At 71.4% G+C, this 55,119-nt stretch carries 55 protein-coding genes (1 of these 55 only partly in view); 26 read left to right on the forward strand and 29 right to left on the reverse strand.

The window, feature by feature from the left end; genetic code table 11:
• Nucleotides 1-26 precede the first annotated feature (26 nt).
• The 7 genes from ABTZ03_RS31375 to ABTZ03_RS31405 all read right to left on the reverse strand — a co-directional run bounded on the left by ABTZ03_RS31375 (nt 27) and on the right by ABTZ03_RS31405 (nt 8,686).
• Nucleotides 27-1,541 (reverse strand): beta-ketoacyl synthase N-terminal-like domain-containing protein, encoded by a 1,515-nt coding sequence (locus tag ABTZ03_RS31375; RefSeq protein ID WP_350516510.1) that lies wholly within the window; start codon nt 1,539-1,541, stop codon nt 27-29.
• 55 nt (nt 1,542-1,596) lie between these two features.
• Nucleotides 1,597-3,186 (reverse strand): PfaD family polyunsaturated fatty acid/polyketide biosynthesis protein, encoded by a 1,590-nt coding sequence (locus tag ABTZ03_RS31380; RefSeq protein ID WP_350516511.1) that lies wholly within the window; start codon nt 3,184-3,186, stop codon nt 1,597-1,599.
• Between the two features lie 7 nt (nt 3,187-3,193).
• Nucleotides 3,194-3,937, reverse strand: a complete 744-nt coding sequence (locus ABTZ03_RS31385) for an EF-hand domain-containing protein (RefSeq protein WP_350516512.1) — start codon at nt 3,935-3,937, stop codon at nt 3,194-3,196.
• Nucleotides 3,934-4,650 (reverse strand): hypothetical protein, encoded by a 717-nt coding sequence (locus ABTZ03_RS31390; RefSeq protein ID WP_350516513.1) that lies wholly within the window; start codon nt 4,648-4,650, stop codon nt 3,934-3,936. The genes ABTZ03_RS31385 and ABTZ03_RS31390 overlap by 4 nt, the downstream gene beginning before the upstream one ends.
• Before the next feature lie 208 nt (nt 4,651-4,858).
• Entirely contained in the window at nt 4,859-5,980 is a 1,122-nt protein-coding gene (locus ABTZ03_RS31395; RefSeq protein ID WP_350516514.1) for a hypothetical protein, read from the reverse strand.
• A gap of 305 nt (nt 5,981-6,285) precedes the next feature.
• A complete protein-coding gene (locus ABTZ03_RS31400) occupies nt 6,286-7,335 on the reverse strand; it encodes a hypothetical protein (RefSeq protein WP_350516515.1) in 1,050 nt (349 codons plus the stop codon).
• 295 nt (nt 7,336-7,630) lie between these two features.
• Entirely contained in the window at nt 7,631-8,686 is a 1,056-nt protein-coding gene (locus ABTZ03_RS31405; RefSeq protein ID WP_350516516.1) for a hypothetical protein, read from the reverse strand.
• Nucleotides 8,687-8,963: 277 nt separating this feature from the next.
• Between ABTZ03_RS31405 and ABTZ03_RS31410 the strand changes: the two genes are divergently transcribed.
• The 4 genes from ABTZ03_RS31410 to ABTZ03_RS31425 all read left to right on the forward strand — a co-directional run bounded on the left by ABTZ03_RS31410 (nt 8,964) and on the right by ABTZ03_RS31425 (nt 13,669).
• Nucleotides 8,964-9,728, forward strand: a complete 765-nt coding sequence (locus ABTZ03_RS31410) for a LamG domain-containing protein (protein WP_350516517.1) — start codon at nt 8,964-8,966, stop codon at nt 9,726-9,728.
• Nucleotides 9,729-9,895: 167 nt separating this feature from the next.
• A complete protein-coding gene (locus ABTZ03_RS31415) occupies nt 9,896-11,548 on the forward strand; it encodes an eCIS core domain-containing protein (RefSeq protein WP_350516518.1) in 1,653 nt (550 codons plus the stop codon).
• Nucleotides 11,549-11,796: 248 nt separating this feature from the next.
• Nucleotides 11,797-12,360, forward strand: a complete 564-nt coding sequence (locus tag ABTZ03_RS31420) for a GNAT family N-acetyltransferase (RefSeq protein WP_350516519.1) — start codon at nt 11,797-11,799, stop codon at nt 12,358-12,360.
• A gap of 895 nt (nt 12,361-13,255) precedes the next feature.
• Entirely contained in the window at nt 13,256-13,669 is a 414-nt protein-coding gene (locus tag ABTZ03_RS31425) for an SsgA family sporulation/cell division regulator (RefSeq protein ID WP_350516520.1), read from the forward strand.
• 147 nt (nt 13,670-13,816) lie between these two features.
• On the opposite strand, the gene ABTZ03_RS31430 is transcribed toward ABTZ03_RS31425, so the two are convergent.
• From ABTZ03_RS31430 to ABTZ03_RS31445, 4 genes are all read right to left on the reverse strand, one after another.
• A complete protein-coding gene (locus ABTZ03_RS31430; protein WP_350516521.1) occupies nt 13,817-14,629 on the reverse strand; it encodes a phosphoribosyl-dephospho-CoA transferase MdcG domain-containing protein in 813 nt (270 codons plus the stop codon).
• A gap of 178 nt (nt 14,630-14,807) precedes the next feature.
• Entirely contained in the window at nt 14,808-15,026 is a 219-nt protein-coding gene (locus ABTZ03_RS31435; RefSeq protein ID WP_350516522.1) for a hypothetical protein, read from the reverse strand.
• Nucleotides 15,027-15,293: 267 nt separating this feature from the next.
• Entirely contained in the window at nt 15,294-15,650 is a 357-nt protein-coding gene (locus tag ABTZ03_RS31440) for a hypothetical protein (RefSeq protein ID WP_350516523.1), read from the reverse strand.
• Nucleotides 15,647-15,907, reverse strand: a complete 261-nt coding sequence (locus tag ABTZ03_RS31445; RefSeq protein ID WP_350516524.1) for a hypothetical protein — start codon at nt 15,905-15,907, stop codon at nt 15,647-15,649. The genes ABTZ03_RS31440 and ABTZ03_RS31445 overlap by 4 nt, the downstream gene beginning before the upstream one ends.
• A 220-nt stretch (nt 15,908-16,127) precedes the next feature.
• Between ABTZ03_RS31445 and ABTZ03_RS31450 the strand changes: the two genes are divergently transcribed.
• From ABTZ03_RS31450 to ABTZ03_RS31460, 3 genes are all read left to right on the forward strand, one after another.
• Nucleotides 16,128-17,090 (forward strand): GlxA family transcriptional regulator, encoded by a 963-nt coding sequence (locus tag ABTZ03_RS31450; protein WP_350516525.1) that lies wholly within the window; start codon nt 16,128-16,130, stop codon nt 17,088-17,090.
• A 369-nt stretch (nt 17,091-17,459) separates the two neighbouring features.
• A complete protein-coding gene (locus tag ABTZ03_RS31455) occupies nt 17,460-17,927 on the forward strand; it encodes a hypothetical protein (protein ID WP_350516526.1) in 468 nt (155 codons plus the stop codon).
• Nucleotides 17,927-18,856 (forward strand): LysR family transcriptional regulator, encoded by a 930-nt coding sequence (locus ABTZ03_RS31460; RefSeq protein WP_350516527.1) that lies wholly within the window; start codon nt 17,927-17,929, stop codon nt 18,854-18,856. The genes ABTZ03_RS31455 and ABTZ03_RS31460 overlap by 1 nt, the downstream gene beginning before the upstream one ends.
• Nucleotides 18,857-19,354: 498 nt before the next feature.
• On the opposite strand, the gene ABTZ03_RS31465 is transcribed toward ABTZ03_RS31460, so the two are convergent.
• Nucleotides 19,355-19,768: a hypothetical protein gene (locus ABTZ03_RS31465; protein WP_350516528.1), complete on the reverse strand. Its 414-nt coding sequence runs from the start codon at nt 19,766-19,768 to the stop codon at nt 19,355-19,357.
• Between the two features lie 896 nt (nt 19,769-20,664).
• Here ABTZ03_RS31465 and ABTZ03_RS31470 point away from each other — a divergent pair.
• On the forward strand, nt 20,665-21,375 hold the full coding sequence (locus ABTZ03_RS31470; protein WP_350516529.1) for a methyltransferase domain-containing protein: 711 nt from the start codon (nt 20,665-20,667) through the stop codon (nt 21,373-21,375).
• A gap of 219 nt (nt 21,376-21,594) precedes the next feature.
• Here the strand turns inward: ABTZ03_RS31470 and ABTZ03_RS31475 are convergent, their stop codons facing one another.
• Nucleotides 21,595-22,524, reverse strand: a complete 930-nt coding sequence (locus ABTZ03_RS31475) for a LysR family transcriptional regulator (RefSeq protein WP_350516530.1) — start codon at nt 22,522-22,524, stop codon at nt 21,595-21,597.
• A gap of 83 nt (nt 22,525-22,607) precedes the next feature.
• On the opposite strand from ABTZ03_RS31475, the gene ABTZ03_RS31480 reads away from it, so the two are divergent.
• Entirely contained in the window at nt 22,608-23,831 is a 1,224-nt protein-coding gene (locus ABTZ03_RS31480) for an amidohydrolase family protein (RefSeq protein ID WP_350516531.1), read from the forward strand.
• 136 nt (nt 23,832-23,967) lie between these two features.
• On the forward strand, nt 23,968-25,485 hold the full coding sequence (locus ABTZ03_RS31485; RefSeq protein WP_350516532.1) for an MFS transporter: 1,518 nt from the start codon (nt 23,968-23,970) through the stop codon (nt 25,483-25,485).
• A gap of 117 nt (nt 25,486-25,602) precedes the next feature.
• Here the strand turns inward: ABTZ03_RS31485 and ABTZ03_RS31490 are convergent, their stop codons facing one another.
• From ABTZ03_RS31490 to ABTZ03_RS31500, 3 genes are all read right to left on the reverse strand, one after another.
• Complete coding sequence (locus ABTZ03_RS31490) at nt 25,603-25,728, reverse strand: hypothetical protein (protein ID WP_350516533.1); 126 nt, start codon at nt 25,726-25,728, stop codon at nt 25,603-25,605.
• Nucleotides 25,729-26,049: 321 nt separating this feature from the next.
• Nucleotides 26,050-26,244, reverse strand: a complete 195-nt coding sequence (locus ABTZ03_RS31495; RefSeq protein WP_350516534.1) for a PIG-L deacetylase family protein — start codon at nt 26,242-26,244, stop codon at nt 26,050-26,052.
• A gap of 110 nt (nt 26,245-26,354) precedes the next feature.
• Nucleotides 26,355-26,477: a hypothetical protein gene (locus ABTZ03_RS31500; RefSeq protein ID WP_350516535.1), complete on the reverse strand. Its 123-nt coding sequence runs from the start codon at nt 26,475-26,477 to the stop codon at nt 26,355-26,357.
• Between the two features lie 400 nt (nt 26,478-26,877).
• On the opposite strand from ABTZ03_RS31500, the gene ABTZ03_RS31505 reads away from it, so the two are divergent.
• From ABTZ03_RS31505 to ABTZ03_RS31550, 10 genes are all read left to right on the forward strand, one after another.
• A complete protein-coding gene (locus ABTZ03_RS31505; RefSeq protein ID WP_350516536.1) occupies nt 26,878-28,092 on the forward strand; it encodes a helix-turn-helix domain-containing protein in 1,215 nt (404 codons plus the stop codon).
• 90 nt (nt 28,093-28,182) lie between these two features.
• Nucleotides 28,183-28,437 (forward strand): hypothetical protein, encoded by a 255-nt coding sequence (locus ABTZ03_RS31510; RefSeq protein ID WP_350516537.1) that lies wholly within the window; start codon nt 28,183-28,185, stop codon nt 28,435-28,437.
• 765 nt (nt 28,438-29,202) lie between these two features.
• Nucleotides 29,203-29,421 (forward strand): hypothetical protein, encoded by a 219-nt coding sequence (locus ABTZ03_RS31515; RefSeq protein WP_350516538.1) that lies wholly within the window; start codon nt 29,203-29,205, stop codon nt 29,419-29,421.
• Between the two features lie 11 nt (nt 29,422-29,432).
• On the forward strand, nt 29,433-29,678 hold the full coding sequence (locus ABTZ03_RS31520; RefSeq protein ID WP_350516539.1) for a hypothetical protein: 246 nt from the start codon (nt 29,433-29,435) through the stop codon (nt 29,676-29,678).
• 292 nt (nt 29,679-29,970) lie between these two features.
• Nucleotides 29,971-30,111: a hypothetical protein gene (locus ABTZ03_RS31525; RefSeq protein ID WP_350516540.1), complete on the forward strand. Its 141-nt coding sequence runs from the start codon at nt 29,971-29,973 to the stop codon at nt 30,109-30,111.
• 4 nt (nt 30,112-30,115) lie between these two features.
• Nucleotides 30,116-30,454 carry a hypothetical protein gene (locus tag ABTZ03_RS31530; protein WP_350516541.1) on the forward strand — a complete coding sequence of 113 codons (339 nt, stop codon included), beginning with the start codon at nt 30,116-30,118 and terminating at the stop codon, nt 30,452-30,454.
• On the forward strand, nt 30,451-30,840 hold the full coding sequence (locus tag ABTZ03_RS31535) for a hypothetical protein (RefSeq protein ID WP_350516542.1): 390 nt from the start codon (nt 30,451-30,453) through the stop codon (nt 30,838-30,840). Before ABTZ03_RS31530 ends, ABTZ03_RS31535 begins: the two co-directional genes overlap by 4 nt.
• 162 nt (nt 30,841-31,002) lie before the next feature.
• Entirely contained in the window at nt 31,003-31,140 is a 138-nt protein-coding gene (locus ABTZ03_RS31540; RefSeq protein ID WP_350516543.1) for a hypothetical protein, read from the forward strand.
• Nucleotides 31,137-32,291 carry a methyltransferase domain-containing protein gene (locus tag ABTZ03_RS31545; RefSeq protein ID WP_350516544.1) on the forward strand — a complete coding sequence of 385 codons (1,155 nt, stop codon included), beginning with the start codon at nt 31,137-31,139 and terminating at the stop codon, nt 32,289-32,291. The genes ABTZ03_RS31540 and ABTZ03_RS31545 overlap by 4 nt, the downstream gene beginning before the upstream one ends.
• A 510-nt stretch (nt 32,292-32,801) precedes the next feature.
• Nucleotides 32,802-34,142, forward strand: coding sequence for an erythromycin esterase family protein (locus ABTZ03_RS31550; RefSeq protein WP_350516545.1), 1,341 nt, complete (start codon nt 32,802-32,804; stop codon nt 34,140-34,142).
• A 59-nt stretch (nt 34,143-34,201) separates the two neighbouring features.
• Here ABTZ03_RS31550 and ABTZ03_RS31555 read toward each other — a convergent pair whose 3' ends face one another.
• Entirely contained in the window at nt 34,202-35,302 is a 1,101-nt protein-coding gene (locus ABTZ03_RS31555) for a quinone oxidoreductase family protein (protein WP_350516546.1), read from the reverse strand.
• Nucleotides 35,303-35,395: 93 nt separating this feature from the next.
• Nucleotides 35,396-37,009 carry a CocE/NonD family hydrolase gene (locus ABTZ03_RS31560; RefSeq protein WP_350516547.1) on the reverse strand — a complete coding sequence of 538 codons (1,614 nt, stop codon included), beginning with the start codon at nt 37,007-37,009 and terminating at the stop codon, nt 35,396-35,398.
• 84 nt (nt 37,010-37,093) lie between these two features.
• On the opposite strand from ABTZ03_RS31560, the gene ABTZ03_RS31565 reads away from it, so the two are divergent.
• From ABTZ03_RS31565 to ABTZ03_RS31580, 4 genes are all read left to right on the forward strand, one after another.
• Complete coding sequence (locus ABTZ03_RS31565; protein WP_350516548.1) at nt 37,094-37,987, forward strand: VOC family protein; 894 nt, start codon at nt 37,094-37,096, stop codon at nt 37,985-37,987.
• On the forward strand, nt 37,984-39,045 hold the full coding sequence (locus tag ABTZ03_RS31570; protein WP_350516549.1) for an alcohol dehydrogenase catalytic domain-containing protein: 1,062 nt from the start codon (nt 37,984-37,986) through the stop codon (nt 39,043-39,045). Before ABTZ03_RS31565 ends, ABTZ03_RS31570 begins: the two co-directional genes overlap by 4 nt.
• Before the next feature lie 14 nt (nt 39,046-39,059).
• A complete protein-coding gene (locus ABTZ03_RS31575) occupies nt 39,060-39,542 on the forward strand; it encodes a MarR family winged helix-turn-helix transcriptional regulator (RefSeq protein WP_350516550.1) in 483 nt (160 codons plus the stop codon).
• A gap of 351 nt (nt 39,543-39,893) precedes the next feature.
• Nucleotides 39,894-40,445, forward strand: a complete 552-nt coding sequence (locus tag ABTZ03_RS31580) for a hypothetical protein (RefSeq protein ID WP_350516551.1) — start codon at nt 39,894-39,896, stop codon at nt 40,443-40,445.
• A 73-nt stretch (nt 40,446-40,518) separates the two neighbouring features.
• On the opposite strand, the gene ABTZ03_RS31585 is transcribed toward ABTZ03_RS31580, so the two are convergent.
• The 3 genes from ABTZ03_RS31585 to ABTZ03_RS31595 all read right to left on the reverse strand — a co-directional run bounded on the left by ABTZ03_RS31585 (nt 40,519) and on the right by ABTZ03_RS31595 (nt 43,568).
• Entirely contained in the window at nt 40,519-42,051 is a 1,533-nt protein-coding gene (locus tag ABTZ03_RS31585; RefSeq protein WP_350516552.1) for a hypothetical protein, read from the reverse strand.
• Between the two features lie 198 nt (nt 42,052-42,249).
• On the reverse strand, nt 42,250-43,239 hold the full coding sequence (locus tag ABTZ03_RS31590) for a hypothetical protein (protein WP_350516553.1): 990 nt from the start codon (nt 43,237-43,239) through the stop codon (nt 42,250-42,252).
• Nucleotides 43,236-43,568 (reverse strand): PadR family transcriptional regulator, encoded by a 333-nt coding sequence (locus ABTZ03_RS31595; protein WP_350516573.1) that lies wholly within the window; start codon nt 43,566-43,568, stop codon nt 43,236-43,238. The genes ABTZ03_RS31590 and ABTZ03_RS31595 overlap by 4 nt, the downstream gene beginning before the upstream one ends.
• Before the next feature lie 344 nt (nt 43,569-43,912).
• Here ABTZ03_RS31595 and ABTZ03_RS31600 point away from each other — a divergent pair, with 344 nt between their 5' ends.
• Complete coding sequence (locus ABTZ03_RS31600; RefSeq protein WP_350516554.1) at nt 43,913-44,236, forward strand: hypothetical protein; 324 nt, start codon at nt 43,913-43,915, stop codon at nt 44,234-44,236.
• Between the two features lie 140 nt (nt 44,237-44,376).
• Here the strand turns inward: ABTZ03_RS31600 and ABTZ03_RS31605 are convergent, their stop codons facing one another.
• Complete coding sequence (locus ABTZ03_RS31605) at nt 44,377-45,759, reverse strand: ricin-type beta-trefoil lectin domain protein (RefSeq protein ID WP_350516555.1); 1,383 nt, start codon at nt 45,757-45,759, stop codon at nt 44,377-44,379.
• Nucleotides 45,760-46,031: 272 nt separating this feature from the next.
• Between ABTZ03_RS31605 and ABTZ03_RS31610 the strand changes: the two genes are divergently transcribed.
• On the forward strand, nt 46,032-46,553 hold the full coding sequence (locus ABTZ03_RS31610) for a hypothetical protein (RefSeq protein ID WP_350516556.1): 522 nt from the start codon (nt 46,032-46,034) through the stop codon (nt 46,551-46,553).
• 282 nt (nt 46,554-46,835) lie between these two features.
• Here the strand turns inward: ABTZ03_RS31610 and ABTZ03_RS31615 are convergent, their stop codons facing one another.
• The 7 genes from ABTZ03_RS31615 to ABTZ03_RS31645 form a co-directional block, all read right to left on the reverse strand.
• Complete coding sequence (locus ABTZ03_RS31615; protein ID WP_350516557.1) at nt 46,836-47,420, reverse strand: DinB family protein; 585 nt, start codon at nt 47,418-47,420, stop codon at nt 46,836-46,838.
• Between the two features lie 110 nt (nt 47,421-47,530).
• On the reverse strand, nt 47,531-49,519 hold the full coding sequence (locus tag ABTZ03_RS31620; RefSeq protein WP_350516558.1) for an NACHT domain-containing protein: 1,989 nt from the start codon (nt 49,517-49,519) through the stop codon (nt 47,531-47,533).
• Between the two features lie 290 nt (nt 49,520-49,809).
• A complete protein-coding gene (locus ABTZ03_RS31625; RefSeq protein ID WP_350516559.1) occupies nt 49,810-50,277 on the reverse strand; it encodes a hypothetical protein in 468 nt (155 codons plus the stop codon).
• A 257-nt stretch (nt 50,278-50,534) separates the two neighbouring features.
• The gene (locus ABTZ03_RS31630; RefSeq protein ID WP_350516560.1) at nt 50,535-51,323 is read right to left on the reverse strand and encodes a PIG-L deacetylase family protein; all 789 of its coding nucleotides are present in this window, start codon (nt 51,321-51,323) and stop codon (nt 50,535-50,537) included.
• The gene (locus ABTZ03_RS31635; protein WP_350516561.1) at nt 51,320-52,591 is read right to left on the reverse strand and encodes a DegT/DnrJ/EryC1/StrS aminotransferase family protein; all 1,272 of its coding nucleotides are present in this window, start codon (nt 52,589-52,591) and stop codon (nt 51,320-51,322) included. Before ABTZ03_RS31635 ends, ABTZ03_RS31630 begins: the two co-directional genes overlap by 4 nt.
• Before the next feature lie 95 nt (nt 52,592-52,686).
• On the reverse strand, nt 52,687-53,886 hold the full coding sequence (locus ABTZ03_RS31640; RefSeq protein WP_350516562.1) for an MFS transporter: 1,200 nt from the start codon (nt 53,884-53,886) through the stop codon (nt 52,687-52,689).
• Nucleotides 53,883-55,119, reverse strand: the 3' portion of a protein-coding gene (locus ABTZ03_RS31645) for a glycosyltransferase family 4 protein (RefSeq protein ID WP_350516563.1). Its footprint extends 50 nt past the window's final position; 1,237 of the gene's 1,287 nt are visible here — the last part of the coding sequence; its start codon lies off the right edge, out of view; its stop codon occupies nt 53,883-53,885. Before ABTZ03_RS31645 ends, ABTZ03_RS31640 begins: the two co-directional genes overlap by 4 nt.

Raw genomic sequence — 55,119 nt, forward strand, 5'->3', positions numbered from 1 at the left:
GTTGCGCTCGCGTCACGGAACACGGTCTACCGGATCAGGCCGCACCGCGGGGGCAACTTCCCAAAATGATCACAACCGAATACGCGCCCTAGGTGGTCGTCCCGGACCGGCAGGCGCGCGGCCGGCCGGGCGCCGCTCTTCTCGGCAGGCCGGAACTCCTCCAGCGCGAGGTGGTAGTTGGCGCCGCCGAACCCGAAGCTCGACACCGAGGCCCGGCGCGGGTGATCGGCCTGGTGGAACCAGGGCCGTGCGGTGGTGTTCAGGTAGAACGGGCTGTCCCCGCGGGCCAGTTCGGGATGCGGCCGCTCGACCTTGATGGTCGGGGGCAGTACCTGGTGGCTGAGGGCGAGAGCCGCCTTGAGCAACCCGGCGGCGCCGGACGCCGCCTTGGTGTGCCCGATCTGCGACTTGACCGACCCCAGCGCGCAGCGGACTCCGCCGCCGCTCTCGCCGAACACCGCGCGCAGTGCGGCGAGTTCGACGGCGTCCCCGGCCGGTGTTCCGGTGCCGTGCGCCTCTACCAGGCCCACCGTGCGCGGCTCGTAGCCGGCCGCGGCGTACGCCCGGCGCAGCGCCCGCTCCTGGCCGGCCCGGGACGGGGCGAACACCGACACCTCGCTGCCGTCGGTGGCGGCGCCGATGCCGTGGATCACGGCGTGGACGCGGTCCCCGGCGGCCTCGGCGTCCGCCAGCCGCTTCAGTACGAACAGGGCCACGCCCTCGCCGAGCAGGGTGCCGTCGGCATCCGCGTCGAACGGTCGGCAGTCGCCGGTCGGTGAGAGGGCCGGGGTCTTGCTGAAGCAGATGAAGGTGGCCTGGTCGGTCATGGTGTCCACGCCGCCGGTGACGACCAGGTCGGAGCGGCCCAGGCGCAGGTCGTCGACCGCGACGGAGAGCGCCGCCAGCGAGCTGGCGCAGGCGGCGTCGACGGTGAAGTTGGCGCCGTGCAGGTCGAAGCGCTTGGCGATGCGGCCGGCCACGACGTTGCCGAGCATGCCGGGGAAGGTCTCCGGCTGCCAGGGCACCAGGTACTCGCCGATGCGGTCGCAGACCGTCTCGGCCGCCGCCTCGTCGAAGCCGCTGTCCAGCAGCGCCCGGCGCCAGACGGGACGGCCCGCCCGCGCACCGACCACGGCCTGGAGCTGCAGCGCCGCGCAGCCGATGAAGACACCGACCCGGTCCCGGTCCACCCCGTCCAGCAGTCCGGTACCGGTCAGCAGGCGGTCGGCCGCCAGCAGGGCCAGCAGCTGGGCGGAGTCGGTCGCCGGGAGCGCCGCCGGTGGGATCCCCAGGGCCATCGAGTCGAAGGCGACCCGGGGGATGAAAGCGCCGCGCTTGGCGTAGGTGCGGTCGGGGGCCTGCGGGTCGGGATCGTAGTGCTCGTCGACGAGCCAGCGCTCCGGCGGGACGTCCGTCATCATGTCCCGGCCCTCGACGAGGGCGCGCCAGAACGCGGCGACGTCCCCGGCGCCGGGCATGATCGCGGAGAGACCGACGATCGCGATCGGTTCTGCTGCCGGGAGTCGGCGGCCGGACTGCATGGGTCTCCTGGGGTGGGCGGCGTGAGCCGGGGGGGGGGGCAACGGTGACCGGGTGTCAGATCAGCGGGCGGGGCCGGTAGTCGAAGGCCTCGGGTGGCAGCCGCACCCCGAAGGTGCGCAACTGGTGGGCCCGGGTGACGGCGGCGGCGCCCTGGAGGAGGTTCCGGGCGATCTGGACGACCGTACGGGTCTGCGGGTCGGCCAGGAAGCTGCCGGCGATCCAGCTGTTGAACGCTCCGGCGGCCGGGCTGCACCAGAGCTGGTAGTCGGCGGTGCGGTCCGGGCGGCCTTCGACCGCCCACGTACTGGCGTTGCCGAGGTACCAGCGGAACACCAGCGCCATCCGGTACTTGGTGTCCGTTTCGGCGCGTACCAGGACGGCGGGGTCGCGGTGGGCCCAGTAGGTGTGGGTGGCCTGCCAGACCTGCGCGAGCGGCATCCGGAACACCTCACGTTCGAGTTCCTCCCGTACCGCCCCGGGCAGGTCCTCCAACGAGGCGTGGCGCTCGTACAGCCGCCTCAGCCGTTCGGCCCGGCCCGCGAACATCGTGCCGCGGCGCAGCACCTGGACATTCGCGCCGAACTCGAAGTGGCTCGCCGACGGCGCTGTCGCCATGTCGGTCACCTGGGCACGGGCGAGCATCTCCTTGGCCCGCTCGGACAGGGCTGCCTCCCGGGCCAGTTGGTTCACCGTGCCGGTGACGACGTAGGCCGCCCCCATCGCGAAGGCGGCCGCCACGGCCGCCGGATCGCCGAGCCCGCCGGCGGCGCCGATCCGCACCGGCCGTTCCAGGCGCAGACGGCGGGCGAGGGCGTCGCGCAGCGCGACGACGGCCGGCAGGATCGCGCCCAGCGGCCGGCCGTCGGTGTGCCCGCCGCTGTCCGCCTCGACCGTGACGTCCTCGGCGACGGGTACCCGCTCGGCCAGCGACGCCTCCTGGGGCGTCAGCCGTCCCCGGTCGACCAGCAGGCGCAGCAGCTCGGCGGGGGCCGGTGACATGAAGAGTTCGGCGGTCTCGGGCCGTGACACCTTCGCGAACAGCCCGACCGGCCGCACGATCCACCCGTCGCGATCCCGGTGCAGCCCGGCCGCCGCACACCGGACCACCGCCGGGGTGAGCGTCGTGAAGGCGGAGGCGCTGATCAACGGCACCCGCGCCGCGAGCAGCAGGTCCGCGACCTCCTCCTCGGCCCCGGGATCGCCGGGGTGGTGGAGCAGATTGACGCCCCAGTTGCGGCGCCCGCCCAGCCCGGAGCCCAGCTGCCGCAGGTCCCGCCGAAGCCGGTCGGCGTCGAGTCCGGCCGCACCGAGGAAGGCCAGCAACTGTGCTTCGGCCATCGCCGTGACCAGCTCCGGGCCCGAGATCCCGTTGGCCATCTCGCCCGCCACGTACGGGAACCGGACCTGGTGGGCCCGGGTGAAGCCCTGGTCGCCCAGCCACTCGGGGTACAGGGCAGGGAGCGTCGCCGTCACCGTCAGACCGTCCCCGGCTCCGTGGTGCCACCGCTCGCCCGCCACCCCCAGTGCCCCGTCCGTCCTTCGGGCCACCAACTGCAGGGCCGTGCCGACCTGTTGGGAGAGGGCCACCAGATGGGCCCCGTCGAAGACGGGCTGGTGCTCCGCCAGCCCCCTGCTGTTGGACACAACGGCCTCAGAGCCGGCCGAGCGCCAGGTTGTGCGGTGATGCGGGGTCGACGCCGGTCACGTAGTCCGTGACCGTCAGCAGGACTTCCCCGTAGGTGGCCCGCTCCGGGTCCGCGGTGGCCAGTGCCCTCCAGCCCGCTTCGGCCTCCCCCCGGGTCTCGCCGGCGGCACCCATGCCGATCCGGATCGAGTCCTCCCGCTGGATCACCCCGTCGCGGTCGGCATCGGCCATGGTGAACGTCAGGTTGGTGATCATGGCGATGTACTGCAGCGTCCTGTCGGGTGTGACCGCGACGCTGTTGGCCGTCACGATCACGAAGTCCTCGGAGCTGAGCCGCCCGGTGTCCAGCACCCACTTCGGCTCGGTCACCAGGGCATCCCACATCCGGTCGATCGCGGCGAGCAGCTGCCCGGTCGTCGGGCTGTCCGCGCCGCCCTCCGTGAGGGCCGCGAACCTCCGGGCCAGGCTCACCGTGTCGGCCTTGGTGACGAATCCGTCCCCGTCGACGTCCAGCAGCTCGAACGCCCGGAGCTGCTTTCGGCGCAGCAACGGATCCTGATCCGCCGCGACCTTCGCCGCCGCCGCGAGCCGCCCGGCCGGGTCGGCGGGCCCCGGGGCCGCCGTCGCTTCGGCGCCCGACGCCAGGAACGCCACGGCACCGACCGTCAGCCCAGCGGTCCCACGCAGTACGGACCGCCGGGTCACCTCGGGGGACGATTCCACGGACTCCGGGTCCTGCGACTCGCTCATGCCATCATTCCTTGCCGGTGAGAAGGACAACCCGGCAGATAGTCCCGCAAGGGCGTGGCATCACCGCCCGCCGAGAGTCCGGGACCGCGATTCTTCACTTGCGCGGATGACACCTCCGTCAACCGGGTTCCCGGGCGTTCAGCCTTCGGAGGCCACCGTTGGCGGAAGTAGTTCTGCCCGAGTGCGATCTCCCGGAAGGCCTCGTCGCCGAGGGCCTGGTTGATCCGGCTGGTCACCTCCAGCTCCTGCTCGTACACCTGGTAGTCCTTGGTCCGGGCCGCGGCCGCAGCAGCACCGGCTCCGGCCGGCGACAGGACCACCGCCGCTGCGGAGGCACCGACGGTGACGGCAGTGAAGCACCGGCTGGTCCGCCCCGTGCTTCTCATTCGCTGCCTCCACGTAGTGGCGTGTGGTGCGACGGGAATAGTGGTAGCTGATGAGAAATCAGATCCCTGTGGGTTTGACGGCGCGTCTGCTCTCACATCCCTCGAACGGACACTCAGATTGGCTCGTCGTTGGCTTGGCAGGCCGCGCAGGGTGAGACCGAGACCGATGGTCAGGACGATCACGGCGGTGACGAGGGAGCTGTAGGAGGCGAACTGGCGCAGGGCGGGCAGTCGACGGTTGGTCAGGTCGGCGAAGCTGTGGGTTCCTCGGGCCGCCAGGATGCCCGCTGCGGCCAGGGTGGGAGCCACGCCGGCGGAGGCGATCACGAGCAGCACGGTGAGTGGGGCGGGGGTGGTCAGGGGTTCGTGGTGTGCCGGTTGGGGGTCCACTATCCGAGGCGCCCCGACATCTCCACTGGATCCCCGAACGCCGCACCATCCCTCGCGATCAGGCCGAGCAGCGAAGGCGCCGGTGGGTCCACACGAACCGTGCGGGCCCACCGGCGCCTGGGAAGGGTGTCGCGCGGGTGGTGGGCTACCAGGTGATGACGACCAGTCCGTTGCCTCCCTTGGCCCCGGTGGCTCCGGCGGCGCTGTCGTCGCCGTCCTTGTTGGTCGAGGAGGCGCCGCGCTGGCCGCCGTAGCCGCCGTTGCCGCCGTAGCCGCCCTTGCCGCCCTTTCCTCCTGCGCCGGTGCCCGCGGGAACCGTGTAGGCGGTGCCGTCGGGCAGTGTGACCGTCTTGGGGCCGGCCGAGGTCCCGCCGGCCCCGCCCGTGCCGCCCGCACCGCCGTCTCCGCCGAGGCGGATGTCCTTGGACTGGCTGTCGCCCTTCTTGCCGAGACCGCCTGCCTTCCCGTCGGCTCCCGGTTTGGCGTTGAACGGCTGGCAGAACAGGCCCAGCCGGGTGGCCTGCGCTCCCTTGCCCGAGGTGCTGGCCTTCTTGGACGGGGTGCCCCCGGTGGACCCGTCCTCCGTTCCCCCGCCGCCGCCGCCCGATCCCCCCTCGGCCGCGCCGCCGCCCGAGCGCCCCCGGAAAGCGTCCACGATCGGCCCGCCGGTGTTGCCCCCGGAACTGGGGCCGAAGAACAGCCCGTTGTAGCCCTTCTCGTCGGGTGCGGAGCCGGTCTTGCCGCCGCCCTTGCCGGTGGCCCCGGCCTTACCGTCCGCGCCTCCGAAGGGGCTGCTGCCCCTGGCTCCTCCCGCGGCCGCCCCCGCGCCGGCCCCGCCGGCGCCGCCCTGGCTGGTGCGGACGTAGAAGTCGTAGCGTCCGGCGGACGCCTTGTCGCTCAGCTTGTAGCGGCACTGGGTGAAGCCGCCCGCGCCGCCGCCGGCCCCGCCCGCACCGCCGGCCCCGCCCGCACCGCCGCCGCCCGCGGCTCGGCTGCCGACGGTCGGATTGTCCTCCCCGCCTCCTCCGCCCCCGCCGCTGGCGCCTCCGCCCCCGCCGGCCCCCGCGCCCCACACGTAGACGTTGAGGACTTTCACACCGGCGGGCGGCTGCCACACCTCCTGAGTCTTGGTGAAGACCTTGAACCGCGGTGCGGGAGCCGCCTGCGCGCCGGGAGCGGCGACGGCCGACACGGCCAGGACGGCGACCGCACCCGCCGCCAGGACCGCGGCACGGCGGGAGGAACAGGACGAGATGAGATAGGTCATGCACGAACCACTATCGTGCGGGGGAAGCGAACCCCAGGAGCCACACCGGGGACACCTCCGCGCGCGGACAGCCGCGCCAGCCACGGCGGCTGCCATGACGCGCCCCGCAAGGACCGGCCGCCCGGTCGATCCGGCGCAGCGCCGATGTGACCGGCCGTTCCGGTGGCGGTAGGTGTCGGAGGCCTCCGTCCGGTGAGCGCGCCGCCGTGCCGCTGACGTCGGTGTGGTTCGGGTGACGGCGCCTCCCGGGCCACTACAGTCCGTCCACGCCGGTTTCCGCTTGCGCGGGTGGGCGGGCGACCTGATCAGGGTCCCGGCCTTGACTGCCTGTCAGCGGCGTCCTGGGTGATGGCCACAATCATGGCGTTGGCTCGCTGCGGCCCGTAGGTGTCGGCGAGGGTGCTCTTGAACATTGCCCACTGGTGGGCGATCTCCTGGACGGCCTGGTCCACGGCTCGCCGGAAGTTGGTGACTCCGGGGGCGAAGGTGTACTTCGCGCGGGTGTAGTTCTGCGTGTCCTTGGCCAGGCCGTCGGGAATGCCAGGGTACTTGTCCGGCGGGTTGTCGTCATCGTGTGTGATCCGTCGGCCGCCCTTGTCGGCGGGGCCGCAGTCCTTGACCTTGCGTCCGGTGCTCTCCGTCTCTCCGGGGTAGCAGCCGGTCGCCAGGTCCAGCATCTTCTCCTTCTCCAGCAGCTGGGAGAACTCGGCCTCGTTGTTCAGCCCGGCGTCGGAGGCGAAGCCGAAGACGGGGGCCGGAGCCTGGCGCCGCAAGCCCGGGGGGTTGCCGATCCCCAGGGGAGCGTCCTTGGCGGCGTCGGCGTAGTTGCTGTGCGAGTAGAAGTCCTCGACGGTGTGCCAGGATCGTCCCAGCCCCTCCAGGACGCCGCACTTCGCTGTCTGCGAGGGCTGGCCGAGCCGGCACTTGTCGATCCCGGTCTGGTCGGCGCGGACCTCCCCCTGCTCGGAGACGAGGTCGCCGGCCGCGCGTACCGCCTGGTGGAAGCGGTCGTCGGCGAGTCGCACACACGCGAACAGCTCTGCCGTCGCCTCCTGGCGCGTGCGGACGTAGGGATGGCCGCCGTTGTTGTCCGGTGACAGGTAGTCGGCGTTGTCGCAGTGTGCGGGGCCGCGGTCGTGCTCGTCCTTGTCCGGCTGTAGGACGGCGGCGATCAGTCTCTCGTACGTGGCACTGATCTGGCGAAATTCGCCGGGACCCTTCGCGACCGCGGCGGCCGTCACCGATCTGTGGTTCTCCGGGCTGAAGGCGTGGGCTTCACCCGCAGCCGGACCGGTGAGGAGCGAGGGGGCCAGGGCCACAACGGCCAGGAACCCGGGGTTCCGGGCAGCGCTCATGATGCCGGGCCAGGGGCCGGGCATGCGAGAAGCGGGGATACGCAAGACGGTACGTCCTTCCGTTCGACGACAGCGGCCGATTGGCAGTGGCCACAGGGGCTTCTTCGAGTGGTCGCCAGTCCCGGAGCGGCCCACCAGGCACGCCGTCCGGCAGCGAGCCTTTGTCAGCGTTGCGACTCAAGGGCGGTGGGGCCCGGTACCTGATGCCGGGGGTTCGTCCCCGCGGTTGGGACTCCGCGCCGCCGACGATCTCCGGGTCCACCGGGTTGCCGGCGGCGCGGCGGGCTCCCGGTCGTCAGACCTTCGGGTAGCTGTCCAGGACGAAGGAGTCGGGGTCGATGGTTTCCCAGGTGAGGATGGTGTCGCCGTCGAGGCGCCTGAGCTTGAACGTGTCGAGGCGGTACCAGGCGGCGACGCTGAACCGCTTTCCGGCCTTCACCGCCAACGTCTTGATGTCCTTCTTCGTGGACGTCTTCGTCTGGGTGCGTGACTCCTTGACTCTCAGGCCGGCGGCGATGGTGGCACTGATCTTGGCGGTGGCACCCATGTAGGAGAATCCGGCCTCGGCCGTCACTCTGATGTTGAGGCTCTTCTCGATCTCCGAGGAGTTGGAGGAGACCAGTCCGACCTCGGTCTCCCAGGTGTGGGAGAAGTCGGTGTTGCCGTCGTGCTCCTGATAGCCCTTGCGGACCCAGGAGGAGGAGCGGCTGAGGATGTAGTACGGGCTGTGATTGACCTTCCACCCCACGCTCTGCCCTTCGTCCCCGACGACGAAGAAGGGCAGAGCGACCGAGCCCACGACTACGGGTTTGGTGCTCTCGGCTGGTGGCTTGAAGTCGTGCATGCGGTCGATCTCGCCGAAGTCGGGCTTCTCACCGGCGGGCCTCAACGACGTGACGGCGTCGAAGACCTGTGCCTCCTCGACCAGCCACTCCAGCTGTTTCCCACCGCCGTCGTCGAGGTTGACATGAGAGCCGATGCCTTCGGCAATGGCGTGGACGTACTTGTCACTACGCATCAGCTTGATCTTGTAGTGGTTGCCGTCGACCTGCTCGAACTTCCACTTGTACCGCTGGTTGTCCAGGTTGGGACTGCCCGCCTGGCGGATCTGCTCACCGACTTCTCCGACCCCGGGGGCGAACACCATGAAGCCGCACGAGCGGCTGACGATCCACCACCAGGTTCCTTCGGTGTCCGCCGGGTACAGGAGCCACTGGTAGTTGTGCTCCTTCTTCGCATGGGGGCCGGAGTCCTGGTTCAGGACCTTGTCGCCCTTGTCGTTGGGAGAGTGCAGTTTCAGTCCCGTCCCGCTGTTGGTGAACAGATACGCCCTGCCTTGCGTGATCTCCATCATCGGATCCCTTCTGACGAGGCCCCTCGGCACGGTGCACGGCGGCACCCCGGGTCCGGGAGCCGGGTTCTGCGGACGGCTTTCCATACCCGGCGACGGCCCACAGTCCTGGCGGTGTGCACGGCTGGGGTGCGCAAATCACTCCATCGGTAGAGTCGAACGCGCTCCGCTCGGCGAGTCCGCGGCCGCTGACGGCGTCAGCGGCGATGGTGGACGGGTGCCCGCCCCCGGCCGAGATCCCGTCGGCCGCCCCGGGCCCGCCCACGAGATGAGCGAGATGAGCGAGGACACCGTGCAGGACCCAGCCAGTGACTTCGAGCCGGTGATCAGCGGAACCTTCGACAACTATCCGGCCTTCGAAGCGCAATGGAACTACCTCTACCCGTGGGGGAGCGACCACAACGGCACGGCGCGCATGTACGCCGGCCCAGGCGACCACGACCACGTGTACCTGGAGAACGGCGTCCTCACCCTCAAGGCGTCCCGGGTCACGAAGGACGAGGGCAGCAGCAGCGAGCCGCCGTACGCGCAGATCCGCTACCGGTCCGGCGCGGTGCACGCCAAGCAGCGGATCACGGTGACCAGCGAGTTCCCCAACTACGAGATCAAGGGCGAGTTCCAGGCGCCGGCCCTCAAGGGGGCCTGGCCCGCGTTCTGGCTGGACGGCTCCTGGCCTCCGGAGAGCGACATCCTGGAGTTCAAGGGGGACGCCGTGAACTGGTTCAACACCTTCCGCACCTCCGACGACCTGGACTCGACCCCCGTGCCGGTCCCCCACCCCGCGCACTGGCACACCTACGTGGCGTGGATCGAGAAGGTCAACGACACGGACGTGACGATCGACTACTACCTGGACACCAAGGACGGGAAGCCACTCTGGCGGGCCCGTGGCCACGGCGCCGGCTACGTCGGCAAGCCGATGTCACTGATCATCAACCTCCAGATGGAGGGAAGCTCCGGGCATCCCGGGCCTGACGGCGACACCTACTTCCGTGCCCGAAACGTGTACGTCGGGCGGACCAGGACCCGCCCACACGCCTGATCAACCGTCCGCCCGCTTGGCCCGGTCCGCCGCCTGTGCGTACGGAGGCGCTGTGGGAGACCGTCGCCGAGAGCCCTGGCTCTGCCCTGCCTGATGAACCTTCCGCCGTGCCCCGGCCGTCGGGACGAGTGGGATGCTGTCGACGATCCCAGGAGGGGCGGAGTCCGATGCGCAAGCGGGAGAACGAGGAAGCGGGCAGGGCCAAGGCGGGCCAGGAGGCGGGGCACGCGGGCGGCCGGGCCGGGCAGCCACGGTCAGGGCTGCTCGCCCTCCAGGCCACCGTGGGCAATGCGGCGGTCGTCCAGATGCTCCGCCGGGCCGGCCACGGCCCGGACGAAACGGAACACCGGCACGGGGACGGCTGCGGCCACGAGGGCCCGGCTGTCCAGCGTGCGGCGGCCCCGGCGGTCCAGCGCTCCTCCGTCCACGACGTCCTGCGCAGCCCCGGCCGGCCTCTCGACCAGGCCACCCGTACGGACATGGAGTCCCGCCTCGGCGCCGACTTCTCCGATGTACGCATCCACACCGACGCCGCCGCGAAGGCCTCCGCCGCCGAGGTCGGCGCGCGTGCCTACACCTCCGGCAACGACATCGTCATCGGCGAGGGCGGGGGCGGCGCGCACACCCTCGCCCACGAACTCACCCATGTGATCCAGCAGCGCCGGGGACCGGTCAGCGGTACCGACAACGGCGACGGGCTGAAGGTGTCCGACCCCGCCGACCGCTTCGAGCGCGAGGCCGAGGCCAACGCCCGCGCGGTGATGAGCCGTCCGGCCCCCCGGACCTCCTCCGACGCGCAGCGTTCGGCCGACCCCGGTGTGGCCGGTGCGGCGCAGGCATCCGTGCAGCGCACCCTCGGGGAGGGCCTCTCGCCGGACACCCAGGTCGTCAAGCACACGGACGAGGGGGACATCGAGGGGTACAAGATCGTCAAGTACAGCCTCCAGTCCTACCTGATCTCCGGGGGCGCGGACGGCAGGAGGTCCCGGGCGACCACCATCGACAAGTCGTGGGGGACGGTCGCGGGACGGGAGGCGTCCCGCGCGCAGTACGACGCGGCCCGTGCCCTGGAGTTGGACCCGGCGGTCCTCGCGGCCAAGCAGAAGCAGAAGGACCTGGACCTCGGCGAGAACTACCTCAGCGCCGACTACCGCCGGATCAACCCGCTCCTCGCGGCCCTCGGGCAGGTCGGCTTCACCCCCGGCGAGATCGCCGCCCCCGGTTTCTCCTACACGTCGAAGGAGAACGAGGTGCTCGACGCGTGGCGCAGTGTCGCCATGGCGCGGGGCTACGCGGACGAGCAGACCACCGGGGCGTGGGACAAGAAGGCCCTCGCGGACACCTTCGACATCTTCGCCCGGATCAACGGCGTGTGGGACGACTTCGCGACGCCCCGCGCGAACGAGGACGGCAACGTGCTGCGGGGCGACAGCAAGCACCTGTACGAGTCGTTCGGCGGCATCCTCAAGCAGCAGGAGAGCCACCCGGACGGCGGCTACGTCTCGGTCGACCAGACGATCGAGTGGCCGGCGATCCTGTCGACCACGTACGGCGATCCGTTGACCCACTCGTACGTGGCCGGCAAGGAGATCGTCTGGGAGTTCGGCCTCCCGGAGGACCACCGGGGAAGGGCGCTCGGCGGGAACAACCAGTCCGAGGCGGAGATGACCTTCCCCATCGGCACCAGGATCCACATCCGTCAGATCCTCGTGCGGAGCGGCGACTTCCGGCAGGAGCGGTCGGCGAAGTACGGCGAGAGCGCGGCCGTGATCGTCTTCGCCGACATCCTGGCGGGACAGGGACCGACTCGCGGGGACTGAAACGCCTCGGCGACGGCCGGATTCTCCTCGGCGGCCAGTCGTAGGTCCGCCGCCGCCCGGTGTGCCTGCCTCCAGGTAGGAGCCCCCTGTCCTCGGACCGGTCAGCCGGCTTCGGGAGCCTTGACCGCATCTGCGGCGCCGACAGCCACGACCACGTATCGGCCGGACTTCCAGTACCTGAGCGAGTCGCCGGTCGTGGTGTCGTAAATGCGTTGAGGGACTCGGGTGGTTCATGAATGATCCGCTGCATGGCCATCTATCTGGAGACCGAGCGCCTGACGCTGCGTCGGTTCACCGCCGACGACGCGGACCTGTTGATCGAGCTGGACGGCGATCCGGCGGTGATGCGGTTCCTGTCGGGTGGGGAAGCGACGCCTGCGGAGGTCGTCCGCGAGAGCCATCTGCCGAACATCATCGCCGGCTACCGGAGGTGGGGCGGCGAGCTCGGGTTGTTCGCCGCGTTCGAGAAGGACGGCGGGGCGTTCATCGGCTGGTTCTGCCTGCGACCCGGGAAGGACGGCCCGAAGGACGAGGCCGAGCTCGGGTACCGGCTGCGGCGGGCGGCCTGGGGCAAGGGCTACGCCACCGAGGCCTCACGGGCGCTGCTGCGCAAGGGGTTCGGTGAGCTCGGCCTGCGGATGGTCTGGGCCGCGACGATGGTGCTGAACCACGGTTCGCGCAACGTCATGGAGAAGGTGGGCATGACGTTCTCCCATCCCCTCCCCACCCCGGACGACATGCTGATGGTCGAGGGCGCCGACCTCGGCGGCGTGCAGTACGAGATCACGAAGGAGCAGTGGGAGCAGCGCTGACCTCCCACCCGGTCCGGATATGAGGCGCGGAGGCGCGGAGGCGGGTGAGGACGGCCAGGGCGCGGCGGCGACCGGCGGTGGCAATCCGCGAAGCCTCATCCCGTGACGCCACTGGTCACGTCGCCGCCGCAAGCGCGCACCGGATCGTCAGTCGGTGGCTTTCCTCATCCGAGGGATCAGGGGGCGGCTGTCGTCGACAGAGGCCGGCGATCGGCCGGCGACCGGTGGATGCGGACCGAACCAGGCTCGGGTCAGTGCGGCGGCCGACCCTCTCGTCGGAGATCCGGTGCGGCAGCGGGCACATCCCGCCGAAGTCGGCCTCGCGCCCGATGTGGCCACCACAGCGGCCAGAGCAACGGTCGCCAGAGAGGCGACAGCGACTATGCGGAGGTGATCCCTGTACATGTGTGGCACTTTCTCGTGCTTCAGAGCTGCAATTGTCTGCGGTGAGCTGCATGTTCCCGATCCGCTCATCTCCGCATCGGAATGGTGATAGGCACTGCGGCGGCACTGGTGGGACGTCTGCAAAGCAGATTTATATCTGCAATATCGAGGCAGGTGATCCGCCCGGCTTGGCGCGCTGGTTCGGTATACGTTGCGGCGGCCTTGAAGTCAAGCCTCAGCTTCCGCTCTTGGGGCCAAGGGCCCTGGGTTGTGGATCGTAGGTCCCTGCTCTTGAGTTCTTTGTTCGTGAGCTCTTGCGGGCATGGCGATGGACCGGTCAGAATCGATTGAACGACAGGTTTTGCAGGTTTGGGGTAACACCTTCATGGTCGGCTTCACCTGGGTCGACATGTTTGCTTCTGCATTTCTTCACAGGGCTATCAAAGATATTCCGCACGGCTGTCGGGACGGGTTCCCGAGGGTCGCGGGCAGAACGCGAGGAGATGACGCCATGCAGCACCGCACAGTTCTCGGACACATGGTGATGGAGATTGTTTCCTCGACCGGTTCCACCCGTCTCATCCAGGTGGACCTGGCATACGTGGCCGACGATCCATGCGCGGTTCAACTTGCCTTCCGCCCTGACCACGGCGCCCGTGTCACGTGGTACTTCGCGCGGGAGCTGCTGATCGACGGATTGAGCCGGGCCGTCGGCGAGGGTGATGTCCGCATACGTCCCACTGGTGATGATCTTTCCGAGACGTCCATCGCGCTGCATTCGTCTTTCGGCTGTGTTCTGCTCCTCGCCTCAAGTGGGTCACTGAACGCCTTCCTGGACCGGACGGACAGCCTGGTTCCAGTCGGACAGGAACTGACCGAACAGCACATTGACGCCCAGCTCGAAAAAATTCTTCGAGAGAGGTGATGATCTCGAAACATTCCCACGACCATGAGAGCCCGACCTGCCCGGATATCACAGGCCGACGAAGGTGACGAGACGGCTCAAAGATCTATCGATGTCGTCCGCGATGAGACGACTCCCCTTACCGTATGTCGTCGAGCACCTGACGAGTCACCGACCGGAGGCCCGTGACATCGCCGACTGAGAAGGATGTCTACCCGAGTTCGCTCGGCCCACGGTGCCCCGGGCATAGCGGCCCAACGGCACTACGCGGTTCCGAATCTCCAGCTCGGCGTCGAGTTCCACATCGAGTCGGCCGAGTTCCCGCCACAGTTTCATGGCGTCACGCCGGCTGAGCCACGCAGGGGCGCGCAGGACCAGGCGCAATGGGCTGAGCGGGCCGGCCACAGGTTCACCGGTGGCCAGTTCGTAGCCGATCGCGCCGATCGGCCCCCAGGTCAGTCGATGGTCCGTGATGAGTCCCGTGACTGCTCGCAGCGCAGTCAGGCCCGGTATGGCCGACACCCTTCGCGGTGGCAGCAGCTTGAGCCGATCAGTGAGCTGCTCGGGACGCAGTATGCGGGCCACTGTGGACCGGGGAGCCATCGCGTCGAACCGCTGCCCCCGCCGGGGACCGCGCGCCATGACCGGGAGCCAGAGCTCGCGCGCTCCTGTCATCGATGGTGCCCTCGCGACTGTCACCCACGGGTGTGTGCGCAGTGTCCGTCTCGCCCAACTCGGGGGTCCGCCACGATCTAGCGGGCGCAGGGCGCCGGGGTAGCGCAACAGGAGCAGATCGTGGGCGACAGGCAGCTGCCCGTTCAGAGGTGCCAATGGACGGCGCAGCGCGCCATGCGGTTGTCCATCTGGATCGAGGACATGATGCGGGGCCACGATGGGCATGTGAGAAGCCTCGGGAGAGTTCGGATATCCGGGCCGGCCCGGTCGGGTGCGGCGCGGGCGACGGGCGGCGGCGCCGGTCATCGGGTGTCCACTGAACGGTCGATGTGCGGGTGCCGGGGCTCACGACCGTCGGCTGGGACCGTCTTTCAACTGACGGTCATGGAAGGACTGTTGGTCCAGCCCGGCGAATACCGGGCCGCGTCGGTGGGGGCGCTGCCACCGACCTGCCGCCTTGTGGGCAGCCGAGTCGGGCCGGCACCTACGGGTCCCGGTCCTTGGCGTCCAGGTGGTCACGAAGCTGTGCCCGGTGCAGTGTCCAGCGCGACAGCAGGCCCACGGTCACGCCGATGGCGATGGTCAGGAGAAGGCCGAGCCCATCGGAGAGGCTGCAGGAGAGGGCTGTTGACGCAGTGGAGGCGAGGGTGACCGCGAGGATCGTGGCGGTTCGCTCCCGGTGCTCGCTCATGTCTTCGTCCACCGGGCGACGCCCCTCATGCGGGAGCCGGTCAGCACTTGAAGAGCCCGGTGGCAGGGCCACCCAGTTCATTGAGTCCGGCGACAATGACCCGGGCAGGGCGAGGAGTGGTCGGTTGCAACTGAGTTCCCCTGTTTCGGATCTGGGTGTGTGTTCCCCAGCGGTCGGTTGATCGGTGAAGGTCCCGCTGGGCTGTGGGGCGGCCGCCTATGACCGGTGTTCGGCAGTCACGGGGGAGTCGTGGTCGGCGAAGCCCCGCCCGTAGCCGGTCTAGGAAGGAGTCGGGGTGAGGCTCGCCACGATCCGTCGGGCGGTGACGACGCCGACGCCGGTGGCTCCGCGTAGGAAGATCAGCGCCTCGCGGCGGCGTCCTGCTGACAGCAGGCCGTGGAGTACCTGCCGCAGGGCGGGATCGTGTTCGGCAAGGACTGCGGCCGCCTCGTCCGCGGTCACCGGGAGGTTGCGCTTCCTGAGTACTGCGAGTGCGGCGGGAGCGTGAGCGGGCGACAGGTCGGACCCCACCAGCAACGCCTTCAGCGCGTCCGTCCGCTGGCCGTCGGCCAGGTGCCGGAGTGCTGTCTGCTGCTGGTCCCTCGGCACCGGCGTGATGACGGCCGCGGTGATCACAGGATCCTGCCCCGGTCCGACGTGCTGGGGAGGGCCCCATCGGCGAGGAGTCCATGAGCACTGCCGGTTCCGGAGAGCCGTCCCTCGTCCACGGCTTCGCGATTCATCAGGTGGGCGGCCTGCTTCCACCGGTCGCCGGCGGGCCAGTTGGCCGGCTGGCCGGTGGGCGGGTCGGTCGCGGCCGCCGAGGCGAATCCGAGGAAGCGGGCGACGGCCAGCGCGAGCGTGGCCATGGGGATGATGCACGGGCTTTGCATGGTCGGTTTCTATTCGTTCGGTCCAATATCCGGGTGAACCGGACAAAGCTCATCCTGCTACCGCTGACGGCCGGCGAGGGAGGGCCCGGGGGTCCGATGTCCTCCAAGGTGGGACTTGCGTCCTGATCGACCCGGGCCGCCGCGGAAACCATGGTTCCGTCGGGGTGTTCCGCCTGCTGAGCTTGGCATTTGGCGCTGTGAGCGGCTTTCATGACGTTCCATGACGAACCGGAACCTACTCTTCGTCTTGTCGGATGAAATGGAAGCCATCGACGTCACCGGACCTATGACCGTCTTCGACTGGGCCAACCGCCTGTTGGCGCCGGGGCGCAGCCGGCCGGCTTACAGGCTGCGCACGGCAAGCCCGGGCGGCAGGCCGGTGAAGGCCAGCGGTGGACTGGTCCTGGCTGCACAGTCCCCCCTGGCGGAGGAGCCCGCACCCGACACCGTGGTGATCCCCGGTGCTCCGAGCGACCCGGAGGTGGCTGCCTGGCTCAAGGGGAACGCGTCCGAGATCCGCAGGGTCGTCGCGGTCTACGAGGGCGTCTTCACGCTGGCGGCCGCCGGCCTGTTGGACGGACGCCGCACCGTCGCGCACTGGCGGCTCGCGCCGGCCGTGGCCCGCTCCTTTCCCGCCGTACGGGTCGATTCCGAGCCGATCCACGCCGGTGACGGGCAGGTGTGGACATCGGCCGGAATGACCAGCGGCATCGACGTGGCCCTCGACCTGGTGGAGACCGATCACGGACCCGATCTTGCGCTGGAGGTCGCCCGGCAGCTGGTGGTGTTCCTGCGGCGGACGCACAACCAGCGGCAGATCAGTACCCAGCTGAGGCTGGCGGCGGCCAGGAGGGGTGAGCTGCGGCGGATCCTGGAGTGGGTCGTCGACCACCCCGGCGAGGATCTCACCGTGGAGACCCTGGCCTGGCGGGCCGCGCTCTCGCCCCGTCAGTTCACCCGGGCCTTCACCGCCGAGACCGGCCTGTCCCCGGGCCGCTTCGTGGCCCAGGTGCGCCTGCAGGCGGCCTGCCGGAGGCTGGTGGAGCACCCGCAGGACAGCCTGGAACAGGTGGCGAGGTCCGTGGGATTCTCCAGTGCCGAGGTGATGCGGCGTGCCTTCCGGAGAGCGTACGGGATCGCGCCCTCCGCCTACCGGAAGGCCAACTTGCCTCGGGCCAGGTGAACGTGGTCGGTGAGGATGCAAGGAGTGCCGCTTCCCCGGGGAAGATGGGGGAGCGGTGGCCGATCGGTCTGTGCCCAGGCGGGTGCCTGATCCGGTGTGCGTCGATGGCCCGCCATCGCGGGTGGGCCACCGGCCGGCCGCGGCACACCGCAGGACGGCTCGGCCTTCTCAACCCCCTCGTGCGGCCGCCCCGTTGTGCCCCCAGGGGGTGCGGTCGTGCGGCCACGGCGTCGGCGCTCCGGCAACCCGAGACGAGCCTCGTTGACGGACCTGGGGCGCAGCATCCGGGGCGGTCGACGCAAGGCGGCGACACAGCCGGGTGCGCGAGCCGGGCTGCATCGCGATCAACCCGGCGACCGACGGGCGGCAATGGCTTCCGCAGCGATCCGGGCTGATCAGGACACAGGTCCCACTCTGGAGGGCATCGGGCCCCGCGGCCCTTCCGAACCAGTCGTCAGCAACGGCAGGCTGACCTTTGTCCCGGTTCACCCGGATATCAAATCGAACGAACAGAAACCGACCATGCAGAGCTCAGGCGTCATTCCCACCGGCGGGTTCGTCCTGGCCCCAGAGGCAGCAGGGCCCGCTACGGCCTCACCCGGCCGGACAGCCGACTCCCGGGAAGCCGGTGATTTCACCAAGTCGCTCCAGACGGCCCGGGGCTGCCAGTCGCCGGCCCAAGCCGCCGATGACCAGCGGGAGACCACGACGCGCGTCGCCCGCATCCGCACGGCGATCGCCTCCGCGACCGGAACCGTCACCGGGGACCTGAAGCTGAAGGCCTTCCTCAAGGAGCAGACGCATGTCCTCCTGAGCACCGTAGTGGTGACAACCTGATGCTCAACTCGATCCACATCCGTACGCTGAACATGGTGCTGACCACAGGGTCCTTCGCCAAGGCCGGTTCTATGCTCGGCTACTCCGCCTCGGCTGTCTCCCAGCAGATCAGCGCGCTCGAAAGCAGCACGGGTCTGACGCTGTTCGAGCGTGCGGCCCGTAGCGTCCGTCCCACCCGCGCCGCCATCGTCCTGGGCGAACGCTGCGCAGGAGTACTGGATCAGTTGACGGCGTTGGAGCAGGAGGCTCAGGCGCTTGCCGCTGGTGATCGAGGAGTGGTGCGGGTCGGGAGCTACCCCGCTGCCCAGGCGACGCTGATCCCCTGGGCACTGGCCCGCCTGGCGCAGTGGCACCCCGATGCGCAGGTGGACCTGGAGGAGGGCGAGTCATCGGACCTGATGCCCCTGGTCTTGTCCTCCGCACTCGATCTGGCCCTGGTCTACGTCTACGACCTGATGTCGGCGGAATGGCCTGCCGGGATCACGGCGGTCGAGCTGATGCAGGAACGGCTGTTCGTGCTCGTTCCGCCGGCCAACCCGTTCGTCACAGCCGACCGGGTCCGCCTCGGTGACCTCGCGGAGCAGAGATGGATCACTGGCCATGAAGGGAGTGCCAAAGCGGCGTTGTTGACGCGGCTGTGCGCCGACGCCGGCTTCTCGCCGCGGGTGGCGTTCCGCAGCAACAATCACGACGCCGTCCAGGAGATGGTGCGGGCCGGGCTCGGCGTGGCCCTGGTGCCCGATCTGGCCCTGGCCGGGCCCAGTCGAGAGACGGCGCGCGCACTGGACGGAATGCCATGCGCACGGCGGGTGTTCGTGGTCCGGCGGACGTCCAACACCAACGCACTGCTGAGATCGTTCGAGGCCGCCCTGGGTCGGGCGGCGGCTGATCGCCGCAAGCGGCAGCGGCCGACAGTCCAGGTGAGGTGAATCCGGGTCACCGCCGAACGCCTACGACGCAGGACGTTCCACCGCCGGACGAGACACTCCGCGGTCACGGACCCAGCCGCTCTGGTTCTGCGAACCGAACCGGTGCTCATCCGGCAGGCAGTCCTTGCCGTTTGCCGTTCCGTCGCGCTGTCTCGCCGATGCTCCGGGCTTCCCGAAGCGGATCCACGGCGCCGTGGCCCACAGCAGCACGACCCGTTACCGCAGCGGCTTCACCGAGCTGGCCCGGCAAGCCGGCTCATCTCTCCGGTCGGGCTTCCAATGCGGAGCAACTCCTGCCGCCCGGGCCATGAACGGTGCGTCTAAGTACGCCTTCGACCCGAGAGATGAAGAACAGTTGTCGTCGCTACCACGGATGCGCCGACAAGAACCAATTGGACCCAGAAAGGTGGGGCGAGCATCTTGTTGACCGCGATCATGAATGCTGCGAGCATTGCAAATGCAATGATCTTTTGTCGCACGGGGTGTCTCCAGCTTTGATCAGACAAGAGAGCTCAGGCAGGCGGCCGCCCCGGCTCCGGCCACGTTGACGGCCAGATCCCGGGCCGCCGTACCGTTGACCCTGCCGACAACCAGCGCTGCCGCGCCGCCGATCCCTGCCTTGACCAGGCAATTCTTGGCCATGTCGGACATCGGCTTGTTGGCGAGGGCCTCACGGTACTTCTGATTCTCGCCGTTGCCGTCCCCGAAGCGGCAGTTGATGCAGTTGTGCTCCTGAATGACGTCGACTGCATGGGCAAGTGGTACTGAAATACCCCATGCCATGGCTGCAGAAAGGACGATCGAGAAATCCATGATCCGCATATTTCCGCCTTCGGACAGTCTGCCGGAAGCGCGATTGTGCAGCTCCTTCGGTGAGCCTATGAGGAGAACGCGGGCCTGACCATGCATCATTCATTTGAATTCTGCCGGGTGAGACCAAGGGGGCCTGATGCTTGTTCATCCGGGGTGTGGCAGGCCCCGGAGATCGGGGTGCCGGTGCCGGTGCTGGAGGAGGTCGACCGCTCGACGTGGCACACCGAGGTGAGGCAGCGGAGGAGTGGGGCGGCGCTGCTGCTCGTGGGGGCGCGCCGACCGCCTCGCCGTCGGCCCGTAGGAGACAACGGCGAGCTGACCGCCGGTCACTGCGGCGGAGCGGGTCGGGCACCTCTCGCAGAAGCCGGGCCCGCGCGGGTCGCCCGTACGACCGTCGCCGTCATGGAGCTGACGGCATCCTCGGTACCAGTGGCATGCCCCATGCTCTCCCCGCCCGGTTCCACCGGCCGGAGTCCGTCCGGGTTCCGAGATGATCCGTGTCCCTGGGGCGCGGTGCCTTGGTGCGCGCCCCTCGGGCGCTGCCGTACGCCGTCTACCGATCGGCGGGGGGGCTTGGCGAGGATGGGCGGCCGACCGTGTCCTGTAAGCGACCGGAAGGGCAGCAGCATGGGTACGCACGAGAAGCCGGCCCCCGACCCCGGGTCGGGCACGCCCCCGCCGGGCAACAAGGACGGGCAGGTTCCGCCGTCGCCGCCGCCCACCGGCACCCGGCGGAAGTAGAACGCGGTGACGAGCGGCGAGGATCCGGCGGGGCGCCGGGCGGGCCTGGACACGGCGATGGACCGCGAGGAGGTGTGGCCGGCCGGGTCGCCGTGGGTGCGCGAGGCCTTCGCGGCGGTGCCCCGCGACGCGTTCGCGCCGGGGCGGCTGTGGCGGTGGGACGGCCGTGCCTACATGCCGGTGGACCGGGCGGCCGATCCCGAGGGCTGGGCCGACGAACGGTTACCGGGGTCCACGACGCGGCCGTCACCCAGGTGCGCGGCGGACTGCCGTCCTCGTCGCTGCCCGCGCCCGCCGTGGTGGCGGACATGCTGGACAGTCTGCGGCTGGAGCCCGGGCACCGGGTGTGGGACATCGGCACCGGGCAGGGGTGGACGGCGGCGCTGGCCGCCTGGCGCACCGGCCCGGGCCGGGTGGTGTCCACCGAGGTGGACGCGGGCCTGGCCGACTTCGCCCGCGGGCGCCTGGCGGCGGCCGGCCTGGACGTTCAGGTGGTGACCGGCAACGCGAGCGGCGGCGGGCTGCCGGGCGGCGGACAGGTCGACCGTCTGCACGCCACCTACGCCGTGGAGGCCGTCCCGTGGGCGTGGGTGGAGGCGGTACGGCCGGGCGGCCGGCTCGTCTACCCCTGGGGCAGGCTGGGGCACGTCGCCCTCACGGTCGCCGACGACGGCAAGAGCGCGACCGGATGGGTGCAGGGCCTGGCCCAGTTCATGGCCGACCGGCACGGCCCGGCGCCGGCGTCCACCGGCCATGCGGCCTACACGGCGGTGCGCGGCACCGCCGACCCGGACACCGAGCGGCTGTTGACGCGCGACCTGGCCCCGTTCCAGCCCCTCTCCGGCCGTCAGTCTGTCGAAGGCTGCACTGTAGGCCACGGCTCCGACAAGCAACTGACCCGACCGGAAGACCGCTGGCTGGCAAGCCCCGCTCGATCTACACGTGAACGACCGCCGGGTCGATGACAAGCAGTCGTGGGACGAGGGAACCGCCTGGTCCCGCCCGGACCACGCGCCCGTTGTTTGACGCGCCAGCTCATGGGATGTCTGTCGGGTTCAGCATGTTGAGCCGCCGATCGCCGGTGGTGCGACCGGCGCGGTGGTGGAGGTCTACCGAGGGTGGGGTAGCTGATGTCCTTGTCGGCAGTGTGCGTTCCTCCGAAGAAGATCCGCTGGTGACTGGCCTCAGTGTGCGGGCTCCGCGTCCCGGTCGAGGTGGCGGGCGGTGTCCTGGATGAGGGTGCGGAGCCAGCGGTGGCCGGCGTCGTGGGTGTGGACGGGGTGCCACCAGAGGGCTTCGTTGATGGGGCCGGCGTCGAAGGGGCAGGGGATCACGCGCAGGGCCGGGGGCAGGGGCATGGCCTCGGTCAGGCGGCGTTGGAGGACGGCGATGCGGTCGGTTCCGGTGATGTAGAGGGGTAGGGCGAGGAAGCTGTCGGTGACTGCGTGGGGGCGTAGTTGGCGGCCGGTCTCGGTGAGGCGCTGGAGCATGAACGGGGCGTTGTGCGGGTCGAATTGGCCCAGGACCCAGTTGAGGTCGGCCAGATCCTCGGCGCTGGGCGGGTTGTCGGCGGCGGGGTTGCCGTGGTCGACGAGTGCGACCCATTCGTCGGTGAACAGGGGCAGGTTGGGCATCCCGTGGAAGAGGCTGCCGTGGGGTGCGATCAGCCCGTCGACGGTCGGTTCGGCGTCCTCGCCGGGATAGGTCTCGGGCATGCCGAGGCGTCGGAAACGCAGCGTTGCGCGGGGAGCCTGCCTCTCGAAGGCGTCGAGCAGTTCCGGCCCGAGGACGGCGGCCGTGTAGTCGGCGACGGACAGGACGAACTCCCGCTCCGAGGTGGCGGGTTCGAACTGCGACTTGGTGGCGAACAGTCGGTCCGAGAGTTCCAGGACGGAGCCCGCCTGGTCCTGGAGCTGGGCGCCGAGCGGGGTGAGCTGGTAGCGGTTGCCGACCCGCTCCAGGAGCTCGTCGTCGAAGTGGCGGCGCAGGCGGCCGAGCATCGCGCTCGCGGCCGGCTGGGTGACGCCGATCCGTTCGGCGGCGCGGCTGACGTGCCGCTCGTCGAGCAGGGCGTGCAGGGCGACGAGGAGGTTGAGATCAGGGCGGGCGACCATGGCCCCAAGGTAGCAGCCGTGTTTATGGAACAATATCCATCATTGATTTCCCGTATAGGTGTCGGGCGGCAAGACTCGAATCCATGAACCGGAATCCCCAGCCCCTGGCTCTCACCAACGCCCTGTTGATCGACGGCACCGGCGCCCCGGCCGTCCACGGCGCCACCGTCCTCATCGCCGGGCACGAGATCACCGCCGCAGGTACCGCTGTCGCCGTCCCGGAGGGCGCGACGGTCGTCGACCTGCGAGGCAAGGCCGTCCTGCCGGGTCTGATCGACGCCCACGTCCACCTGGGCGGCCTCGGCTTCCACCACGCCCCGCCCTTCGGTGGCCGCGAGGCCACCGACCACTACGCCGTCCCCCGGACCGACGCCCTGCGCCACGGCGTCACCACCCAGCGCAGCCTGGGCGACTTCCTCCACGACAGCATCGCCGTGCGCGATGCGATCGAGGCCGGCACCCTGCCCGGCGCGCGCCTGGCCGTCAGCGGGCCGAGCTTCCAGGTCGAGCACGGCCACCCCAACGGCACCGTCTGGGGCGGCGACGACACGTGCCTGCGCGAGGCCGCCCGGATACCGAAGTCCGCCGCCGAGGCCGCGGCGGCGGTTGAGGGACTCGCCGCCGCCGGCGTCGACCTCGTCAAGATCATCATCTCGAACAACGCGATCTTCGGCCCGCCCCGGCCCGAGCTCAAGATGCCCTGGCACCTCGTCGAGGCGATCGTCGACGCCGCCCACAGGCAGGGGCTCAAGGTCGCCGCCCACACCGAGACGGTCGAGGACTCCCGGCGCGCCGTGGAGATCGGCGTCGACGACATCGAGCACCTGCTGCTGCGCGCCGAGGACCCGCACGACGAGGCCGCCCTCGACGACCTGTTCGCCCTCATGGCCGCTCGCGGCACCTACCTGGTGCCCACCATGGTCGCCCACCAGCTCCACGCCACCGCCGACACCGACGCGCGCACCCTGCGCTACGGCAACCAGGCGGTGCGCCGCGCCTACGAGAGCGGTTTGCGCCTGGGCGTCGGTTCCGACGCGCACTCCCCGGGCCTGCACGGCTGGAAGCTCCACAGCGAGCTGATCATGATGGTCCACGACCAGGGCATCCCGGCCCACGCCGCCCTCACTGCCGCGACCCGCACCAATGCCGAACTCCTCGGCCTGGCCGACCGGCTGGGCACCGTCGAGCCCGGCAAGACCGCCGACCTGCTGATCGTCTCCGGCAACCCGCTGGAGGACATCACCGCGATCACCGGCGTGCACCAGGTGATCCAGAACGGCACCGTCGTGACCGACAACGGCGCCTGACCCCCCTCCTCCCCGGCCGGACCCCGCGCGCCCGCCCCGCCCACGAACCGCCGCCCGGTTCCCGAACCCGGACGGCGGCCTCGGGGCCCGGCCCCTGCTCAGCACCCGTTCTCCCGTTCCCGAAATGGGTCCCATCATGTCCTCCCCCCAGACCTCCCCGCACACGGCACACAGCTCGCCCGCCCCGGACCCGCTGCGCTGGAAGGCCCTGATCTTCATCGGCATCGCGCAGCTCATGGTCGTGCTCGACGGCACGGTGGTGAACATCGCCCTGCCCCACGCCCAAGCCGCCCTGCACATCCCGGACACGAACCGGCAGTGGGTGGTCACCGCCTACAGCCTCGCCTTCGGCGGCCTCCTGCTGTTCGGAGGCCGGATCTCGGACCTGTGGGGCCGCAAGCGCGCCTTCGTCACCGGCCTGGCCGGATTCGCCGGCGCCTCCGCCCTCGGAGGCGCCGCCGTCAACGAGGCCATGCTGCTCGTCGCCCGCGCCGGCCAGGGCGTCTTCGGCGCCCTGCTGGCCCCCGCGGCGCTGTCCCTGCTCTCGGTCACCTTCACCGCGCCGAAGGAACGCGCGAAGGCGTTCGGCATCTACGGCGCCATCGCCGGAGCCGGCAGCGCGATCGGCCTGCTCCTCGGCGGCCTGCTGACCGAGTACCTGGACTGGCGCTGGGTCATGTTCATCAACATCCCCTTCGCCGCCGTCGCCGCCACCGGCGCCCTCACCTTCGTGCGCGAGCGCGAGACGGCCCGCAACCGCGACCGCCTCGACATCCCCGGTGTCCTGCTGGCCACCGGCGCCGTCGTCTCCCTGGTCTACGGCTTCACCAAGGCAGCCTCCGCCGGCTGGAGCGCCGCAATCACCCTCGCCGTGTTCGCCCTCGCCGCCGTCCTGCTCGCCGCGTTCGTCACCGTACAGGCCAAGGTCAAGAGCCCGCTGCTGCCCCTGCGCGTGATCGCCGACCGCAACCGCGGCGGCGCCTACCTCACCCTCGGACTGGCCATCGTCGGCATGTTCGGGCTGTTCTTCTTCCTCACCTTCTACCTCCAGGACATCCGCGGCTACTCACCCGTCACCACCGGCTTCGCCTTCCTCCCGATGGTCGCCGGCATGATCACCGGCTCCACCCAGATCGCCGCCCGCCTCCTGCCCCGCATCCCCGCCCGCTTCCTGATGGGCCCCGGCATCCTGCTCGCCGCCGCCGGCATGCTCATCCTCACCCAGCTGTCCACCACCAGCTCCTACACCACCGTCACCCTGCCCGGCATGCTGCTCCTCGGCACGGGAATGGGAACGATGTTCACCCCGGCCATGAGCCTGGCCACCTACGGTGTCCAGCCCCGCGACGCCGGCGTCGCCTCCGCGATGATCACCACCTCCCAGCAGATCGGCGGTTCCATCGGCACCGCGCTGCTCAGCACCATCGCCGTCAACGCCACCACCGGCTACCTGACCTCCCACCACGGCGACCCCGCTCTGACCGCCGCCCAGGGCCTCGTCCACGGCTACACCACCGCCATCGGCTGGGCCGCCGCGATCATGACCGTCGCGTCCGTCGTCGCCTTCACCCTCATCAATGCCCGCGGTGATGCCTTCGCCCCCAAGACCAGCACCGCCGCCGGCCAGGACGCCGTCCCCGCCGCCGCCCACTGACAGTGCCGACTTCTCAACGCTGCGCGAGCGGCTGCGCGGCTTCGACGCGTGCTTCTGCTGCCCGGGCGTCTCCGCGGCCGTGGTGAGCGCCGAGCGGTACCGTCGGATCACCTACGACTACACCCTGGCCGCGGTCCACGAACTCGCCTCCCAGAGCCCCGGGCTGACGTTCACGTACATCTCCGGCGAGGGCACCGGCAGCACCGGGCAGGGACGCATCGCCTGGGCCCAGGTCAAGGGCATGACCGAGACGCCCTGCTGGCGCAGCCGGACCTCCACACCCGTCCGGTCGCCTCGGGCCCGTCACAAGGGGCCCAGGGCGACCCGTGTTGCGATGCCGGCCCGTGTTCGCCTGCCGGTCAGGACCACCCTCCCGCGGCGACGGTGCCGCCTACGTGAACATCCCCTCGGACCACGTGGACATCGAGCGCGATGCCATCGCCTGCTAGCGAGCGGGTGGTCGTAGGCGTGGACGAAGTTGAAGCGGGCATCGGTGAGTTTGCCCTCCTTCGCCAGTTCCACGGCCGCGTCGGTGATCGCTTTGTGCGTGGGGGTGACCTCCAGTCAGCCCGCGGTGAACTTGTGCGAGGCGCCCGGGTACTGCTCCGCGATGGATGCGATCTTCGCCTTGACCGTCTTGGTGAACGTGGCGAAGGAGGCGTCGCCGTTGTAGGGGGAGTCGGGGACCTTCAGGTTGATCACCTTGTCGACGCCGAGGATGGCCGCCGAGGCCATGAACTCGGCGGTCCGGGCGGGCACGATCACGCTGTCGGTGGCGCTCGCAGGGTCGGTCGGCCAGTTCAGCCCGGTTGTGCTGTCCGACCACCCGACAGGGCGGTGCACGATGTTGGCCGACCGACCCGTGTGCGTCAGATCGGGAGGTCCCACCCGGGGCCGTTCTCGGAGTCGAGCCACACGTGCTGTCCGGCGGCCGAGACCGTGATCCCGAACCGTTCCTGATGGGGCTCGTCGACGGCCTGCCACTGCTGCACCGCTCGTTCCACCCGGTCCCACAGGCAAACGGGACCGCGTTGGACGACGGTCCACCCGCCGTCGGGGTCGGAGGTCGTCCGTGCCTGTGAACCGGTGGGCACGTCCCAGAGGATCTGTTCGGCCCCGCCCGCGTACGTTCGGCGGAGGAGCTGCTGAGGGTCCTGGCTGCACCGCTCCCTGAGCGGGTCACCCGGTCCGTGGCAGCAGTCCTGGCCGGCCGGCTCGCCAAGGTGCCTGCGGAGCCCACGCCGCGGACGGTCGACGCTCCGCCCCCGCCCCGTCCGCCGATGTACGAGTGCACCGGGCAAGAGGGGCTCCGTGCACGGCCGGTGCGGGTCGCTGGAGGTTTGTGCACGACATGCCGTGACTGAGTGTGCCTTTCCGCCCTACGCTGGCGGCATGGCTCTTGACCCCGCCCTGCCCGTGGGCCGCCGGATCCAGCACTACCGGGAACGTGCCGGGAAGTCCCGGGCGGTTCTGGCAGCGCTGCTCGGTCGCTCGCCGTCCTGGCTGAAGCAAATTGAGAACGGTTCGCTACTGCCCCCTCGCCTGCCGATACTGATGCGGATCGCTCAACATCTGGGGATCGAAGACCTTTCGCTCCTGACTGGGGACGTCAGCATGCCCCGTGCGCTGTACTCCGGGATGGAGCACTCGGCGCTGGCATCGGTCCGTCGGGCAGTCGATGGTGCGCCGCTTGGAGCTGCCGGGGGGCCGGCTCCCCGACTGGAGCACATCGCTGTTCAGCTGGAGAACGCCTGGCGGACGCGGATGTCCCGGGGCGACCATCGCACGGCGCTGGCGGAGGTGCTGCCGCCGCTCGTTTCGGCGGCGTCCGTCGCAGCGTCGCATCCGGAGTGCGGGGATCGACGTCGTGCTGAGGTCATGTATGCCAGCGCGCTGAACCTGACGCAGATGTACGCGGCGTTCCAGGGCGACGGAAACCTGGTCTGGCGAGTGGCGGAACGCGCGCTTGCCACGGCCCGTGCGTCGGGCGACCCGGCGGCCATCAGCCAGGCCTGCTGGTTTCTCGTGGAAGCCTTCCGGAAGTCGGGCCAGTGGGAGAGTGCGCAGAGCCTGACGGAGGACGCCCTTCGGCTGCTGGACCCGGTTCGAACCGAGAGCCCCGAACTCGCCTGCGCGTGGGCGGATATGGCGTACCACGCCGCCATCACGCATGCCGTCGCCGGAGAGTCGGGGGACGCGTGGAGGTGGATCGATCGGGCGTCCGCTGTGTCGAACTCGCTCCCGGCCGGCCACTGGTGCCCGTCAACGTCGGGTTCACGTCAGGCAGTTGTGATGCACTCGGTCACCGTGGCGGTAGAGCTGAGGCAGGTCGGCACCGCCCTCCGGTGGGCGCGACGGCTGCCCGAGGCTGATGTCGTGGCGATCCCGCGACGTGGCCGGCACCTGATCGAGGTGGCTCGTGCGCACTCCATGAAGGGTGAGCACGGTAAGGCGGCCGAACTCCTGACAACGGCCGTGTCTGTGGCGCCCGAAACCGCTCGCTGGAACGAGGAGACACGAGCCATGGTCCGCGGCCTCATGTCCGGCTCGCCGACCCATCAGCCGGCCGGACGCCGACTGGCGGACGCCATCGGAATGGCCGCCTGAAACAAGGGGGCAGAGACTCTGCCCCACCCCTCAGTGCAGGGCTCGTAACGTCTGGTGACGAAACGGGCCCTGACTGTTAGGGAGCGAGTGATGGTCGTACAGCAACCGTCCGGAGCCACGAGCGCGCCGCCGGACCACCTGGAGGTGCCGGAGTCCGCCACCTCCCGCCGACGGAAGTCCGCGGAGAGGCACCCGAGTCGCCCGGCGGGCGCGGCGCTGATCGCGGCCTGTCGCCGGGACTACCTGGCGGGGCAGGCGGAGGACGCGAGGCGGCCGACGGACCCCTACCGGCGGACGCCGCTGTACTGGGAGGGCAACGTCTGGGCCGGTCGTGGCGCTGCGTGAGATCGCGCCTGTACGCCTGGAACAGCCCGTGGTCGGGTACGCCGAGACCCTCCAGGATCTCGCGCGCCGCCTGCCGCCCGCGCCGCCCCGGACCGCGTCCCGGTGCCCCGGCTGCGGATGGCTGGACGGCTTGGCCGCGGACGCATTCGCCGACCCGGAGGGCTGCAATCGCTCATCTCTGACCGATGTGCGGGTGTTGAGACGCCGTCACGCGAACTCCGGGGAGTGCCTGGCGGTGCCGGATGGTGCGTGACCTGGCGAGTCGTCCGCGCGGGCTGTTGGCGTTCCTCGGTGGCCCGGTGCCGTACGGACCGCGCCGGGCGGCCGAGCGCGCTGGCCGCACGCTGGGGCCGTCCTCCCGCCACCAGCGATGGCTTCACCGGGTCAGCCACCCCGTGCTCACGATCCAGATGCTCTGGGGGTTGCACATCCAGTTCCTCTGGCCGGTGACGATGGTAAGCACCAGGAGGCGGCAGATCATCCGGGAAGAGCGGGCTCAGGTGACCCCCCGACACCTGGAGCGCCGCGCGGAGCTGGACCGGCGCCGGCTGGGACTCCCGCCCGATCCCGACGGCCGTGTCGGCCCGTAGGGTGCCTAGGTCGTGGAACGAAGCGCCCCTGATGGCGACAAGCAAGACCGTCCAGACGTACGTCGCCCGCGCCCTGGTCGCGACGCACGTGTTCAGCACGATCATCGGCACAGCTTCGGCTGTCTCTGAGTCCCTACTTCGAGAGGTCACCCCCCTACAGAGAGAGGCGCGTCGAATGAGCGACCCGGTGCCCCCGCTCCCCACCTGCCCGTGCGGTGAGCCGATCCGCCCGGACCCGCCCGATCCCGACGGAATCGCCACGTGGAAGTGCTCCGGGCGCTGGTTCGGCATCCTGCTGCCGGACGACTACCTGAAGGCGCACCCGTCGGAGAACCGCGTCATGATCTGCGGCCGGAAGCGCATCCACAGCGTCCCCGCGCGGGTCGCGGCGTGACGACTCAACGGATGGAGTCCTGGGAACCGCGCGAGGTTCATGTGCGGGTGGTCCCGACGGCCGGCTACCGGTTGGAGATCCAGAGGGCGTTGCACAGCCCGTTCGTGACGCAGGACGACATGGATGATCACGGCGACCGGGTCATCGAGGATCTGGCCCGTGTGGAGCTGTATATCCCCGACGATGTTCCGGTGGTCCTCATGGTCACGGAGTCCGACGGAACGGCCCGCCGGATCGAGTGTCCGCCGTCCACATAGTCCCTACAGACTCCCGTACCCCGCCCTGGGGCTGTCAGTGGGCGGCGACACCAGTACGGGACCGGTCCTGTCCGTGCGCGCATCCCCCCTCGCGGACGGGCGGGACCACCCCAGACCCCCGCCCCGGCCGTGCCGACCGTCCAAAGTCGCTGAGCCGACCGGGGCGGGCCCCAACTCCCGTTGGTGCCTGCGTGCCGACGGGCAGCACAACCCCCGCCCTGGTGGCGCGACTTGGACGGACGCGGACGACCAGGGCGGGGCCACCAATTCAGGAGTGGAGCGACCCGTGATCATGGGCAGAACGATCAAGAGCACGACCAAGAACAAGGTCGACAAGAAGGCGACCAGCGCTCAGAACAAGCAGGACGCCGAGAAGCGCGCGCTGGTCGAGAAGTTCAAGGACAAGACCGGTGATGGCGGAGAGAAGCCCTAGCCAGATGGCCGAGCACGAACTGCGCCATATCCACGGCGCGTTGAGCGATGATCTCGCCAAGATCCGGGGGTATCCGCCGAACACCCCCTTCGGTCCGTGGGAGCGCGCTCGTGTCGCGGCCGGGTGGCTGTGGGAGCAATGGCGGCTGGCTGGGAACCCTCCGCTGCCCGGACTCCGGGAGCAGCCCTACGTACGGCACATCGCCTCGGTGCGGGCGCTGACCAAAGGTCTCCCCGGAACGTGGGGCACGCTCCAAGACGGAGCCTGGCTGAGTGCACGCGCGGCATGGTGCACCGACCCCAACTGTCGATCTGTATACGCCTCGGAGGGCGAGGAAGAGTGAAGGAGACCACCCGTCCGCGCGCACCGGATGTGGCACCGCTGCTCACCGTGGACAACAGCGGCGGATGTAGCTGTCCCCAGCCGGCCCGGTGCGTGCTTCGGCTCGAACTACCGCCGGTTCAAGGGCAGATGAAGGACGCTCAGGGGCGCATCTGGACAGTCCTCAGCCGAAGGCAGCTCGCCGACCCGACGACGGGCGTGATCAACAGCACGCGGATCGTGCTCCGCCGTGTCGAGGAGGTCAGTGGCAAGGCGATGCCGACCTTCCTCACCATCCGCTGTGCTGGCCCGCCGTCGTACGAGAACGAATACGAGAGGCGCCGGGAGACCCGGCCGCCTCGGGCTGAACGACTCCCGTTCGAACCGGCCAGGCCGGCACGTAACTAGACCGGGGTCCCTGCCCCTGGGCAGGCACCCGCCAATCGAACTCCCGCCCCAGGCTGTCGGCCAAGGTCGATTCCGCCCGGGGCGGGGTAGTACCCCGCCGCGTCATCCGATGCGTTGGGAACGCGCTGCTCCTGAACGTCGAACCGAGAGAGGAAGTCGATCATGGGAGACGAGAACAAGGGCGGTAAGAACGACGGGAAGGGTGGTAGCCACGCCAAGCCCGGCGGCGGGTCCATCGGGCCGAAGCCGTCGAAGGACGGGTTGAAGCCGGACCCGGCTCCGAAGCACAAGAAGTCGTGACCGCCCCCGAGGCACTGCGGGCTGCCCTGGTGACGGCGCTCACCGACTCGGGTGCGCTGACGGCCGATTGGGCCCGGGCGTTCGCTGCCGTGCCGCGACACGAGTTCCTGCCCGCCACCATCTGGGCGGACGAGAACGGCGGCGACACCGAGTGCAGCCGCACAGTGGACCCCGAACAGTGGATGCGGCTCGCCTACAGCGATGTGCCGATCGTCACCCAGTGGGACGACGGCTCGGAAGGTGATCGAAGCACGCCCACGTCGTCGGCGTCCATGCCCACGATGGTGGCCGAGATGCTGTCCGACCTGGACGCGCACCCCGGGCACCGGGTACTGGAAGTCGGTACAGGCACCGGGTACAACGCGGCTCTGCTGGCCCACCGCCTGGGCGACGCGAACGTGTCCACGGTGGAAGTCGACCCGCAGGTCACGACGGCTGCCCGCGCAGCGCTGGAACGGGCCGGCTACATCCCCGAAGTCGTGTGCGGAGACGGGGCGCTCGGGTGGGGCGTGCGGGCTCCGTACGATCGGCTGATCTCCACGGTGTCTCTGCGGGACATCCCGCCTGCCTGGCTGTCCCAGACCCGGCCCGGCGGGGTGATCGTCAGCCCTGTCTCGCCACTGCTGGGTGGTGGGGCGATCGTGCGGCTCACTGTGCACGGCGACGGGACGGCGAGCGGCAGGTTCACCAGGAGCGCGGCCTTCATGATGCTGCGCCAGCAGCGTTACGAAGGCGCCCCAGTGGATGACTACCTGCCCGACGAGTGGCCGGGCGACGCCGAACAGTCCTGGACCAAGCTCGACCCCGAAGCCATCGGGGACGACTGGCTGGCGCAGTTCGCCTGTGCGCTTGACCTGCCGGACGTGTACTACAGGCGAAACCTGTTCGGCGGGGGCTGGACTTGGTGGCTGTTCGACACGGCCGTCACATCCTGGGCGACCGTGGACTCTGCCCCCGGGGAATCCCAGTACGAGGTCCGGCAGTCCGGGCCCCGGAGGCTCTGGGACGAGCTGGAGGCCGCCCACGACCGGTGGACGGCCGCCGGCCGCCCCGGCTATGAGCGGTACGGGCTCACGGTGACCGCCACCGGCCAGACTGCGTGGCTGGATGAACCGACCAACCCGCTGGGGTGGTCGACGCTGGCCACCTAAGGAGTGCAGCGGTCCACCCGGGGTAGCCCGGGTGAACCCGACGTCCTGATGCTCCCGCTTCCCCGCGTCACCGGGCAGACGCGGGGAAGCGGGTGGCGCAGAGTCCCCCTTTGCCGGGCGCGGGGGCGATGAGCGTTCTCGGGCCCGGATCCCCTCGCCGGACGTTCTGGCCCGGGCGGCCGCCTCGCAGGTCGGCCCCGGTTCCGGCGGGTCGCCGTGCCGGCGCCCGCCGGCTGCGCAGGGTCCGCCACGCGTTGGAGCGCCTGGCCGTGGACCCGGACCGCCTCGGCGCGAACTCCCACCGCCACCCCGGCCTGCCCGGTCACGAGCACACCGCCGCTCGGACCTCCTGCGTCGATCAGGGCGCCGACGCCGCCTCCCGGTGCTGGTGCCCGGCCGGGGGGTTATCCCCCGGGAAAGTGTCGGGTCGGCCCCAGAGCGTCCGGGCTGCCGTAGGTGTGATCATCTTCTCAACGGGGTTCGGAATTGCCCAGGTTGAGGAGTCATCACATGAACGTAAACAGGAACCGGCTGGTGGCCGCGGCGCTCGTCCTGGCCGCCATGGCGGCCCCCGCGACGGCCGCGTACGCGGCACCGGCGGCGTCCGCGTCCGCCGCCGTGCCGGACCCCGTCCGTGCGCTGGACCGGATCGCCCACCCGCTGCTGTCGGCGGAGCCGGGCACCGGCACGGCCGACCTGCGTGCCCTCGGGGCGATGGTCGGCGACGCCAAGGTGGTGGGCCTGGGCGAGGCCACGCACGGCTCGCACGAGTTCTTCGCCCTGAAGGACCGGATCTTCCGCTACCTCGTCGAGAAGAAGGGATTCACCACCTTCACCCTGGAGATGAGCTGGTCGGCGGGGCTGCGGATCGACGACTACCTCCAGCACGGCAACGGCGACGCACGGCAGGTCGTGCACGAGACGATGGCCGACTCCCCCTGGGACCGCGAGGAGTTCGTGACCCTCGTCCAGTGGATGCGCGATCACAACATCCGGCACCCCGACCGCCCGGTCCACTTCGCGGGCGACGACATCAGCGCGCCCAGGCTCGACGCCCGCGTCTTCGACGCGGTCACCGGCTACGTCCGGCAGGCCCACCCGGAGTCACTGCCGCGACTGACCGAGCTCTTCACCGTCCTGCGCCCGCTCGACGATGCCATCGGCGAGTACCTGAAGCGGCCGCTCGCGGAACGCCGGCAGAACGGGGCCAAGGCGCAGCAGTTGATCGAGCTGATGGAAGGCCAGGGCAAGCCGGGCGACGGCGACTTCGAGTTCGCCCTGCAGAACGCCCGCAACATCGCCCAGACCTACACCTTCCTCGCCATCGACCTCTCCGACCCGGCCTCGGTGACCGCCATGGAGCGCTACCGTGACCAGGTGATGGCCGACACCACGGCGTGGTGGCAGCGGCACACCGGAGGCAAGGTCCTGCTGTCCGCCCAGGACGACCACGTCGGCTATGCCGCTTCCGACCCCGCGATGTATCCGAAGACCCAGGGCTCGTTCCTGCGCGACACCCTGGGCGCGGACTACCTCGCCATCGGCACCACCTTCGACCAGGGATCCTTCCTCTCCAAGGATCAGCCGCTCCTCGGCGAGTGGAAGAAGTTCACCGTTCCCGCCGCCGGCGTCGGCACGAACGAGTACACGCTCGACCAGGTCCGGTACCGCGACTACTACGCCGACCTGCGCAAGGCCCCGGTCGCGGCCCGCAACTGGCTGGACGTCCCGCGCCCGACGTACAGCTTCGGCACACAGTTCCCGGTCACCCCGACGCCCGTGGTCGCCGTCGGCCAGGCCTACGACGGCCTGATCCACCTGCACAGCGTCCGGGAGGCGAAGAAGCTGTAGCCCCGGGGGCCGGGTGGCGCGGCTGCCCGTGCGGCGGTACGGGCAGCCGCCCTCGACGATCAGGACGCCGGCTTGAGGACGACCCGGCCCACGAGGTCGGTGCTGTTCTCCAGGAGCGCGTGTGCCCGGTCGGCCTGGGACAGCGGGAACCGTGCGGCGATCCGGATGCCGATCAGCCCCTGGGCCAGCAGGTCCAGGACGGCGAGGGCATCGCGATGGCGGGCACCGCGCACACCGACGACGGTCATCTCCAAGCGGGTGAAATCGTTCATCGTGAGCGGCAGGTGTCCGCCCGTGCGCTGGTTGCCGGCCGCCGGACAGATCGTGCCGCCCAACCTCAGGGCGTCGACCGCCAGTCGGAAGAGGTCCGCATCACCGGTGAAGTCGACGGCGTGGTCGAACCCGGTTCCGGCGGTCCACTCCCGTAGCTCGGCCGCGGCCGCGGCCCGATCGGCGGTGATCACCACGTGGTCCGCGCCCGTCTCCTTCAGGAGGGCGGCCTTGTCGGCATGCCGGGTCGTCACGACGACCCGGGCGCCGGCCATCCGGGCCAGGCGAACGGTGGCTTCCCCCATCCCTCCGGAGGCGCCGCACACCAGCACGGTTTCGCCGAGCCGCACGCGCAACCGGTCCAGGACGAGGCGGTGCGAGGTCGCATAGGGCCAGAGCAGCACCGCCGCCTGCTCCAGGTCGACGTGTTCCGGCAGCGGCAGCCAGAGCCGCTGATCACGCACCAGGTACTGCGCGTACGAGCCGAGACCGGCGTGGCCGGGCACGTCGACTCCGGTCGACAGGTTGCCCAGGCCCCGGTAGGTCTCCGACGCGTACGGGTTCTCCGGGTGCACCACAGCGACGACGGGGTCCCCCTGCCGGAACCCGGTCACCTCGTCCCCCACCGCCACGACGGTGCCCGCGGCCTCACGGCCGAGTTGCTGCGGCATCGGCAGCGCGCGCCGGCCGGGCAGCCGCTCCCCGGACAGCTGCCCCGAGCGGTACTTCAGGTCCCATCCCGAGACCGAGGCGGTGTCGACGGCGACCATGACGTCGCGGGGGCCCAGGGGCGGGAGCGGATAGTCGGCATGGACCAACTGCTCGGGTCCGCCGTGTTCGAGGACCCGAACCGCCTTCGTGGTGGTGGGAATCTGACTGTCCGTGGTCATCAGTGAGCCTTTCCGAGCTGGGGAGCGGCCGGCACCGGCCTGGAGGGGGTTCTGTGCAACGCGCTCGGCCACGCGGCCGGCGCCGCGGCGGACTCAGCGGGCCTTCGGCGGGATCACGGGCACGAGCAGGTACGAGGGATACCGGCCGCCGGTGTGCACCGTGTTGGTTCCCGTGGCGTGGGCCCGGTCGGCGGGGTCGTTGTGCAGGAACCGGGTGGGGTCGCTGCGGTCGGCGGCCTGGATCACCAGCCCCAGCCGGTGGCCCGCCGCGAAGACCCTGCTGGTGGGCAGGATTTCGACCGCCGCCTCGACCGGGACCCCGGCCTGGAGCGGGCTGCGGGTGTCGTGGCGGTGCACCGGACGGTAGGGCTCGGACCGGGTCTCGTCGAGCTCGCGGTGCGAGACCCGCAGCCAGCCCTTCACCACGGGGCCGCGGTTCCCGATGCCCGAGGCGTCCTCGAAGGTCACCTCCTTGCCCTCGGCGTCGAGGTCGATCAGCGTGACGAACAGGTCCATGTCCTCGGTGTCCGCACTCACCCACACGTGCAGCGCGGACGGGCCGGTGAGTTCGACGTCCTCTGTGAACGGGGCGGTGAGCAGCGTGACGCCCCCGCCGGGCGCCGGATAGTCCACCCTCGCCTCGGTGTCGGGTGCCTCGGTGCCCAGGGAGCCGCGTTCGGCGTCCAGGTGGAGGCGGGTCCATTCGGTGCGCGCGATCGGCCATTCGGTTTCGGTGCGCACGTAGGAGCCGCGCGGGTCGCGGATGGTCAGGCGCACCGGCGGCTCGTCCTGCCAGGCCGTTTCGTCGCCGGCGACGAAACGGTCCAGGAAGCGCTTCTGGTAGAGCCGGCTCTCCTCGGTGTAGAAGGGCGTGAAGTGGTTGCCGTCGTGGATCTCCAGCCACTTGTGCTCGGAGCCGGCGCCGAGGTAGCCCTCGATGTTGCCGCGCAGGTGCAGTGGGTAGCTGGTCCAGTTGCCCGACGACAGCACCGGCACGGTGATCTTCGAGAGGTCGACCTCGCGGGCCCGGTAGTAGTCGCGCAGCAGGGCGTGCTCGCGGAGTTCGGCCGGCAGTTCGGCGTTGCCGTCCACGGCACGGTTCGGGTTGGGCGCGCCGGCGGGCAGGGCGCTCTGGTTGCCGGTGATCTGGCGGGTCCACCACTCGTCGGTGAACCGGTTGCTCAGGATGCCGCCGTGGTGCGACCAGTCGCGGTAGACGTCGATCGCGCCCTCCCAGGGCACGATCGCGGCCAGGTGCGGCGGCTGCAGTGCCGCGACGTGCCACTGTCCGATGGCGTAGTAGGAGATGCCCAGCAGGCCGACCTTCCCGGTGCTCCAGTCCTGCACCCCGGCCCACTCGATCGCGTCGTGGTAGTCCTCCCACTCGGTGGGCGAGAACAGCGCCATCCTCCCCTCGGAGCGCCCGGTGCCGCGCTGGTCGACCCGGACCACGGCGTAGCCGCGCGGCACCCACCATTCGGGGTTCGGCGTCTCCCAGGTCATGTGGGGGCCCTGCTCGTCGATCAGGCCGTAGGCGTGGGCGTTGAAGTCGGCGAAGTGGATGTCCTTGCCGTACGGGCCGTGCACCATCAGGACCGGGTGCGGGCCCGGCTGCGCCGGGCGGAACACGTCGGCGCGGAGCACGGTGCCGTCCCGGGTGGGGACCGGCACGTTCTTCTCGATCGTCATCTCGGGTGCTGCGGACACCGGGGCCTCCTCGATCCTTGCCAGAATCTCAACTGCTTTATAAAGTACTTTACATCCACTGAGGGCGCAACGAGGAGAACGGCCATGACCGGCATCACCCATCTGCGCAGCATCGACATCGCGGCCACCGACCCCGCGGAGCTGCTGCCCTTCTACGAGCGGACCTGGGGTCTCGAACAGGTCCCCGACCCGACCGCACCCACCGGGGGGATCGCCCTGCGGGCCCGCGGCACCGAACACCACGTGCTGCGACTGGTTCCGGGCGTCGGACGCGCGCTCGGGCGGATCGCGCTCGGCGCGGCGACGCCCGCCGACGTCGACCGGATCGCGGCGAAGGTCCGCGCGGCCGGCGCGGTCGTGCTCACCGAACCCGGTGTGCGGGCCGACGGCGGTTACACGGTCGAGTTCACCGATCCGGAGGGCCGCGTGCTCGAAGTCGGCACCGGCCTGCCGGAGCACCGCGAACCCGCGCGCCGGGCCTTCGGCCCGGACCGGCTCAGCCACGTCGTGCTGAACTCACCCGACCTGGACGCCGCCAAGGCCTTCTACACCGACGTGCTGGGCTTCGCGGTCTCCGACACCTACGAGAACGACCTGATGGTCTTCCTGCGCTGCAACTCCCAGCACCACTGCGTGGTGCTGGCGCCGGGCGAGTGGGCCACGCTGAACCACGTCGCCTTCGAGGTCCGCGACACCGACGAGGTGATGCGTTCGCTCGGCCGGATGCGCAAGGCCGGATTCGACACCATCTGGGGCCCCGGCCGCCACGGACCGGGCGGAAACGTCTTCTGCTACTTCCAGGATCCGGTCGGCAACGTCATCGAGTACACCTCGGACCTGATCGAGGTCGGGCCCGACTGGCAGGCGCAGGCCTGGCCGCGCACCCAGGGGAACGCCGACGTCTGGGGCACCAGCGGCGGCATCACCCCCGCCGTCGCCCGCGCGATGGCCAACCCCCCGACAGGAGAGCAGCGTTGAAGGCGATCGTGATCGACCGGTTCGGCCCGCCCGAGGTGCTGCGCACCACGCGACTGCCCGACCCCGAGCCCGGCCCCGGCGAGGTGCGCGTGCGGGTCGGCGCCGCGACGGTCTCCCGCACGAAGGACGTCGCCGTGCGGGCCGGCCGGCCTCCCTTCGCCGAGCAGGTCCGCACCTTCCCGCACGTGCTCGGCACCGAGCACGCCGGCCTCGTCGACGCGGTCGGCGAGGGGGTCGACACCGCCCTGCTCGGTGCCCGGGTCGCGGTCTCGTCGGCGCTGCCCTGCGGGCACTGCCGGTACTGCGAGCAGGGCCGCGAGGAGGCCTGCCCCGAATTCCGCCTGCTCGGCATCCACCGCCCCGGCAGCTACGCCGAGTTCACCGTCGTACCGGCGGCGAACGTCCAGGTGATCCCGGACGGGATCACCCTGGCCCAGGCGGCCTCACTGGCCGTCAACGGCGTCGTCGCCGCGGCGCAGCTGGCCGCGGCCGGCGCCGGGCCGGGCACGACGGTGCTGGTGGTCGGGGCCGGCGGCGCGCTCGGCTCGACCGTCGCCGAGCTGGCCGCCTTCCGCGGCAGCCGGGTGATCGCGCTCGGACGGGACCCGGGCCGGCTGGCCGGTCTGCCGCTGACTGCGGCGATCGACTCCGGCCCGCACGACCTGACCGGGCGGCTCCGGTCCGCCGCCGGTGACGACGGAATCGACTGCGTCATCGACAACCTCGGAATCCCGGCGCTGTGGGACGCCTACCTGCCCGCGCTGGCGCAGGCGGCGGTGGTCGTCGTCTCCGGCGCGATCACCGACGACCCGGTGCCGCTGCGGTTCCGGCAGCTGTACCTCCACAGCCATGCGATCGTCGGCGTGCGCACCGGCAACCGGACGCACCGCGATAACCTCTGGACCGAGGTGTCCGCCGGGTTCCGGCCGCCGGACGGCTTCGTCCACCCCACCCCCTGGGACCAGGCCGCCGACGCCCACACCCGGATCGAGGCCGGAGGCGTCGGCGGCCAGCTCGTGCTCCAGTTCCCGGGGGCCACCGAAAGGCCGCGCCGATGACCCGGAGAGAGACAGTGTCCCGCCGAGAACCGCACCCCGTCGCACCCCGCACCCGCACCGCCTTCCTGGTCCGGCTGCTGTCGAACACGCTCAGCCAGCAGGTGGAACGCGCCCTGAAACCGCTGTCGCTGACCCAGGCCCAGCTCGCGGCCCTGGCCCAGCTCACCTTCACCGACGAGGGATGGCTCTCGGGCGCCGAACTGGGCCGGCGGGCCGGGGTCACCGCGCAGGCCATGTCTGCCGCGATCACCGACCTGGAGCGACGCGACCTGGTGCGCCGCAGCCCGCACCCCACCCAGGGGCGCATCCAGCGGGTCCACATCACCGAGGACGGAGCGCACCTACTGGAGCGGGCACAGCAGCTGACCGAGCCCGTCGACGCCCGCGCACTGGCACTGCTCACCGAACCCGAGCGCGACCAGTTCCGCAGCCTGCTGCTGCGCGTCATGACCGCCTCCGGCTGCGCCCCCACGGCAGAGCCGGAACCGGGCGAATGAGTCCCACCGCCCGGAGCCCCCTCGACGCCGGCCCGTCCAACGCGCCCTTCGCGCGGCCGGGCCGGGCCCGTGACCGCCCTGGCTCGCGGCCGCTGCCGTTCGAATACCTCCGGCCCGCCGGATCGGGCAGGATGTGGTCGAACATGTCGGGGGCGAACGGGTGACGGGGGTTGTGTGATGGGGCGTACGGCGTGGCGCGGGGGCGCGGCATCGGCTGCGGTGGTGCTGCTGGCCTGGGCGGCGGCGGCCTGCACGGGGCAGGGCGGCGCAGGGGCAGCGGCATCCACGGCGACGGCGACGGCCGCTCCGCCGACAGCCCCGACCGCGACCCCGACCCCGACGGCGCACCCCGTGACGTTGCCCGAGCCCGCCCCGGCGTCCGCACAGTGGATCGTCGACCAGCTGGCCAAGAATCCGCCGCCGCCCTGCCCCGTCCCCACCCTGGCGAACCTGGTGGTGCTCGACCGCAGCGAGGACGCCCACGACCGGGCGGACGTGCTGTGGCTGAGGGACGACTCCTACCTGTGCCTCGCCTCGATCAGCCGCGTCAACGGCGGGCTGACCACGGGATTCTCCTACGGCTCGATCGACTCCTACACCGCCGGGCAGAGCCCGTCGACGATCGGCGGCCTGAGGCGGCCCTCCTACTTCACGGTCTTCCCCGTCGACACCGGCCAGGTCGTGCTGCAGGACGGGGGGAGCCGGTTCGGGCCGCTCCACCAGCGCACGGTCGACCTCGGCGCCGGCCGGGCGATCACCGTCGTGCAGTACCGCTACGCCGTCGAGGTGAAGCTCGACCCCGACTCGTCGGTGGTCGAGCTTCCCCCGAGGGAGGACCCGGACCATCCCGCCCATCTGTGCCCGGTCGTCCAGGAACCGTGCCGCCTCGCGGACGTCTACTGAACCCGCCGTGTGCGGACCGGGTGACGGACGCTCGGTGATGGCCGGCCCCGCCGTCATGGGCGGGTCGGCCGGGCTACCAGTGCTCGTGGTTCTCGCAGCGTTCGTCGTGCTCGTGGCGCTTGATCTTGGTGGGGTCGCTGACGATGTGGCTGGCGGTGTCGCCGCCGCCGATGGCGGTGGCGACGTTCGTCACCTCGTCGCGGGCGCCGCAGGAGACGTCGACCTTCAGGGTGATGGGCGGGTAGCTGCTCGCGGCGGCCAGGACGTCGTCACGGGTGCAGGTGAGGTTGACCAGGCTGCAGTTCCATCCCGTGCCGCTGATGCTGTCGGCCCTGAGCCCGTCGGGGAGGGTGTCGTACACGGTGACGGTGCTGCCGTCGGTCGGGGCGGCGCCGACGTCGTTGCCGACGGTGATGGTGTAGGTGCCGTCCCGCCCCTGGGTGAAGTGCCCGGGGTGGGTCTTGGTGACGGTCAGGGACGGGAGCGTGTAGGAGATGGTCACCTGGCCGTTGTTGTTCGCCGTCCCGATGGTGGAGGCACTCAGACTGGTGCCGGTACCGGACGGGGTGGCGAAGCTGCTGCCCCCACCGCCGCCGCCTCCGCTACCCGAGGTGCCCCTGTTGTCGACGGTGCCGCTGCCGCCGCCCCCGCCGGCGAAGTACCCGCCACCACCGCCGCCACCGGCACCCGTGATGGTGAGGGCGCAACCGGCCCCGATGCTGCCCCCGGTGCCTCCGGTGCCGACCGTGGTGCCGGCGAATCCGCCCCCCGGCCCGCCACTCGTAGCGCCGCAGTTCGTTCCGCTACCGGCGGCCCCGCCGGCGCCGCCGGTGCTGGTGGTGGTGGAGCCGCCGTTCCCGCCCTGTCCCGGCGAGGACCCGGGGCCGGTGAAACCTCCCGCGGTGCCGTTGGTGGCGTCCGGCGTTGTCCCGCCGCTGCCCCCGTTCCCCCCGGCGGAGCCCGCTCCGGTGCCGCCGGCCGCACCGCCGCCTCCGGCGACCACCAGGAGGGCGCCGCCCGCGCTGACGCTGGACGCCCCGCCGCCGCCCGGACCTTCGAACTGGAAGCCGGTGGCCGGGAAGGTCCCGCCCGGGGCGCCGCCGTTGAACCCGCCGGCACCCCCCGTGCCGCTGCCGTTGCAGCCCTTGCCGCCGGTGCCGCCGACGTCGATGGTGAAGGTCGTCGGGACGGTGGTCCGCGGCAGGGTGGTCACCACCCGTGCCCCGGTGCCGCCCGTCCCCGTGACGGAACAGGGGGTGCCGGTGTTGTCGGCGCCGCCGGCGCCGTCCGCGGTGATCGTGACCACCGCCCCCGCCGGCACCGTCAGGCTCTGCGCGGCGCCGGTGAAGGTGAAGGTCTGCGACGGATCGGCCCGGTGCGCCCGCACCGGTACGACCCCCACGGGTGCGGCGGCCACCGGCCCGGCCGTGGCCGCCAGCAGCGCCATGCCGGACAGCAGCGCGCCTCCTACCGACACCGCCCCCGTGCCGGCGGTACGGACCGGGATGGTCCCGCCGGCCGGGTTCCGGTCGGGCACGGCCACGGGCCCCTGGCGGCCGACCCGGTACCAGGGCAGACCGCCCTGTCCACGCGTACGAGTACTCATCCGCGGGTTCACTCTCCTCACAACGAGTCGCCCTGTGCCCGCACGCTCCAAGGCGCGGGCATGACAGGGCGACTGACAGAAAATCAGGACAAAACCTCATTAAATGCCCTGATCCGATCACTTCGAGGTAGCGGCCCCGTGCCGCACCGGGGTTTGAATCCGAGGAGAGCAGCCGACCCGCCGGGCCCGGGGCCCGGGTCAGTGCTGGGGGTCGGGGCGGGGGTCGGACCGGTTCCTCAGCCGGACCGCGGCGAGTGCGGCCGAGTATCCGACGGCGAACGGCACCGCCAGGGTCAGGGCGGCGGTGGCGTTCAAGGAGTAGTAGCCGATCAGGGTGGGGGTGAACAGGGGCGGCACGGCCAGGACGGCCGCGGTCAGGGCCGCGGCGCGGACCGTGCGGGTGGTGCAGGCGACGGCCACGCCGGTGACCAGCGGGGCGGTGAGGTGGAATCCGGTGCGGAAGACGACCGTCCCTCCGCCCGAGCCGACGGTCAGGTCGAGGGCGAGGTCCGCGGCGGTGAGTGCGATCACGACCGCCCAGGGCACGGCGGTGCGCGGTTGGGTGGTGCGGTCCGGCGGGGCGACCAGCAGTACGAGCGCGTTGAGGGCGAACAGGGCGATGTCCGGGCCGCTCAGGGTGTAGGTGAGCGGGATGTGCGCGTACGCGCCGGGGAGTTCGGGGTGGCCGAGGAGCGTGGGCAGCGGCATCAGGACGAGGGTGGCCGCCGCCAGGGCCCGGGCCGCGGTCCAGCGGCCGGTCAGGGCCGCGATCGCCATCAGCGCGGCGGGGACGAGCAGCGCGATGCGTGCCCAGCCACCCGGGTCGGTGGCGGCCCGGACGGCCCACCAGAGGTGCACGGCCGCGTAGCTGCCGGCCAGGGCCGCGGCGATCGGCGCCGCGGTGGCCAGGGCCTGGCCCGCCGGCCGGTGGGAGGTCAGGCCGAACCGGATCCGCACGCCGTGTCCCGCCACGTCGGCGACCTCGCGCAGGCCGGCGAGCGGGCCCGCGGTGCGGATGCGGCGTTCGGCGTGGTCGGCGACTTCCGCCAGTGCGGCGGCGCTGTAGGAGGCCGGGTAGAGGGCGAGGGCGCGGCGCAGCAGGTGGGTCGTCAGTCGGGCGGCCCGGTCGACCGGGTGGTGGTTCCGGTCGGCGTCGCCGTGGTGGCGGCTGTTCTGGTGCGAGGTCATGCCGGGCCTCCTGCGAGCCTGTTGCGGGTGATGGCGAGGCGTCGGTCGGCCTCGCGGAGGGCGGCCCGCAGCCGCTCGCTCTCGTCGGTGAGGGCCTGGGTGCCGGTCGGGGTGAGGGTGAAGACGCGGCGGGGGCGTCCGTCGACGGTCTCCTCCCGTTCGATCCGGATGAGACCTTCGGCGAGCAGCCGGTCGAGGGTGCCGTACAGGCTGCCGGCGCCGAGCCGTACCCGGCCGTCGGAGATCGCGGCGACCTCGTCGCCGAGCGCGTAGCCGTGGCGTGGCTGGTCGGCGAGGGCGGTGAGGATCAGGAAGGTGGGCTCCTGCATGGAGCGTTTCTTCGTCACACCGGCCACCATAGTACGGTCACCGTAGTGTCTGCCAATGGGGGATCCGACGGATCGCCGACGGGGTGGGTGCCGGCGTGCCGGAGGCGCCTCTGCCGCGTCTCCTCGGCACACCGAACGGGTGAGCGATCGAATCTCGCCGCCATGAACCATTCGCACACCATGTGAATTTGTCTCGGCTTTACCTGGCCAAGGTTCGAACAAGGGAGAAGGAGTGGAAGCGACATGCCGCGTTCCGGTCATTCCGCCGAACATGCCTACCGTTCCGGCGAGTTGCGGTCCTACGGTTGTTTCATCCGATCCGTTCGCACACCCCAAGGAATGGCATGAACATGATGAAGCGACTCGCGGCGTTCGCGGTGGCCACGGCCATGGCCGGAGCGGGATTCGTCGGCATCTCGTCGACGTCGGCCTCCGCCACCACGACGGCGCTGAGCTGCAGCAACAAGCAGTTCTTCACCGGCAGCGGCGGCCACGCGGGCGCGTCGATCAGGTGTACGGGCGGGCCCTTCGTCGCGAACGTGACGTGCTTCAAGCCGAGTTACGGTCGGTACCACCACTACGGAAACCGGGTCGAGAGCGGTGGCACCTCGACCGTGTGGTGCGACCTGGGCGCCACCGCGGAGAGTGTGACGGGCCTCGCCTCCTGAATCCGGTTCAAGGAGCACGGGGTTGCGGCACCTGCACCACCGGATGAACTCCGAAGGCCCCCACGGAGCGGGCGCGGTGACGCGCCCGCTCCGGCGTGTTCGGCGGCGGAACGGCCCCGCCCCGCCGCCGTGGCGCGGTCTCAGGCGGGCAGCGCCCACTTCTGGTTGGCGCCGCCGGTGCAGTCCCAGATCTGCACCTGGGTGCCCGCGGTGGTGGACCACCCCGGGTCGTCCAGGCACCTGCCGGACTGCGGGTTGTACAGCGAACCGTCGGAGCGCGGGATCCAGACCTGGGAGCCGGTGTTGTTGCAGGTGTAGAGGTCCACCGCGGTGCCGTTCGCGGTGCCGGCCGCGTACACGTCCAGGCACTTGCCCAGCACGTGCAGCGTGCTGCCGGCCTGGACGACCGTCCACTGCTGGGCGGGCGAGCCGTTGCAGGTGTAGATCTGCACCGGGTTGTAGTCGGCGGTGGAGGCCGCCCGGTCGTCCAGGCAGAGGCCGCCGTAGCCGGTGATCGCCGAACCGCCGCCGCTGCCAACGCCGTTGGTGGTGTAGGCCGCGACGGAGGCGACGCTCATCGTCGCCCCGGAGGTGGTGTCGGCCGTCGGGGTGGTGCACCCGCAGACGCCGTTGGGGAAGCCGCCGCCGATGGCCAGGTCGAAGATGATCGACAGCGGGTGGTCGAAGGCCTGCTGCCAGACGGCGGTGCCGACCTGGTTCTCCGTCACGGTGAAGTAGGCGGCGCCGTCGAGGTACCAGGTGATCGACTCGGCGCTCGGGTTGGTGCGGTCCAGGACCATCGCGTAGTCGTGGTAGCCGCTCTGGCAGCCGGGGCAGTCGCGCAGGCCGCTGCCGATCCCGGTGCCCTCGTTGCACACGCCGCCGGGGGAGGTGCCGCAGTGGACGGTACCGGCCATCTGCGAGCGGGCGTTGACGTCCTCCATGATGTCGATCTCGCCGTTCTCGGGCCACTGCCCCGGGCCCAGCATCCAGAACGCGGGCCAGTACCCCAGCCCGCCGGCGGGGGAGGGCTGCATGATCGAGGCCGTGACCTCCAGCTTGCCGCCGGCCGGCGCGCCGGCGACCGCGCTCGGGGTCCGGATCCGGCCCGAGGTCCAGGAGCCGCCGCTGCCGAGGGCGGTGATGTCCAGGTGGCCGTTGCCGTCGAGGTGGACGTTGGCGGTCGAGTCGGTCATGGTCTCGATCTCGCCGGTCCCGAAGTTCGAGCCCGGGCCGGTGTCGTACGTCCAGTTCGCGCCGGACGGCCGGGCGCCGGCGGGGCCCGCGAAGTCGTCGCTGAACACGGTCGTCCACCCCGCCGGCGGCCCGGCGGCGGCCACCGGGGCCGGGGCCGTCATCGTGCCGGTGCCGGTGCCGGTGCCGGTGGCGGCGTCGGCGGCGGGCGCGTGGCCGACCAGCGCGACGAGCAGGCCGAGGGTGGCCAGGACCGCGAGGCGGCGGCCGGAGCGGGTGAGGAGGCGGGCGCGCCGGCCGGTGCGGCGGTGCGCGGGATCACGGGTCATCTGCGGCTCCCAACGGAAGGGGGGCGCGGACCCGGCCCGCGAGGTGGGGAGGGGGCCGGTGCCGCGGTGCGGAGCGGGGGCTGCGGGCCGGCGGATCCTGCCGGACGAGCCCTGGATTCGTCCCATCGTGTGCTGAGCTGAGGCGCATTCAACTCCTGTACCTGTCAAGGCGTCAAGGGGATGACAGGGTGCTCCGCGGCGTCAACTCGTGAAGACCCTCGCACGGGCTCGGGGAGTCGAGCCGCTCGGGGAGCGAAGCGGGCAGGGCGGAGATGACGCTTCCTCAGATGTGTCCGGCCTGGCAGGATCCGCTGGTGAAACATGTGACCTACCGTCTCCATCCGGCACAGATACGCCGCCAGTGGATCTTCTCGGCGCTCTTCCTGGCCGGTGGTGCCTACCTTCTGTACCGCGGTTCGCTCGTCGCGATGAGCGCCCGGACCGCCGCCGCCATGGCTTTCGGCGCTCTCCTGATCATCGGTGGAGTCCTCCAGGTGAGGGGCGTCTTCAGCAGCGTGAGCGTCGACGAGCGCGAGATCCGGTGGACCGGGGTGCTGGGTTCCGGCACGCGGTTCGCCTGGGCGGACATCACCAACGTCGAGGTCGGGAAGAACCGCGACCGCCCCGATTCCGCGGACGTCGTGCGGCTCACCCACCGCGAGCACGGCGACGTCACGCTGCCGTTGGTGATCGGCATGCCGGGCGCCTGGCGCGACCCGGACTTCGAGACCAAGGCGGCCGGCATCATCGCCGCCTGGCGTGCCGCGAGGACGACCTCCGAACCCACGGCGTAGCCGGGCACAAGCGGCCCCCGGACCGCCCTCCGGACCGGGGGCCGCCGCGGGCAGGCCCCGGCTGGACCGGTGGGTCACCGGGGGTCCCAAGTACGGCAGCTCCTACGCGCCGGGCGGCCTCGCCGACGGGACCGACCGGTGGAAGCCCCCGGCCCACCTCGCCGCGCCCGGCAACAGCGCCACCGCCTCCCGTACGAAGACCGTCGCCCTTCCTCCGGCCCGGTGTCCCGAACCCGGAGAGCTCCGCCGGGCAGTGTTGCCCTGCCGCGGGACTCGGTCGATTCAAGCCTTGATCGGTGCGACCGACCTGGCGGCCTGCTCGATCTTCGCGCGGTAGGCCGCATGGGCGTCCTCGTCGATCTGTCCCTCGTGTTCGGGGCGCATCCCGGTCCGGCCGTCGAGGCCCTCGCGCAGGATGTCGGCGTGCCCGGCATGCCGGTTGGACTCGCCGAGGACGTGGACCATGACGGCGAACAGGTTCGTGTCGGCATAAGGCTCCTGCCACCACGGCACGTGGCCGGGGGCGTCGAGGGGAAGCTCGTCGATCGTCGCGTCCGAGTGCTCCCACGTGCGCCGGTAGAACGCGATGATCTGATCGCGGGTCTCGTCCTCGGTCGCCCACAGATCGCTGCCGTCGGAATCCTGCCACCGGGGCAGCGGTTCCGGGGAAGGGCGGTCGAAGACCTCGCCGAAGTACCTGGCCTCGACGGTGGCCATGTGTTTGACCAGGCCGAGGAGGTTGGTCCCGGTCGCTGTCAGAGGCCGGCGGGCGTCGTAATCGGACAAGCCGTCGAGCTTCCAGAGCAGCGCCTCGCGGTCCCGCCGCAGTCTCCCGTGCAGGTTGTCCTTCGCGAATTCATCGATCATGCGGCACGAGCCTGCCATGGGCTGCTCGTGGCCTCAAGATCCCGTACATGGTGGGCGCCGTGGCGTACGTCCGGCCGGGGGGCGAGCCTTCCGGCAGGGCACCGCTGGTGTCAGTAGGAGAGCTTGTCCTGGAGCAGCGCGTGGCGGAACTGGTACCGGGGGCCGTCCGCCCGCAGGACCTGGCGGTGGTGGGCGTCGTCCAGGAAGTTCATGCCCCGGGCGGGGAAGACGCCCTGGAGGTGCAGTTGGAGGAACAGCAGGGTGCTGCGTCCGGCGTCGGAGCCGGCGCTCATGACGCAGATCCCGCAGGGGACGGCGATGCCGATCGTCTGGAAGATCCCGGCGACGACGTCCCTGTCCCACATGAAGCCCTCGCGCAGGCCGAACCCCAGGCCGACGCAGAGCCCGAAGAGTGCGCCGAAGACGATGTCCCAGCGGAGTTCCTGCCGCCAGATGGCCAGCGGGTCGCTGTGCACGCCCACCTGGGAGGGCAGGCGCGCGGCTCCGATGATGAGGGCCACCATGAGCGTGCCCCAGATGCCGTTCAACGGACCGGCGAGCGGGTGGAGTTCGTGGGAGGTGCCGTGGGGGAACAGGTACCGGAACCCCACCGGAAGCCCGCCGGCGACGGCGCCGGGGAGCAGCGGCAGCCGTGAGTGGACGGCCTTCCCGCGGAACCGTCCGCCCGGCCCGGGCGCCGGGTGGACGCGCATCGCGCTCACGCCGGCGACGGCGCCCGCTGCCGTCCCGGCCGCGGCCAGCACGGCGAGCGACGCCAGGGCGTGGTGGGTGACGTTGAGGGCGTGGTCGCCGGAGACCATGCCGATGACGAGCCCGACGATCACCGCCACTCCGGGGTTGAAGCCCAGGCGCCTCCGGCGGCCGCGGCCGGGCGGGAACCGCCACCAGACGCCCTCGGGCCGGAAGGCGCGCAGCTCCGACGCCGTTCCCGCGGCCACTCCGAGGACCAGTCCCAGCGCGGCCCCGACCAGGCTGCCCGGGCCCGGCCCGCTGATCCGGTGGGTGTTGAAGTGGCCCCAGCCGTAGACCAGGGCGCCGCCGGCCGCCGCGGTGACCGTGCAGAGGGCGCCCAGCATGCCGATCCTCGGTAACGCCCGCTCCCAGCGCGGCAGTTGCCGCCAGTCGAGGCTGTAGGTGCCGTGCTCCGCCATCTTGGCCGCGAGGTAGCCCAGCCACCGCCGGGCCTGCGCCGCGTTGTAGGGCACCGGGTCGGAGGGCTGGCGCGGCTGGTAGGCGATGCTGATGAACCGGTCCAGCAGGTAGACCATGACCTCCTCGGGGGTGGCGAAGCGGTCCTCGTCCAGCAGGTCGGCGAGGGCCTCGGGGCGGGGGAACGCGTCGCGTACGAGGGTCAGGCCGAGCGGTACGTCGAGGGCGCGGGACAGGACGCTGTCCGGCCGGCGCTCCAGGTGGTCCATCAGCGCCTGCCAGGGCTCGGGCGGCGGGTCCACCTGGTAGTGCCGGAGGTACTCGGCGGCCTCGGCCCCGGGGATCGGCGCCAGCTCCAGCACCGTGGCGCCGGGGAGGTGGCCGGCGCGGACGGTCGCCGTGAACTCCTCGGTGCGCGCGAACACCATGATCCGGGACACCGCGTGCCGGCCGATCTCCCTGAGCGCGGCCCGGCGCATGTCCGGTTCGAGTTCGTCGAACCCGTCGAGGAAGAGCGCGATCCGGCCGCCGTACACCAGCTTCTCCGCCGCCCGGCGCCCGTACTGGCGCTGTCTGAGGAGGCGGTAGTCCTCGGCGATGCGAGCGGCCGCCCAGTCGGCCAGGTCGTCCCGGCTCGCGTCCCAGCCGGTGACGCTCAGCAGGACGGGCACCGGTACGGCGGCGCGCTCTGCCGGGTTCCTGACGCCGCCGCGGTGCTTGAGCGCCTCCAGCAGGGTCAGCAGCGCCGTCTCGGACTTCCCGCTGCCCGGGCGGCCCAGCAGGGCGATCCGGCCGGAGGGCAGGCTGCCGTACAGCCGGAACAGGTCCTTGATCCCGCCCTCCCGCAGGGTGCGGGCGTCCGTGGCGGGAATGCCGGGCAGCGGCGGGAAGGCGGCGGGGCTCTCGGAGTCCCCGAGTGCGGCCGCCATGGGGCTGGCGACCCCGCGGCCGGACCACCGCCAGCGCACCGGGATCGGCCTCGGGGCGCGCAGCTTGCGGTTGTAGGAGGCCTGGTTCCACTGTTCGAGGACGGCGGCGGTCAGGGCGTCCGCGGCGGCGTCCAGCGGCGAACCCGCGCCCGCCGGGGTGGAGTAGTGGTGGACGGCGGCCGCCTGGCCGACGACGACGCCGCCGTGATCGGCGAACAGGGCGGCGCGCGGGACCGCGGGCGGTTCCGCGGACGGTTCCGCGGGCGGGGCCGGGGGTGCGCCGGGGTCGCTCAGGCCTGGTGCGGACCCGGCTGCGGAGGGTTTCCCAGCGTCACGTCCCCCATGGTCCAGGCCGCGGCGGACCCGTGGTCCGCGCGGATGTCCACGTTCCCGCCGACGGCCGTGCCCGCGTCCCCCGCCGACACCCCGCCGGCGGCGCGGTCCGCGGCCCGCACCTCCTCCACCGCGCGGTCCAGGGCCCGCGCGAAGCCGGGGTCCTGCTCGACGGCCTCCTCCAGCGAGTCCTGCACCCGGCGCCGGGTGCGCTCGCTCGGCTCGGCCAGGCCCGCGTCGGCCTCCTCGGTCAGCTTCCTGAGCGCGGGGTCCTCCCCGAGCTTGCGGCCGACCAGGTCGTGGAGCCGGTCCATCCCCGCGTCCAGCGTGCGGTCGACCTCCGCGTCCGCTCGCCCGGCCACCCGCCTCGCCTTGCGCACCGCCCACGCGAACACGTACCCGACCGCGATCTCCACGCCCGTCATCAAACCCCCCCTCGGCCCGCTGCTGACGTTCCGTCAGACCGTATCCTGCCGACCGCCCCCGGCGGAAGCCGATCCCGGGCCGGGCCTTCCGGCGCTGGCCTCGTTGCCGCCGTCCGGTCCGCCGCAGGTGCGCGGGCCCCATGGGCGAGGACGTCCGCCGGGATCGTGTGGAATGCCCCGCGCAGGTCCTGGTCCGCGGAATCTCCGTGCCGCATCTCCGCCCCCCGATCTCGTGCTCTGCCGGGCACGGACTCCGTTCAACTCGCCGACGGCGCCCCGCCGGCCGGAGTGAGCCCGAGTTCCCGGCACCGCCCGAGGCGGCCCGCGTCGCTCGGTGCCAGCCAGACCCGCTCGACGGCCGGCCCGCCCTCCTCCGCCCCGTGCCGCAGGACGCCTGCGACGTCGGCACCGGTCAGCTGCGAGGCGTAGTGGCCGAGCCCGACCCGCTTGGGTTCCGCCCACCGCCCGAGGGTGAACTCCAGCCCGAGGCCGACGGGTTCGACATCGTCCCAGCGGGGCCGCGGTGCCGACGGAGTCAGCGCGTAGGGCAGGTCCTCGTACCAGAGGCGCAGTTGCGGGCCCGGACACCGGCCGACGGCCCGGCGGACCAGCCGGTGGTCGATGTGGCCGCCGACCGCCGAGGGCGCCACGACCAGCGCGGCGGCATCGAGGTGCGGCCGCATCGCCTCGGCCGCCTCCTGCTCCCGCGCCCGCGAGGCGGCCGACCCGTCCGGCTCGTTGAGTTCGGCGTCGTCGTCCATGCCGAGCGCGGAGCTGTCCGGCAGGCCGAGAGCCGTGTACGACAGTCGCAGGCTGTGCGCGTAGGCGGCGTCCTCCGCTTCCCGCAGCTTTCGGACGCCGTCCTCGTCGAGCCCCTCCGCTCCCGGGGCGTACGGTGCCCAGCGGCTGCGGGTGAAGACGGTCAGCAGGGTGATCGAGCGGTCCCGGCCGGCCCGCGCGTCGGCGTCGACCAGCGCGCCGAGCCACCCGCCGACCGACAGGGCGATGTCGTCGGGGTGCGGCGCGACCAGCAGCAGTCCGCTCATGCCGCCAGCTCCTGACGGTGTGCCACCAGCTTCTCGAAGGCGGCCGCGATGTCGTCCACCTCCGCCTTGTCGCCGAGCAGCGGGGCGTGATGGAAGGTCAGAAAGGTCTTCGCCGCCTGTTCGCAGGTGGGCAGCGAGAGGCCCTGCGGGTGGATGCGCCGCTGGTGCTCCGCGTCGAGGGCGTACCGGGAGCGGGTGTGCGGGCGGTAGAGCCGGCTGCGGTAGAGCGGCGTGTACACGGGGGTGACCGGCAGGCCGAGTTCGGCGGTGAGGGCGGCGGACAGCCGCTCGGCGCCGATGTCGGCCAGTTCCTCCTGGACGGCCGCGACGGCGTAGTTGTAGTAGGTGCGCCCGGTGGTGCCCTCGGTGGTCCGCTGGGGGCGGAAGCCGAGTTCGGCCAGCCTGGCGTCGAGGTCCGCGGCGTTCCGCGCGCGGCGGGCGTTCTCCTCGTCGAGCAGGCCGAGTTGGCCGATCAGCAGGGCTGCCTGGAACTCGGAGAGACAGCGGTTGTTGCCCATCAGTTCGGCGGTCTCCAGCAGTTCCATCGCGCCGGTGGCGGGCGGGGTGCTGCCGTAGCTGCGCCCGTCGGCCCGCAGGTGCTCGACCCGGCGGGCGAGCGCGTCGTCGTCGGTGATCACCGCACCGCCCTCGCCGCTGGTCAGCACCTTGCTCTGCTGCATGCTGAAGGTGCCGGCGTGGCCGAAGGTGCCGACCTTGCGGCCGAGGAAGCGCGCGCCGTGCGCCTGGGCGCAGTCCTCGATCAGCGGGATCCCGTGCCGGTCGGCGATCCGCTGGAGGGCGGTCAGGTCGGCGACGGCGGAGTAGAGGTGGACCACCACGATCGCCTTGGTCGCGGGGGTGAGCGCGGCCGCCACGGCCGCCGGGTCGAGGCAGAGGGTGTCCGGGTCCACGTCCACGAACACGGGTACGGCGTTGACACCGATCACGGTCGAGGCGTTGGCCACCCAGGTGATGCCGGGGATCACCACCTGGTCGCCGGCGCCGACGCCGCAGGCCTCCAGGGTGGTCGTCAGCGCCGAGCTGCCGTTGGCGGTGGGGACGCAGTGGCGGACGCCGTGGTAGGCGGCGAACTCGGCGGCGAACCGGCGTTCTCGGCTCTGCTGCCCGTTGTAAGGGCCGCTGATGGCCCAGCGGCCGGAGTTCAGCACCTCGTCGAGGACGGCGAGTGCTCCGGGGGCCGGCTGCGGCCAGCGCGGCCACGGCGTGGACCGGACGGGGGTGCCTCCGGCGACTGCGAGTTCGGGCATGGCGATGACCTGTCCTTCATTGTCAGGGGCACGGGGGTGGTTGGGGGCAGGAGGGTGCTCAGGGGGACGGGGGTGGTCAGGGGGACGGGGGTGGTTCACACCGTCAGCTCGCGCGGCACCGAGCGCCGGAGGACCTGGCCGCCGAGCACGGCGGCGGCCAGCGCCAGCGCCGCAGCGAGTCCGGCGGCGAGCGAGACGACCGTGAAGGACCCGTGCTCGACCAGCACGCCGCCGAGCGCCTGCCCGACGGCGGTGCCGACGGCGTCGGCGGTGGTGATCCACATGAACGCCTCGTTGGCGGAGTCGGCCGGCACCGTGCCGTCGAGCAGCAGGTAGCGGCAGGTGATCATGGGGGCGGCCGGCAGCCCGACCAGCAGGGTGAGCAGCACCAGGGCCGGGACCGAGTCGGCGAGCGCGAGCGCGCTCATGGTCATGGTGAGCGCGAGCAGGGTGGCCGCGTACCGCTGGGAGACCGCGGACCGCCAGCTGCGCCGGCCGTAGCCGAGGCCGCCGAGGATGCTGCCGACGGCGATCAGCGCGAGCAGCAGCCCGGCGATGCCGGGCAGCGCGTGCTCCGTGGCGTAGGCGGGGAGGTTGACCTCCACGACGCCGAACGCGAGGCAGGACGGCACCGTGGTCGCCACCAGGACGGCCAGCGGGCCGCTGGCCACCACGGCCGGCCTGCCCCACAACCGCACCTCGGCCCGGGGCTGGCTGCGCACGGCCGCGAGCCGGCCGAAGGCCAGGGTGGCCGCGCAGGTGAGGACGGCCGTGACGAGCAGCGCCGCGGTGGCCCCGGCGACGGCGATCAGCGCCCCGGCGATCAGCGGGCCTCCGATGTAGCCGACTTCCTGGAGCACGGCCTGCAGGGCGTAGGCCTGTCCCCGCTCCGCCTCGCCGGTCAGTCGTGACCAGGCCGAGCGCATCGCCGCGAACGCCACCGAGTAGCCGGTGCCGAGCGCCGCCGCGACCACCACCAGCACTGCCAGTGGCGCACGGGCCTGGCCGGCGGCGACCAGCAGCAGGGTGAGCAGCAGGTGCAGGACGGCGACCGCGACCAGGGTGCTCACACCGTGACGGTCGGTCAGCCGTCCGCGCAGCGGGGCGGTGACGGCCGCGCTGAGGCCGTAGCAGCCGATCACCAGTCCGGCGGCGCCGAACGACCCGGCGGCGTGCACCAGGAAGAGCAGCAAGGCGAGCGGTTCGGCGCCGTCGCCGATGAAGACCAGGGCGCCGACCAGGGTCAGGTTCCTGGCAGGCCCCGTGCGCAGCAGGCCGGCCGGGCCGGCGCTCATGCCCGGTCCCGACCGCTGTCCGGGTGCAGCGCCCGCCGGTAGACGGTCGTCAGCTCCCGGACCGCCGCCGGTGCGCCGTAGCGCTCCTCGATGGTGGGGCGGGCGGCGGCGGCGAGGTCGGCGAAGTGGCGCGGGTCCGCGGCGATCTGCCGGACCTTCGCCTCCAGCGCGTCGAGGTCCCCGGCGGGCACCAGCATCTGCGGACAGAGCTCTCCGACGGTGGTCAGGAGTCCGCCGACGCCGAACGCCGCCACCGGGGTTCCGGCGCTCAGCGCTTCGAGCGCGGCGCCGCCGAGCTCCTCGTAGGCGGAGGGAACCAGGGCCGTGCTCATCACGGCGAGAGCGTCCGGCACGTCGGTGTTGGGGATGAAACCGGTGATCAGGAAGTCGTCCGTCAGTCCGTGGTCGTGGATCGCCTCGGCCAGCCGGTGGCGTTGCGGGCCGTCGCCGACCACCAGGAACCGGGGGCGCAGGTCGCGCAGTCGCCGGGCCAGCGGTACCAGGTGCTGCCAGCCCTTCTCGTGGGCGATCCGGCCGACGAAGCCGATCACCGGTCGCCCGGGTGCGGCGGCCGCCCAGCCCGCGAAGTCGAACCGTCCCGTTCCCGCGGGCTTCGCCTCGGTGTCCAGGAAGTCGGGGACCACGGTGAACCGCTCGTCGCCGGTGTCGAGTGCCTCGGCCACCAGCCGCCCGGTGCCCTCGGTGAGCGTGATCACCTGTGCCGCGCGGCGGATCGCGATCCGTTCGGCCGCCGCCGCGAGCCGCTGCCGCAGCCGTCCGGCGTCGGACAGGTAGCCCGCCAAGCAGGAGCAGTGCAGGGTCAGCACGTACGGCGCGCCGACCGTTCGGGCGGCGAGCGGGGCGAGCAGCAGCGGCCACATCGAACCGTCGGCGTGCACGTGCACGAGGTCGGGCTTCCAGCGCCGGATGCCGAGGCAGGCGGTGAGCGTGGCGGCGAACCAGGCGGGGATCAGTCCGACCAGGCAGGTCAGTTCGGAGCGGATCGGCGGGATCGGCGCCCGGGCCACCCGGACGGTCAGCCCGTCCCGGTCCCGGTGGTACCTGGGCAGTCCGGGGAAGCCGGCCGTGACCACCAGCTGCCGGACGCCGTGCGCGGCCAGCGTCCGCGACAGCCGGGTGATCTGGATCTGCATGCCGCCCATCGAGTCGTACTCGACGGGCCAGGCGTCCACCTGGTCGTGGTAGTACCAGGGCGTGAGCCGCAGGATGCGC

This window comes from Kitasatospora sp. NPDC096077 (assembly GCF_040303245.1).
In the GTDB taxonomy this organism is placed as follows: Bacteria; Actinomycetota; Actinomycetes; order Streptomycetales; family Streptomycetaceae; genus Kitasatospora.

What these genes read in the sequence shown, in the direction of transcription:
- ABTZ03_RS31375 (WP_350516510.1), bottom strand. Translation starts at nt 1,541, where the DNA reads ATGCAGTCCGGCCGCCGACTCCCGGCAGCAGAACCGATCGCGATCGTC.
- ABTZ03_RS31385 (WP_350516512.1), bottom strand. Translation starts at nt 3,937, where the DNA reads ATGAGCGAGTCGCAGGACCCGGAGTCCGTGGAATCGTCCCCCGAGGTG.
- ABTZ03_RS31395 (WP_350516514.1), bottom strand. Translation starts at nt 5,980, where the DNA reads ATGACCTATCTCATCTCGTCCTGTTCCTCCCGCCGTGCCGCGGTCCTG.
- ABTZ03_RS31400 (WP_350516515.1), bottom strand. Translation starts at nt 7,335, where the DNA reads ATGAGCGCTGCCCGGAACCCCGGGTTCCTGGCCGTTGTGGCCCTGGCC.
- ABTZ03_RS31405 (WP_350516516.1), bottom strand. Translation starts at nt 8,686, where the DNA reads ATGGAGATCACGCAAGGCAGGGCGTATCTGTTCACCAACAGCGGGACG.
- ABTZ03_RS31410 (WP_350516517.1), top strand. Translation starts at nt 8,964, where the DNA reads ATGAGCGAGGACACCGTGCAGGACCCAGCCAGTGACTTCGAGCCGGTG.
- ABTZ03_RS31415 (WP_350516518.1), top strand. Translation starts at nt 9,896, where the DNA reads ATGCGCAAGCGGGAGAACGAGGAAGCGGGCAGGGCCAAGGCGGGCCAG.
- ABTZ03_RS31420 (WP_350516519.1), top strand. Translation starts at nt 11,797, where the DNA reads ATGGCCATCTATCTGGAGACCGAGCGCCTGACGCTGCGTCGGTTCACC.
- ABTZ03_RS31425 (WP_350516520.1), top strand. Translation starts at nt 13,256, where the DNA reads ATGCAGCACCGCACAGTTCTCGGACACATGGTGATGGAGATTGTTTCC.
- ABTZ03_RS31430 (WP_350516521.1), bottom strand. Translation starts at nt 14,629, where the DNA reads ATGACCGGCGCCGCCGCCCGTCGCCCGCGCCGCACCCGACCGGGCCGG.
- ABTZ03_RS31445 (WP_350516524.1), bottom strand. Translation starts at nt 15,907, where the DNA reads ATGCAAAGCCCGTGCATCATCCCCATGGCCACGCTCGCGCTGGCCGTC.
- ABTZ03_RS31450 (WP_350516525.1), top strand. Translation starts at nt 16,128, where the DNA reads ATGACGAACCGGAACCTACTCTTCGTCTTGTCGGATGAAATGGAAGCC.
- ABTZ03_RS31455 (WP_350516526.1), top strand. Translation starts at nt 17,460, where the DNA reads ATGGCTTCCGCAGCGATCCGGGCTGATCAGGACACAGGTCCCACTCTG.
- ABTZ03_RS31460 (WP_350516527.1), top strand. Translation starts at nt 17,927, where the DNA reads ATGCTCAACTCGATCCACATCCGTACGCTGAACATGGTGCTGACCACA.
- ABTZ03_RS31465 (WP_350516528.1), bottom strand. Translation starts at nt 19,768, where the DNA reads ATGATGCATGGTCAGGCCCGCGTTCTCCTCATAGGCTCACCGAAGGAG.
- ABTZ03_RS31475 (WP_350516530.1), bottom strand. Translation starts at nt 22,524, where the DNA reads ATGGTCGCCCGCCCTGATCTCAACCTCCTCGTCGCCCTGCACGCCCTG.
- ABTZ03_RS31480 (WP_350516531.1), top strand. Translation starts at nt 22,608, where the DNA reads ATGAACCGGAATCCCCAGCCCCTGGCTCTCACCAACGCCCTGTTGATC.
- ABTZ03_RS31485 (WP_350516532.1), top strand. Translation starts at nt 23,968, where the DNA reads ATGTCCTCCCCCCAGACCTCCCCGCACACGGCACACAGCTCGCCCGCC.
- ABTZ03_RS31490 (WP_350516533.1), bottom strand. Translation starts at nt 25,728, where the DNA reads ATGCCCTTGACCTGGGCCCAGGCGATGCGTCCCTGCCCGGTGCTGCCG.
- ABTZ03_RS31505 (WP_350516536.1), top strand. Translation starts at nt 26,878, where the DNA reads ATGGCTCTTGACCCCGCCCTGCCCGTGGGCCGCCGGATCCAGCACTAC.
- ABTZ03_RS31510 (WP_350516537.1), top strand. Translation starts at nt 28,183, where the DNA reads ATGGTCGTACAGCAACCGTCCGGAGCCACGAGCGCGCCGCCGGACCAC.
- ABTZ03_RS31515 (WP_350516538.1), top strand. Translation starts at nt 29,203, where the DNA reads ATGAGCGACCCGGTGCCCCCGCTCCCCACCTGCCCGTGCGGTGAGCCG.
- ABTZ03_RS31520 (WP_350516539.1), top strand. Translation starts at nt 29,433, where the DNA reads ATGGAGTCCTGGGAACCGCGCGAGGTTCATGTGCGGGTGGTCCCGACG.
- ABTZ03_RS31525 (WP_350516540.1), top strand. Translation starts at nt 29,971, where the DNA reads ATGGGCAGAACGATCAAGAGCACGACCAAGAACAAGGTCGACAAGAAG.
- ABTZ03_RS31530 (WP_350516541.1), top strand. Translation starts at nt 30,116, where the DNA reads ATGGCCGAGCACGAACTGCGCCATATCCACGGCGCGTTGAGCGATGAT.
- ABTZ03_RS31540 (WP_350516543.1), top strand. Translation starts at nt 31,003, where the DNA reads ATGGGAGACGAGAACAAGGGCGGTAAGAACGACGGGAAGGGTGGTAGC.
- ABTZ03_RS31550 (WP_350516545.1), top strand. Translation starts at nt 32,802, where the DNA reads ATGAACGTAAACAGGAACCGGCTGGTGGCCGCGGCGCTCGTCCTGGCC.
- ABTZ03_RS31555 (WP_350516546.1), bottom strand. Translation starts at nt 35,302, where the DNA reads ATGACCACGGACAGTCAGATTCCCACCACCACGAAGGCGGTTCGGGTC.
- ABTZ03_RS31565 (WP_350516548.1), top strand. Translation starts at nt 37,094, where the DNA reads ATGACCGGCATCACCCATCTGCGCAGCATCGACATCGCGGCCACCGAC.
- ABTZ03_RS31585 (WP_350516552.1), bottom strand. Translation starts at nt 42,051, where the DNA reads ATGAGTACTCGTACGCGTGGACAGGGCGGTCTGCCCTGGTACCGGGTC.
- ABTZ03_RS31590 (WP_350516553.1), bottom strand. Translation starts at nt 43,239, where the DNA reads ATGACCTCGCACCAGAACAGCCGCCACCACGGCGACGCCGACCGGAAC.
- ABTZ03_RS31595 (WP_350516573.1), bottom strand. Translation starts at nt 43,568, where the DNA reads ATGCAGGAGCCCACCTTCCTGATCCTCACCGCCCTCGCCGACCAGCCA.
- ABTZ03_RS31600 (WP_350516554.1), top strand. Translation starts at nt 43,913, where the DNA reads ATGAACATGATGAAGCGACTCGCGGCGTTCGCGGTGGCCACGGCCATG.
- ABTZ03_RS31605 (WP_350516555.1), bottom strand. Translation starts at nt 45,759, where the DNA reads ATGACCCGTGATCCCGCGCACCGCCGCACCGGCCGGCGCGCCCGCCTC.
- ABTZ03_RS31610 (WP_350516556.1), top strand. Translation starts at nt 46,032, where the DNA reads ATGACGCTTCCTCAGATGTGTCCGGCCTGGCAGGATCCGCTGGTGAAA.
- ABTZ03_RS31615 (WP_350516557.1), bottom strand. Translation starts at nt 47,420, where the DNA reads ATGATCGATGAATTCGCGAAGGACAACCTGCACGGGAGACTGCGGCGG.
- ABTZ03_RS31620 (WP_350516558.1), bottom strand. Translation starts at nt 49,519, where the DNA reads ATGGCGGCCGCACTCGGGGACTCCGAGAGCCCCGCCGCCTTCCCGCCG.
- ABTZ03_RS31625 (WP_350516559.1), bottom strand. Translation starts at nt 50,277, where the DNA reads ATGACGGGCGTGGAGATCGCGGTCGGGTACGTGTTCGCGTGGGCGGTG.
- ABTZ03_RS31630 (WP_350516560.1), bottom strand. Translation starts at nt 51,323, where the DNA reads ATGAGCGGACTGCTGCTGGTCGCGCCGCACCCCGACGACATCGCCCTG.
- ABTZ03_RS31635 (WP_350516561.1), bottom strand. Translation starts at nt 52,591, where the DNA reads ATGCCCGAACTCGCAGTCGCCGGAGGCACCCCCGTCCGGTCCACGCCG.
- ABTZ03_RS31640 (WP_350516562.1), bottom strand. Translation starts at nt 53,886, where the DNA reads ATGAGCGCCGGCCCGGCCGGCCTGCTGCGCACGGGGCCTGCCAGGAAC.